At 68.2% G+C, this 55,888-nt stretch carries 53 protein-coding genes and 1 tRNA gene (2 of these 54 cut by a window edge); 29 read left to right on the top strand and 25 right to left on the bottom strand.

Going from position 1 to position 55,888, the window contains the following annotated elements:
* Positions 1 to 735: the 5' portion of a (2,3-dihydroxybenzoyl)adenylate synthase gene (locus ACFOSH_RS18065; RefSeq protein WP_378240098.1), read on the bottom strand. It extends 912 nt beyond the left edge of the window; the window shows 735 of its 1,647 coding nt (coding positions 1-735); its start codon is at positions 733 to 735; its stop codon lies off the left edge, out of view.
* 176 nt (positions 736 to 911) lie between these two features.
* Between ACFOSH_RS18065 and ACFOSH_RS18060 the strand changes: the two genes are divergently transcribed.
* The 4 genes from ACFOSH_RS18060 (at position 912) to ACFOSH_RS18045 (ending at position 10,160) form a co-directional block, all read left to right on the top strand.
* Positions 912 to 6,245: a type I polyketide synthase gene (locus ACFOSH_RS18060; RefSeq protein ID WP_378240097.1), complete on the top strand. Its 5,334-nt coding sequence runs from the start codon at positions 912 to 914 to the stop codon at positions 6,243 to 6,245.
* A 68-nt stretch (positions 6,246 to 6,313) separates the two neighbouring features.
* The gene (locus ACFOSH_RS18055) at positions 6,314 to 7,594 is read left to right on the top strand and encodes a cation:proton antiporter (RefSeq protein ID WP_378240096.1); all 1,281 of its coding nucleotides are present in this window, start codon (positions 6,314 to 6,316) and stop codon (positions 7,592 to 7,594) included.
* Between the two features lie 84 nt (positions 7,595 to 7,678).
* The gene (locus ACFOSH_RS18050; RefSeq protein WP_378240095.1) at positions 7,679 to 8,923 is read left to right on the top strand and encodes a glycosyltransferase; all 1,245 of its coding nucleotides are present in this window, start codon (positions 7,679 to 7,681) and stop codon (positions 8,921 to 8,923) included.
* On the top strand, positions 8,916 to 10,160 hold the full coding sequence (locus ACFOSH_RS18045; protein WP_378240094.1) for an MFS transporter: 1,245 nt from the start codon (positions 8,916 to 8,918) through the stop codon (positions 10,158 to 10,160). The genes ACFOSH_RS18050 and ACFOSH_RS18045 overlap by 8 nt, the downstream gene beginning before the upstream one ends.
* A 235-nt stretch (positions 10,161 to 10,395) precedes the next feature.
* Here the strand turns inward: ACFOSH_RS18045 and ACFOSH_RS18040 are convergent, their stop codons facing one another.
* Positions 10,396 to 10,959, bottom strand: coding sequence for a carboxymuconolactone decarboxylase family protein (locus ACFOSH_RS18040; protein ID WP_378240093.1), 564 nt, complete (start codon positions 10,957 to 10,959; stop codon positions 10,396 to 10,398).
* A 160-nt stretch (positions 10,960 to 11,119) separates the two neighbouring features.
* Between ACFOSH_RS18040 and ACFOSH_RS18035 the strand changes: the two genes are divergently transcribed.
* Genes ACFOSH_RS18035 through ACFOSH_RS18025 form a run of 3 tightly spaced genes read left to right on the top strand, consistent with a single transcriptional unit; the run spans position 11,120 to position 14,579 of the window.
* Entirely contained in the window at positions 11,120 to 12,070 is a 951-nt protein-coding gene (locus ACFOSH_RS18035; RefSeq protein ID WP_378240092.1) for a PDR/VanB family oxidoreductase, read from the top strand.
* 18 nt (positions 12,071 to 12,088) lie between these two features.
* Positions 12,089 to 13,294: a cytochrome P450 gene (locus ACFOSH_RS18030; protein ID WP_378240091.1), complete on the top strand. Its 1,206-nt coding sequence runs from the start codon at positions 12,089 to 12,091 to the stop codon at positions 13,292 to 13,294.
* Positions 13,295 to 13,307: 13 nt separating this feature from the next.
* A complete protein-coding gene (locus ACFOSH_RS18025; protein ID WP_378240090.1) occupies positions 13,308 to 14,579 on the top strand; it encodes an aminotransferase family protein in 1,272 nt (423 codons plus the stop codon).
* An 18-nt stretch (positions 14,580 to 14,597) separates the two neighbouring features.
* Here ACFOSH_RS18025 and ACFOSH_RS18020 read toward each other — a convergent pair whose 3' ends face one another.
* The 4 genes from ACFOSH_RS18020 to ACFOSH_RS18005 form a co-directional block, all read right to left on the bottom strand.
* On the bottom strand, positions 14,598 to 15,395 hold the full coding sequence (locus tag ACFOSH_RS18020) for an alpha/beta fold hydrolase (protein WP_378240089.1): 798 nt from the start codon (positions 15,393 to 15,395) through the stop codon (positions 14,598 to 14,600).
* 119 nt (positions 15,396 to 15,514) lie between these two features.
* Complete coding sequence (locus tag ACFOSH_RS18015) at positions 15,515 to 16,297, bottom strand: SDR family NAD(P)-dependent oxidoreductase (protein ID WP_378240088.1); 783 nt, start codon at positions 16,295 to 16,297, stop codon at positions 15,515 to 15,517.
* A complete protein-coding gene (locus tag ACFOSH_RS18010; RefSeq protein WP_378240087.1) occupies positions 16,294 to 17,532 on the bottom strand; it encodes a cytochrome P450 family protein in 1,239 nt (412 codons plus the stop codon). The genes ACFOSH_RS18015 and ACFOSH_RS18010 overlap by 4 nt, the downstream gene beginning before the upstream one ends.
* A 35-nt stretch (positions 17,533 to 17,567) precedes the next feature.
* Positions 17,568 to 18,410, bottom strand: coding sequence for an alpha/beta fold hydrolase (locus ACFOSH_RS18005; protein WP_378240086.1), 843 nt, complete (start codon positions 18,408 to 18,410; stop codon positions 17,568 to 17,570).
* Positions 18,411 to 18,706: 296 nt separating this feature from the next.
* On the opposite strand from ACFOSH_RS18005, the gene ACFOSH_RS18000 reads away from it, so the two are divergent.
* Together ACFOSH_RS18000 and ACFOSH_RS17995 are read left to right on the top strand one after the other, a co-directional pair.
* Positions 18,707 to 19,135: an enediyne antibiotic chromoprotein gene (locus tag ACFOSH_RS18000; RefSeq protein ID WP_378240085.1), complete on the top strand. Its 429-nt coding sequence runs from the start codon at positions 18,707 to 18,709 to the stop codon at positions 19,133 to 19,135.
* A 193-nt stretch (positions 19,136 to 19,328) separates the two neighbouring features.
* A complete protein-coding gene (locus ACFOSH_RS17995; RefSeq protein WP_378240084.1) occupies positions 19,329 to 20,900 on the top strand; it encodes a tryptophan halogenase family protein in 1,572 nt (523 codons plus the stop codon).
* 63 nt (positions 20,901 to 20,963) lie between these two features.
* Here the strand turns inward: ACFOSH_RS17995 and ACFOSH_RS17990 are convergent, their stop codons facing one another.
* Positions 20,964 to 22,430 carry an MFS transporter gene (locus ACFOSH_RS17990; protein WP_378240083.1) on the bottom strand — a complete coding sequence of 489 codons (1,467 nt, stop codon included), beginning with the start codon at positions 22,428 to 22,430 and terminating at the stop codon, positions 20,964 to 20,966.
* 34 nt (positions 22,431 to 22,464) lie between these two features.
* Positions 22,465 to 23,868: an FAD-dependent oxidoreductase gene (locus ACFOSH_RS17985; RefSeq protein ID WP_378240082.1), complete on the bottom strand. Its 1,404-nt coding sequence runs from the start codon at positions 23,866 to 23,868 to the stop codon at positions 22,465 to 22,467.
* Between the two features lie 191 nt (positions 23,869 to 24,059).
* On the opposite strand from ACFOSH_RS17985, the gene ACFOSH_RS17980 reads away from it, so the two are divergent.
* A complete protein-coding gene (locus tag ACFOSH_RS17980) occupies positions 24,060 to 24,398 on the top strand; it encodes a hypothetical protein (protein ID WP_378240081.1) in 339 nt (112 codons plus the stop codon).
* On the top strand, positions 24,395 to 24,790 hold the full coding sequence (locus ACFOSH_RS17975; RefSeq protein ID WP_378240080.1) for an SgcJ/EcaC family oxidoreductase: 396 nt from the start codon (positions 24,395 to 24,397) through the stop codon (positions 24,788 to 24,790). Before ACFOSH_RS17980 ends, ACFOSH_RS17975 begins: the two co-directional genes overlap by 4 nt.
* Positions 24,791 to 25,224: 434 nt before the next feature.
* Here the strand turns inward: ACFOSH_RS17975 and ACFOSH_RS17970 are convergent, their stop codons facing one another.
* The 3 genes from ACFOSH_RS17970 to ACFOSH_RS17960 are packed head-to-tail and all read right to left on the bottom strand — an operon-like array spanning position 25,225 to position 28,608.
* On the bottom strand, positions 25,225 to 26,049 hold the full coding sequence (locus ACFOSH_RS17970; protein WP_378240079.1) for an alpha/beta fold hydrolase: 825 nt from the start codon (positions 26,047 to 26,049) through the stop codon (positions 25,225 to 25,227).
* On the bottom strand, positions 26,042 to 27,256 hold the full coding sequence (locus ACFOSH_RS17965) for an epoxide hydrolase family protein (RefSeq protein WP_378240078.1): 1,215 nt from the start codon (positions 27,254 to 27,256) through the stop codon (positions 26,042 to 26,044). The genes ACFOSH_RS17970 and ACFOSH_RS17965 overlap by 8 nt, the downstream gene beginning before the upstream one ends.
* A complete protein-coding gene (locus ACFOSH_RS17960) occupies positions 27,253 to 28,608 on the bottom strand; it encodes an aminotransferase family protein (protein ID WP_378240076.1) in 1,356 nt (451 codons plus the stop codon). Before ACFOSH_RS17960 ends, ACFOSH_RS17965 begins: the two co-directional genes overlap by 4 nt.
* A 153-nt stretch (positions 28,609 to 28,761) precedes the next feature.
* Between ACFOSH_RS17960 and ACFOSH_RS17955 the strand changes: the two genes are divergently transcribed.
* The gene (locus ACFOSH_RS17955; protein WP_378240075.1) at positions 28,762 to 30,303 is read left to right on the top strand and encodes a GMC family oxidoreductase; all 1,542 of its coding nucleotides are present in this window, start codon (positions 28,762 to 28,764) and stop codon (positions 30,301 to 30,303) included.
* A gap of 25 nt (positions 30,304 to 30,328) precedes the next feature.
* Complete coding sequence (locus ACFOSH_RS17950) at positions 30,329 to 30,619, top strand: DUF1905 domain-containing protein (protein WP_378240074.1); 291 nt, start codon at positions 30,329 to 30,331, stop codon at positions 30,617 to 30,619.
* A gap of 56 nt (positions 30,620 to 30,675) precedes the next feature.
* Here ACFOSH_RS17950 and ACFOSH_RS17945 read toward each other — a convergent pair whose 3' ends face one another.
* Genes ACFOSH_RS17945 through ACFOSH_RS17935 form a run of 3 tightly spaced genes read right to left on the bottom strand, consistent with a single transcriptional unit; the run spans position 30,676 to position 32,943 of the window.
* Positions 30,676 to 31,062 carry a YciI family protein gene (locus ACFOSH_RS17945; RefSeq protein ID WP_378240073.1) on the bottom strand — a complete coding sequence of 129 codons (387 nt, stop codon included), beginning with the start codon at positions 31,060 to 31,062 and terminating at the stop codon, positions 30,676 to 30,678.
* Positions 31,063 to 31,075: 13 nt separating this feature from the next.
* On the bottom strand, positions 31,076 to 31,936 hold the full coding sequence (locus ACFOSH_RS17940; RefSeq protein ID WP_378240072.1) for an ABC transporter permease: 861 nt from the start codon (positions 31,934 to 31,936) through the stop codon (positions 31,076 to 31,078).
* Positions 31,933 to 32,943 carry an ATP-binding cassette domain-containing protein gene (locus ACFOSH_RS17935; protein WP_378240070.1) on the bottom strand — a complete coding sequence of 337 codons (1,011 nt, stop codon included), beginning with the start codon at positions 32,941 to 32,943 and terminating at the stop codon, positions 31,933 to 31,935. Before ACFOSH_RS17935 ends, ACFOSH_RS17940 begins: the two co-directional genes overlap by 4 nt.
* Before the next feature lie 228 nt (positions 32,944 to 33,171).
* On the opposite strand from ACFOSH_RS17935, the gene ACFOSH_RS17930 reads away from it, so the two are divergent.
* Complete coding sequence (locus ACFOSH_RS17930; protein WP_378240069.1) at positions 33,172 to 33,909, top strand: methyltransferase domain-containing protein; 738 nt, start codon at positions 33,172 to 33,174, stop codon at positions 33,907 to 33,909.
* Between the two features lie 76 nt (positions 33,910 to 33,985).
* Here ACFOSH_RS17930 and ACFOSH_RS17925 read toward each other — a convergent pair whose 3' ends face one another.
* Positions 33,986 to 34,390, bottom strand: a complete 405-nt coding sequence (locus tag ACFOSH_RS17925) for an arsenate-mycothiol transferase ArsC (RefSeq protein ID WP_378240068.1) — start codon at positions 34,388 to 34,390, stop codon at positions 33,986 to 33,988.
* Between the two features lie 198 nt (positions 34,391 to 34,588).
* Here ACFOSH_RS17925 and ACFOSH_RS17920 point away from each other — a divergent pair, with 198 nt between their 5' ends.
* The 6 genes from ACFOSH_RS17920 to ACFOSH_RS17895 are packed head-to-tail and all read left to right on the top strand — an operon-like array spanning position 34,589 to position 39,839.
* Positions 34,589 to 36,220 (top strand): hypothetical protein, encoded by a 1,632-nt coding sequence (locus tag ACFOSH_RS17920; RefSeq protein ID WP_378240067.1) that lies wholly within the window; start codon positions 34,589 to 34,591, stop codon positions 36,218 to 36,220.
* An 8-nt stretch (positions 36,221 to 36,228) separates the two neighbouring features.
* A complete protein-coding gene (gene senB, locus ACFOSH_RS17915; protein WP_378240065.1) occupies positions 36,229 to 37,188 on the top strand; it encodes a selenoneine biosynthesis selenosugar synthase SenB in 960 nt (319 codons plus the stop codon).
* Positions 37,185 to 38,537, top strand: coding sequence for a YcaO-like family protein (locus tag ACFOSH_RS17910; protein WP_378240064.1), 1,353 nt, complete (start codon positions 37,185 to 37,187; stop codon positions 38,535 to 38,537). The genes senB and ACFOSH_RS17910 overlap by 4 nt, the downstream gene beginning before the upstream one ends.
* Before the next feature lie 9 nt (positions 38,538 to 38,546).
* A complete protein-coding gene (locus ACFOSH_RS17905; RefSeq protein ID WP_378240063.1) occupies positions 38,547 to 39,230 on the top strand; it encodes a TfuA-like protein in 684 nt (227 codons plus the stop codon).
* Positions 39,227 to 39,373 carry a hypothetical protein gene (locus ACFOSH_RS17900; RefSeq protein WP_378240062.1) on the top strand — a complete coding sequence of 49 codons (147 nt, stop codon included), beginning with the start codon at positions 39,227 to 39,229 and terminating at the stop codon, positions 39,371 to 39,373. Before ACFOSH_RS17905 ends, ACFOSH_RS17900 begins: the two co-directional genes overlap by 4 nt.
* A 58-nt stretch (positions 39,374 to 39,431) precedes the next feature.
* Positions 39,432 to 39,839: a VOC family protein gene (locus ACFOSH_RS17895; protein WP_378240061.1), complete on the top strand. Its 408-nt coding sequence runs from the start codon at positions 39,432 to 39,434 to the stop codon at positions 39,837 to 39,839.
* Positions 39,840 to 39,841: 2 nt separating this feature from the next.
* On the opposite strand, the gene ACFOSH_RS17890 is transcribed toward ACFOSH_RS17895, so the two are convergent.
* On the bottom strand, positions 39,842 to 40,399 hold the full coding sequence (locus ACFOSH_RS17890) for a helix-turn-helix domain-containing protein (RefSeq protein WP_378240060.1): 558 nt from the start codon (positions 40,397 to 40,399) through the stop codon (positions 39,842 to 39,844).
* 77 nt (positions 40,400 to 40,476) lie between these two features.
* Here ACFOSH_RS17890 and ACFOSH_RS17885 point away from each other — a divergent pair, with 77 nt between their 5' ends.
* The 7 genes from ACFOSH_RS17885 to ACFOSH_RS17855 all read left to right on the top strand — a co-directional run bounded on the left by ACFOSH_RS17885 (position 40,477) and on the right by ACFOSH_RS17855 (position 46,610).
* Positions 40,477 to 41,610 carry an MFS transporter gene (locus ACFOSH_RS17885; protein ID WP_378240059.1) on the top strand — a complete coding sequence of 378 codons (1,134 nt, stop codon included), beginning with the start codon at positions 40,477 to 40,479 and terminating at the stop codon, positions 41,608 to 41,610.
* Between the two features lie 9 nt (positions 41,611 to 41,619).
* Positions 41,620 to 41,778 carry a CopG family transcriptional regulator gene (locus tag ACFOSH_RS17880; RefSeq protein WP_378240058.1) on the top strand — a complete coding sequence of 53 codons (159 nt, stop codon included), beginning with the start codon at positions 41,620 to 41,622 and terminating at the stop codon, positions 41,776 to 41,778.
* Positions 41,775 to 42,122 (top strand): VOC family protein, encoded by a 348-nt coding sequence (locus tag ACFOSH_RS17875; protein WP_378240057.1) that lies wholly within the window; start codon positions 41,775 to 41,777, stop codon positions 42,120 to 42,122. The genes ACFOSH_RS17880 and ACFOSH_RS17875 overlap by 4 nt, the downstream gene beginning before the upstream one ends.
* Complete coding sequence (locus tag ACFOSH_RS17870) at positions 42,119 to 43,357, top strand: MFS transporter (RefSeq protein ID WP_378240056.1); 1,239 nt, start codon at positions 42,119 to 42,121, stop codon at positions 43,355 to 43,357. Before ACFOSH_RS17875 ends, ACFOSH_RS17870 begins: the two co-directional genes overlap by 4 nt.
* A gap of 261 nt (positions 43,358 to 43,618) precedes the next feature.
* Positions 43,619 to 44,560, top strand: a complete 942-nt coding sequence (locus ACFOSH_RS17865; RefSeq protein WP_378240055.1) for a ParA family protein — start codon at positions 43,619 to 43,621, stop codon at positions 44,558 to 44,560.
* Positions 44,557 to 45,216, top strand: a complete 660-nt coding sequence (locus tag ACFOSH_RS17860; protein ID WP_378240054.1) for a hypothetical protein — start codon at positions 44,557 to 44,559, stop codon at positions 45,214 to 45,216. Before ACFOSH_RS17865 ends, ACFOSH_RS17860 begins: the two co-directional genes overlap by 4 nt.
* Positions 45,217 to 45,221: 5 nt before the next feature.
* Positions 45,222 to 46,610, top strand: a complete 1,389-nt coding sequence (locus ACFOSH_RS17855; RefSeq protein ID WP_378240053.1) for a restriction system modified-DNA reader domain-containing protein — start codon at positions 45,222 to 45,224, stop codon at positions 46,608 to 46,610.
* Positions 46,611 to 46,663: 53 nt separating this feature from the next.
* On the opposite strand, the gene ACFOSH_RS17850 is transcribed toward ACFOSH_RS17855, so the two are convergent.
* From ACFOSH_RS17850 to glp, 4 genes are all read right to left on the bottom strand, one after another.
* Positions 46,664 to 46,736, bottom strand: a tRNA-Ala gene (locus ACFOSH_RS17850).
* A gap of 72 nt (positions 46,737 to 46,808) precedes the next feature.
* On the bottom strand, positions 46,809 to 47,627 hold the full coding sequence (sepX, locus tag ACFOSH_RS17845) for a divisome protein SepX/GlpR (protein ID WP_378240052.1): 819 nt from the start codon (positions 47,625 to 47,627) through the stop codon (positions 46,809 to 46,811).
* A 161-nt stretch (positions 47,628 to 47,788) separates the two neighbouring features.
* Positions 47,789 to 48,460, bottom strand: coding sequence for a GNAT family N-acetyltransferase (locus ACFOSH_RS17840; RefSeq protein ID WP_378240051.1), 672 nt, complete (start codon positions 48,458 to 48,460; stop codon positions 47,789 to 47,791).
* Entirely contained in the window at positions 48,460 to 49,731 is a 1,272-nt protein-coding gene (glp, locus tag ACFOSH_RS17835; protein ID WP_005155621.1) for a molybdotransferase-like divisome protein Glp, read from the bottom strand. The genes ACFOSH_RS17840 and glp overlap by 1 nt, the downstream gene beginning before the upstream one ends.
* Positions 49,732 to 49,949: 218 nt before the next feature.
* Between glp and ACFOSH_RS17830 the strand changes: the two genes are divergently transcribed.
* On the top strand, positions 49,950 to 50,522 hold the full coding sequence (locus tag ACFOSH_RS17830; RefSeq protein ID WP_378240207.1) for a 5-formyltetrahydrofolate cyclo-ligase: 573 nt from the start codon (positions 49,950 to 49,952) through the stop codon (positions 50,520 to 50,522).
* A gap of 31 nt (positions 50,523 to 50,553) precedes the next feature.
* Positions 50,554 to 51,927, top strand: a complete 1,374-nt coding sequence (locus tag ACFOSH_RS17825) for a UTP--glucose-1-phosphate uridylyltransferase (protein ID WP_378240050.1) — start codon at positions 50,554 to 50,556, stop codon at positions 51,925 to 51,927.
* On the opposite strand, the gene ACFOSH_RS17820 is transcribed toward ACFOSH_RS17825, so the two are convergent.
* From ACFOSH_RS17820 to ACFOSH_RS17800, 5 genes are all read right to left on the bottom strand, one after another.
* Positions 51,924 to 52,646 carry a class I SAM-dependent methyltransferase gene (locus ACFOSH_RS17820; protein WP_378240049.1) on the bottom strand — a complete coding sequence of 241 codons (723 nt, stop codon included), beginning with the start codon at positions 52,644 to 52,646 and terminating at the stop codon, positions 51,924 to 51,926. The genes ACFOSH_RS17825 and ACFOSH_RS17820 overlap by 4 nt on opposite strands.
* Positions 52,639 to 54,819 (bottom strand): MMPL family transporter, encoded by a 2,181-nt coding sequence (locus ACFOSH_RS17815; RefSeq protein ID WP_378240048.1) that lies wholly within the window; start codon positions 54,817 to 54,819, stop codon positions 52,639 to 52,641. The genes ACFOSH_RS17820 and ACFOSH_RS17815 overlap by 8 nt, the downstream gene beginning before the upstream one ends.
* Before the next feature lie 113 nt (positions 54,820 to 54,932).
* Positions 54,933 to 55,202 (bottom strand): hypothetical protein, encoded by a 270-nt coding sequence (locus ACFOSH_RS17810; protein WP_125791739.1) that lies wholly within the window; start codon positions 55,200 to 55,202, stop codon positions 54,933 to 54,935.
* On the bottom strand, positions 55,199 to 55,555 hold the full coding sequence (locus ACFOSH_RS17805) for an ArsR/SmtB family transcription factor (RefSeq protein ID WP_378240047.1): 357 nt from the start codon (positions 55,553 to 55,555) through the stop codon (positions 55,199 to 55,201). The genes ACFOSH_RS17810 and ACFOSH_RS17805 overlap by 4 nt, the downstream gene beginning before the upstream one ends.
* A 28-nt stretch (positions 55,556 to 55,583) precedes the next feature.
* A protein-coding gene (locus tag ACFOSH_RS17800) for a GNAT family N-acetyltransferase (RefSeq protein ID WP_378240046.1) crosses the window boundary here: on the bottom strand, positions 55,584 to 55,888 show its end. It continues 451 nt past the right edge of the window; the window shows 305 of its 756 coding nt (coding positions 452-756); its start codon lies beyond the right edge, outside the window; it ends in the stop codon at positions 55,584 to 55,586.

Below are 55,888 nucleotides of genomic sequence, written 5' to 3'. Positions count from 1 at the left end.
CGGAAGTACCACCAGATACGAGGTGTCCGGCCCGAACCGGCAGATCTCCGACGCCGACTTGATCATGTACGTCAGGTCGTTGCCACTGCGCGGGATCAGCTTCGGCAGCCCCGTCGTCCCGCCCGAAAGCAGGAACGTCGCGACGGAATCACCGTTCGGCGCGGCGGCGTCGAGTGCCTGCGTGACCTCGACGGGCTCGTCCGCGACGAACAGCCCGCGCAGGTCGATGTTGCCCGGCGCGACGTCCTCGCCGACCACGAACACGAGCCCGTCCGGCAGCACCTCGCGGGCGAGCGCCTGATGGTCGAATCCTTTGTGGACGTCCGGCACGACGATCGCGCTCGCCTCGGCGTTCGCGAGGATCCCGCCGATCTCGTGCTCGCGGAACTGCGGCATCGTCCACACGGGAACAGCGCCGAGCCGAAGGCAGGCGAACGTGGTGACGACGAATTCCCAGCAGTTCGGCAGCTGGATGACGACGCGGTCGTCGCCGCCGACACCGAGCGCGCTCATCCGGATCGCCGCGCCGTCGGCCTTGGCCAGCAGCTCCCCGAACGTCATCCGCACGTCGCCGTCGACGAGGCAGACCTCGTCCGGGTACTTGCGCGCGGTCTCGGCCAGGTGTGTCCCCAGCGACCGGCCTTCCCAATAGCCCTCGGCGAAATAGCGGTCCGCGGCGGCGCGCGGCCACGGCACGACCCCCGACCCCGTCGACCGCCCGGCTGATCCCAGCATGGTTCCTCCTCGCTGTGGGTCCCGGCTGGACACTAGGGACGCGGTGCGCGCCGGGGCGTCTCGAACCTTGCGCTCGCACTCGAAGGTCGCTCGAGGATCACGCGCAAGCAGTCGAGGAGATGCCGGAGTCAGGCGGCAGGGCAGACGCTGTCCGTACAACGAGGCGCCGGAATCTTGTGTTGTCTCCGGTCGGGCGATCTATATCGAGGAGCGAGGACTTGAGCGAGAACAAAGCACCCGACGAAGCCATTGCGATCATCGGTATGAGTTGCAGGTTCGCTCCAGACCTCGACTCTCCGGAGAAGTTCTGGGAGTTCCTCGCCGATGGTAAGAGCACCGTCAGCGACATGCCCGAAAAGCGATGGAAGTCCTACGCGGCGAGCAGCCCACAGGCGACCGCGATCCTGAGGGGGACCACGATCCGTGGTTCCTTCCTCGACGACATCGAGGGATTCGACGCCGACTTCTTCGGCATTTCCCCGCGTGAGGCGGACTTCCTCGACCCGCAGCAGCGGTTCATCCTCGAACTGGCTTGGGAGGCGCTGGCGGACGCGGGTGTCCCGCCGCTTTCGCTGCGCAACTCCGACGCCGGGGTGTTCGTCGCCGCCAACTCGAACGACTACGGCCGCCGCCTGCTGGAGGACCTCCCTCTCACCGGCGCGTACGCCGTCAACGGCACGACGTTCTACGGGATCGCGAACCGTGTTTCCTACTTCCTCGACGTCCGCGGCCCGAGCATGGCGGTCGACACCGCCTGCGCCGGTTCGCTGACCGCGCTGCACATCGCGGCGCAGAGCCTGCGCACCGGGGAGACGTCGATCGCGCTCGTCGGTGGCGTCAACATCATGGCCACCCCGGCGCTGAACGTCGCGCTGGAGGGCGCGGGCGCGATGTCGCCGGACGGCACCAGCAAGGCCTTCGACAAGAACGCCGACGGTTACGGCCGCGGCGAGGGCGCCGGCGTCATCGTGCTGAAGCTGCTTTCGGACGCCGTCCGCGACGGCGACCCGATCCAGGCCGTCATCCGCGGCAGCGGCGTCTTCCAGGACGGCCGGTCCGAGGGCATGATGGCGCCGAACGCCGACGCGCAGGCCCATATGCTGCGCGAGGTCTACGAGCGCGCGGGCGTCGATCCGTCCACTGTGGACTACGTCGAGGCGCACGGCACCGGGACCCCGACCGGGGACGGCGAGGAGGTCGAGGCCCTCGCCGCGGTCATCGGCGCGGTGCGGTCCGCGGAGAACCCTTGCCTGGTCGGTTCGGTGAAGCCGAACATCGGGCACGTCGAGGGCGGTTCCGGGATCACCGGCGTGATCAAGACCGTGCTGGCGCTGCGCAACGAGCAGATCCCGCCGAGCCTGCACACCGAGCCGAACGACGCCATCTCGGACCCGAGCTCGGGGCTGAAGCTGGTCGGCGAGAACACCCCGTGGCCCGCCGGCGAGAACACCCGCCGCGCCGGTGTCTCCAGCTACGGCGTCGGCGGCACCATCGCCCACGTCGTCCTCGAAGAGGGCCCCGTGCAGCCGGAAACCCAGGCGGGCAAGGGAACCAGCGACGGCACCCGGAAGGTCTTCCCGATCTCCGCGATGTCGGAAGCGGGCCTGCGCGCGCTGGCCGGTTCCGTCGCGGACTGGATCGACGCCAACCCGCAGGCGTCCCTTTCTTCGATCGGGTACACGCTTTCGCGGCGTCGCTCGCACCTTCCGCAGCGCGGCACCGTCATCGCCGCCTCCACCGAGCAACTGGCCGAGCGGCTTCGCGCCCTCGCCGTCGACGAGCCCGCGTCCGGCATCCTGCTGGCCCGCGCGGGACAGCAGAGCGACGGCGCGGTGTGGGTCTTCTCCGGACACGGTTCGCAGTGGTCCGGCATGGGCCGCCAGCTGCTCGCCGAGCACGCGGGATTCGCCGCCACGATCGACTCGCTGGCCGGTGTCTACCGCGAGGAACTGGGCTGGACGCCGCGTGAGGCGATCCTCGACGGTGGTCCCTGGACCGCCGCGCACGTCCAGGCGCTGACCTTCGCCATGCAGGTCGGCCTGGCCGGGGTGTGGCGCAGCCGCGGCGTCGAGCCGGGCGCGATCATCGGCCACTCCGTCGGCGAGATCGCCGCCGCGGTGGCCGCCGGAACGCTCGACATCCTCGAAGCCGCCCGCTTCGCCTGCCGCCGCGCGGCCGCGTTGCAGCGGCTGGAGGGCGACGGCGGGATGGTGCTGGCGAGCCTGTCGTTCACCGAGGTCCAGGCCAAGCTGGGTGACCGCCCCGACCTCGTCGCCGCCATCTCCGCCAGCCCGACGTCGACAGTCGTCTCCGGCGACAAGGGCGCCATCGCGGAACTCGTCACGCAGTGGCGTGAAGAGGGCATCGACATGCGGGTCGTCGACACCGACATCGCCTTCCACAGCACGCATGTGGACGCGGTGCTGGAAGAGGTCGCGGCCGCGGCCCGGCAGCTCAACCCGCGGACGCCGTCGGTCAGCCTCTACAGCACCGCGCTGACCGACCCGCGTTCCGGCGTCGCCCGCGACGGCGACTACTGGGCGGGCAACCTGCGCAACCCGGTGCGCTTCGCCGAAGCCGTCGAGGCCGCTTTCGAGGACGGGCACCGCGTGTTCGTCGAGATCTCGTCGCATCCGGTCGTCTCGCACTCGATCATCGAGACCGCCGAGAGCCTCGGCATCGACGACCTGGCGGGCTGCGCCACCTTGCGCCGCAACACCGACGAGGTCGGCACGCTGCTGCACAACCTCGCCAAGCTGCACGTCCAGGGCGTCGAGATCGACTGGACGCGCGACTTCGCCGAGGGTGACCTGCTGGGCATCCCGGCGGCCGCGTGGCAGCACAAGCCGTACTGGATCTTCCCCGAGACCGGCGCCGACACCGGCCTCGGCAGCGGGCACGACCCGGAGAGCCACAGCCTGCTCGGCGGCCGGATGACCGTGTCCGGCGCGCCGTCGCGGCAGGTCTGGCAGACGCGGCTCGACATGGACAGCCGTCCGTACCCGCAGAGCCACGGGCTGGTCGGGGTCGAGGTCACCCCGGCGGCGTCGATCATCAACACCTTCGCCCTCGCGGCGGAGGAGGAGATCGCGCCCGCGCTGACCGACATCGTGCTGCGCACCCCACTCGCCGTGCAGCCCGCCCGCATCGTCCAGATCGTCAAGGAAGGCCGGTCGCTCGCGCTCGCCACCCGCGTCGCGGACGAGACCAGCGCCGAGGACGACGAGTGGATCACGCACACCACCGCGTCGATCGACACGAGCGCGAAGGTGCCGGAGGGGCGGATCGAGTTCGCCACGATCCGCGACCGCCTGCCCAGCGGGTCGCTCACGAAGGCGGACGAGATGTTCGGCCGGATGGGCGTCGAGGGCTACGCGTTCCCGTGGGACATGAGCGAGCTGTACTACGACGACGTCGAGCAGCTCGCGCTGATGGACTGCGTCGCGCCGCCCGCGAAGCTGGCCACCAGCTGGGCGCACGTGATCGACGCCGCGCTCACGATCAGCGCGATGGTGGTCTCGCCCGGCCACGCCACCGTGCTGTGGATGTCGCGCGGCATCGAGAAGGTGGCGTGGAAGGGTGAGCCGCCCGCGCGGATCATCGTGCACGCCACGCGTTCGCCGAAGTCGCCGGAGGACACCGTCGACGTCCTGGTCGCCAACGAGAACGGTGACATCGTCTCCGAGGTCATCGGGCTGAAGTTCGCGGCGGTCGAGCACCTGGGCACCGCGGTCCTGCCGCGCGACCTGGTGCACGAGGTCACCTGGCACGAGCTGCCCGAGGCCACGTTGGCATCGGAGCTCGACCAGATCGTCGTGGTCGGCCCGCCCGCCACCACGGGCACGCTGGTGGAGCAGTTCACCGCCGTCGGGGTCTCCGCCACCGCTGTCGAGGTGGCGATCGACGGCGAACCGCTCGACCTCACCGCGGGCATGTTCGCGAACCCGGGCGCGGTCGTCGTCGCGCCTTCGCGGGCGGCGGAAGGCGAGCGGCTGGAGGACTCGACCGAACGCACCACGTGGTCGCTCATCCGCACCGCGCAGCGGATCGCGGAACTGCAGGCGACGTCGCAGGGCAAGGTCGCGACCCAGCGGATCTGGGCGATCACCAGCGGCGTCCGTCAGGGCACCGACGAACGCTCGGTCGCGCACGGCCCGTTGTGGGGTGTCGGCCGCATCATCGCCGGCGAGCACCCGGAACTGTGGGGCGGCACGATCGACGTCGAGCACTGCACGGCTTCGGACCTCGGCTCGCGGCTGATCGAGGTCTTCCGCGGCCCGGCCGGTGACGAGGACGTCATCTCACTGACCGGCGAAGGCGCGGAAGTGGCGCGGTTGAGCCAGATCACCCGCAGCACCGACGGTTCCCCGCTGCACTGCTCGCCTTCGGGCACGGTGCTGATCACCGGCGGTCTCGGCGGACTCGGGCTGGAGGTCGCCCGCTGGCTGGTCGACCGCGGCGCCCGCCGTCTGCTGCTGGCCGGCCGCCGTGGCCTGCCGCCGCGCGCGGACTGGGCTTCGGTGACCGACCCGGACGTGAAGCACCAGATCGACAGCGTCCTCGGGCTCGAGGCGCTGGGCGTCACGGTCGGGGTGCTGGCGCTGGACATCACCGACGAGGACGCCGTCGCGTCGGCGCTCGCGCCGGGCGCGCTGGGTCTTCCGCCGGTCACCGGCGTCATCCACGCCGCCGGTGTGGTCAACGACGCGCTGGTGGACAAGGTCGACCAGGACGGTCTGCGCGACGTGTTCGCGCCGAAGGTCAACGGGGCGCTGGTGCTGCACCGGCTCTTCCCGGCGGGCTCGCTCGACTTCTTCGTCCTGTTCTCCTCGTGCGGCCAGTTCGCCCGCCTCTCCGGGCAGGCGAGCTACGCGGCGGCCAACTCGTTCCTCGACGCGCTGGCCACGCACCGCAACTCGGGCGGTACGAACGACACCATCAGCCTCGGCTGGACGGCGTGGCGCGGTGTCGGTCTGTCGCAGGACATCGCGACGACCATGTTGGAAGCGAACTCCCGCGGTCTGGAAGCCGTTTCCGCTTCGGAAGCGTTCCGGGCCTGGGCGTTCGGCGACCGGTTCTCCTCGGACTACCAGGCTGTGCTGCGGGTCCTGCCGACCCCGCCGCACCAGCGGAAGCTGCCCATGTTCCGCGAGCTGACCGTGGTCGACGAGAACGCCGAAGCCAACGCGGGCAACGGGTTCACCGTCGACTTCGCGAACCTGTCCGAATCCGAGACCCGCGAGAAGGTCACCGGCGACGTCCGCGAGCAGGTGGCGGCGGAGCTGAACCTGGAGGCCGGTGACATCGAGCTGAAGCGGCCGCTGGTCGAGCTCGGCGTCGACTCGGTGATGACGGTGGCGCTGCGGGTACGGCTGCAGCGGCGCTACGGGCTGGACCTCCCGCCGACCATCCTGTGGGCCAAGCCCACCGTGGCCGCGGTGTCCGACCACATCCACACCAGCCTCGCCGAACTGGCCGCGGGCGACGAAAACCAGGCCGACGCGGCCTGATCCCCGAGCCGAAGGGCGTGGGCGGCCTCGATGGCCGTCCACGCCCTTCGGCGTCAGAAAGGTGTCCCATGGCCATTGAACCGATCACGCGGTTCCTGCTCGCCGTCGGCGCGATCCTGCTGGTCAGTCATGCCTGCGGAGAGGTGCTGCGAAGACTTCGCCAGCCGCCGGTGCTCGGGGAGATCGTCGGCGGGCTCCTGCTCGGCCCTTCGGTGCTGGGCCTGATCTGGCCGGCGGGCGGCGCCTGGCTCTTCGCGCCCGAGGTTCTGTCCAGTTTGGACAAAGCCGCGCAACTGGGCCTGGTCGTGTTCATGTTCCTGCTCGGCTGTGCACTGCGGACCGACCGCATCGAACGCAAATCCCTGGTCGGCGCGGTGGTGCTGGGCGGGATGGGGCTCCCGTTCGCCGCCGGGATCGGGGTCGCGTTCGCCGCGTCGTCCGCGCTGGCCGGCGCGGACGCCCCGAAAACGGGCTACGTACTCTTCTTCGCGCTCGCGATGGCCATCACCGCGTTGCCCGTACTGGCGCGGATCCTGGTCGACCTCAAGATGGAACGCACCGGGCTCGGCGCGCTTTCGGTCACCAGCGCGGCGATCGGGGACGGCGTCGCCTGGCTGACGCTCACCCTGATCCTGGTCGGCACCGGCGTCCACGGCAGCGGAAACCCCGCCACGACGGCGATCCTGGCCGTGGTGCTGGTCGTCGTCACCCAGGTCGTCGTGCGCCGGGTGCTGAGCGCGCTGGTCACCCGGATCCAGTCCGAGAAGGTCATGACCGTGGTGCTCCTCGTGGGCGCGCTCGGCTTCGCCGTGATGACCCAGATCCTCGGGCTGCACGCGCTGCTCGGCGCGTTCCTGTTCGGCACCGCCGTTCCCCGCGACTGCCCGCTGGTCGAGCGGATCAGCGAACAGCTGCGCGGCTTCACCCTCGTCGTGCTGCTGCCGTTGTTCTTCGCGCTGGTCGGGCTGAGCACTTCGATCGGCCTGCTCGGGACGAACGTGTCGCACTGGCTGCTGTTCGCCGGGGTGCTCGTGGTCGCGCAGCTGACGAAGTTCGTCGGCGCGGGCGGCGCGGCGCGGCTGGCCGGCCTGTCCGGGAACCAGGCGATCCAGCTCGGCACGCTGATGAACTGCCGCGGCGTCACCGAACTCGTCGTCGCCACCATCGGGCTGAAATACGGGCTGGTGAACCAGCTGGGCTTCACGATGCTCGTCCTGGTCGCCGTCGTCACCACGGCCATCACCGGACCCTTGATGCGCTTTCTCACCCGCCGGGAGACCTTCGAGGTTGTCGGCAATCAAGAAGACGTTCGTTCCCGCGACGGACTGTCACGCTCGGTGTCCGAATGACCAAGGAAAACGAGGGACGGAGGAGCAGTGCAACCGCATCCCTGTGACTGCAGCCCGATGTGCGTGTTGAGGGCGACCAATCCGATGCAGATCCGGCCGACCCGCACGGGCGGCAAGACCTTCGCCTCGGCGTCGGCCTACTGGAAGGCCGAGCCGGGGAGCGCGGATCTCGCGGGGCGGATCGTCCGGTACGTCGTGCTGGCCAACGACCCCGCGGTGCCGGACGTCGCCGCCGACTACTGGATGCACAGCGAACGCTTCTATCGTGCCGTCGTCGACCCGCTCGAAGCCGAGATCGGCCACGATCTGTCGTACCGGCGGCTCGTCGCGCAGCCGACCGACACGTTCGCGGAGCGGCGGCTCGAAGAGCGCGTCGTCGCGTTGCTCGACGAAAACCCCTCGCTGGCCTCGAAGCTGGCTCACGAGGCGGACGCCGCGGACGACAACGTCTACATCAACTACTTCCGCGGCAGGCTCTACGAACCGGAGTCCGAGCCCGCCGGGCTCGACAGGCTGACGGAACTCGCCCAGGGCGTGCGCTCGCGGCCTTCCGGAACCGGTGACGAGATCCTCGTCGTCGTCCCACTGTCCGATCGGGACGGTGCCGGTCGGATCCGGAACCTGACCGCCTGCCTGCTCGCGCTGCGCGACCAGACGTTCCCGTCGGACCGGTACCGGGTGACCGTCGTCGAGTTCGACGAGAAGCCGCGCTGGAAGCACATCGTCGAGCCGCTGGTCGACCACTACGTGCACATCCAGGGCGAGGGACTGTTCAACAAGTCCTGGACGCTGAACGTGGGCGTGCGCGAAACCCTCGGCGCGGCGCGGACCCTGTGCCTGCTCGACGCCGATATCCTGGTGGACCGGGAATTCCTGGAGCGCAACCACGCGCGGTTCGCCGACCAGCGCGCCGACGCGCATCTGCCGCATACCGAAATGCTGTCGCTGGACGGCCCTTCGAGCGACTGGCTGATCGAACGCCGCTGCGGCGAGAACACGCCGGAAGCACCCTTGGCGGGCGCACGCGGGCTGCTGCTTCGCGACGTCCCCGGCGCTTGCCTGTGGACACGGCCGGAGATCTTCCAGCGCATCGGCGGCTTCGACGAGCGTTACAAGGGCTGGGGCGGCGAAGACGAGGACATGCTCTACCGCATCTCCGCGGCGGGCGACGTCACGCAGTACGACGACGTCTTCCTCCATCTCGCGCACCGGCGGCCGCCGATGCGCGACGCCGAGGGGAAGCCGTTCAACGCGCACGTCGAGGTCGGCAGCTGGACCGGCGAGGCGGGCTTCGGGGACACGTCCGGTGTGGCGAGCGGCGATGAGTAGCGGGCTGGAGATCCATCCGGTGAAGGACGTGCGGCGCCAGCGGATCGCGATCTCGGGGATCTTCCTGATGATCGGGATCATGCTCGGCTCGTGGTTCGCACGGGTGCCGCAGCTGCGGATCGAACTCGGGCTCAACTTCGCGGAACTGGGCATGGTGCTGCTCAGCCAGACCGTCGGCGTGCTGCTGGCGATGCAGCTGGCCGGGCATCTGTCGAACCATCTCGACAGCCGCGCGGTCATCCGCGTCACTTCCCTTGTCCTGCCGTGGTTCCTGCCGCTGATGGCGGCGATGCCCGGCGCGGTCACCGCCGGTCTCGGCATGCTGACCTGGGGTGTGATCGCCGGTCTGCTCGACGTGTCGATGAACGCCCAGGGCGTCGAGGTCGAACGGCGGGCGCGTCGGCCGGTGCTCAACAGCCTGCACGCGGTGTGGGGCATCGGCGCGCTGCTCGGATCGGGCGGCACGGTGCTGGCCGTCCGGGCGGACGTTTCGCTGAGCACCCACTTCTGGGTCGTTTCGGTGGTGCTCGTCGTGATCGCGCTGTTCAGCGGGCGTTGGCTGCTGACGGAATCCCGCACCGCTTCGTCCTCTACCGCAGCGAAGCCGCCGAAGGTCGGCTTCTTCTCCGGCTGGACCCGCGCGGTGATCATCCTCGGCGGCCTCGGCGCGGCCGTGGCGCTCTGCGAAGGCGCGGTGTCCAGCTGGGGCGGCGTGTTCCTGAGCGAACAACGCGGCGCGGCGGCGAACATCGCGTCACTGGGCTACTTCGCGTTCATCGTGGCGCAGACCGGGACCCGGCTCATCGGCGACCGGCTGCACCGGCGATTCGGCGCCGTGGCGCTGGTCCGCTGGAGCATGGCGATGACCGCGGCCGGCGTCCTGCTCGCCGTCATGGTGCAGAGCGTGTGGTTCGGGCTGGCCGGGCTCGCGATGGCGGGCGTCGGGCTCGCCGTGGCGATCCCGATCATCTCCAGCGCGGTCGGGCACGGCACGAAGTCCAACACCAGCCTCGCGATCGCGCGGTACAGCACGCTGCACAACGCCGGAGTGCTCGCCGGCCCGGCGATCTTCGGGTGGCTCGCGCAGACGTTCGGGATCAGCACGGCGCTGACTTTGCTGCTGGTTCCGCTCGGGGTGATCGGGCTCTTCGCTTCGGCTACTTCTCCCGCTTCGACTGCTTCCGGGGCTTCGGCTCCGGAGCCTGGGCCTGAGCCGGTGGTTCCTCGGGCTGCTTAGGTCCGTCTTGTCTTGTCTCGTAAGTGGTGAGGACGGTTCTGACCGTCCTCACCACTCACGAGGCTTGAGGGGTGACGCCGCGGCCCCGCCGATCTCCGGAGCCTGGCCCTGCGCTGCTCACCGGCGCCCTGACCACCGGAAGTCCGTGAAGGCCTCCTTCCCTACCGTCAGGGTAGGGAAGGAGGCCTTCACGGACCGTACCGAAGACGCCTTGGCTGGAACCCGAACCAGAACGTCAGGCGGCCTGAGCCTGAGCGGCACCCGAGATCGCGGCGTACCCACCGGCCACCAGCGCCTGCGCGGCACCGGCGTACCACTCGGCCTGGTCGGGGGCGTCGGTCGCGAGCCCGTCGACGTACCGGTTGAACAGCGAGAACAGCGAAGCGATCAGCACGGTGTCGTGGATGTCGGCTTCCGAGGCGCCGGCGGTCTTGGCGTTGTCGACCAGGGCGGAAGTGACCGAGTGGCCGCTTTCGCGGGTGGCCAGCGCGACCTTCAGCAGCGCGCGCAGCTTGTCCGAGATCGGCGCGGCGTCGATGTCCTGCTTGGCCGAGTCGACGGTGGCGGCACCGCCCTCGATCTGCGCGGCGGAGAACGCGCCGTGTGCTTCGGCGCAGAAGTAGCAGTCGTTCTCCTTGGACACGACGGCGCCGATCAGCTCACGCTCGCCGGTGGTCAGCGAGCTCGGGCCGCGCAGCAGGGTCTCGACCAGTTCGCCGAGCGGTTTCGCGGTCTCAGGGCGGAAAGCGAACAGGCCGATGATTCCGGGCTTGGTGGGATCCACCGTGATATGCGACATGCGTCCTCCATGGATCGACGTAGAATCCGATGGTCCGCCCGGCGACCCCCGCGGAACAATATTCCCGATTGCTCAAGCACCCGAGCATTCAGGGAGACGTACACCGCCGCCCGCCATGGAACCGTGGAGAGCACGAACTTCAGCGGAGGGCGGGGTCACGATGCAGGCGCAGGTGCAGACGACGTTGCGCGTCGCGGCCAAAGACGTCGTCGCCGAAGGGGTCGTCTCGCTGGTCCTCAAGGCCGAGGACGGGGCGCGCCTGCCCGACTGGACGCCCGGTTCGCATATCGACCTCGTGCTGCCCGGCGGGCTGACCCGCCAGTATTCCCTGTGCGGAGATCGTTGGAACGCCTACGAATACCGCGTCGGCGTCCTGCGCGAGACCGACGGTCGCGGCGGCTCCGCCTATGTGCACGATCACCTGAAAAAAGGCGACACCGTCGGCGTGAGCCGTCCCCGCAACAATTTCCCGTTGGTGCCCGCGAAGAATTATCTCTTCATCGCGGGCGGGATCGGGATCACCCCGCTGCTTCCCATGATCCACCAGGCGGAGCTCACGAACGCGGACTGGAACCTCGTCTATGGCGGACGCACACGAAACTCCATGGCGTTCAAGGACGAACTCGCGGCGTACGGCGAAAAGGTCCACATCGTCTCCGAGGACGAACAGGGCCGCCCGGATCTCCAGTCCTGGCTGGGCGAAGTCCGCGACGGCCTCCGGGTCTACTGCTGTGGCCCGGCGGGGCTGCTCGACGCGGTCGAGAACGCTTGTGCCCCTTGGCCCGCGCCCACCTTGTGGACCGAGCGCTTCTCGGCGCCGGAGCAGGGCGCGCCGGTGCGCGACGAGCCGTTCGACATCGTGCTCGCGCGACGCGGCGCGACGGTCACCGTCACCCAGGACATGACCGTGATCGACGCGATGCGCACGGTCGGCGTCGACCTGCTTTCGTCCTGTATGGAGGGTGTCTGCGGCACCTGCGAGACCACGGTCCTCGACGGCGTCGTCGACCACCGCGACGCCCTGCTCACCGCCGAGGACCGCGCGGCGGGGGACTGCATGTTCCCCTGCGTCTCACGTTCGTGCACCGACCGGCTCGTACTGGATCTGTAAGCCCCGGAGGCCGTGATCATGACGTCGTTGCCCGTCATCGACATCGACCCGTTCGGCACCGAGGTGCTGACGGATCCGTACCCGCTCGAGCGGGCCCTGCTCGACGCCGGGCCGCTCTCCTACCTGAGCGCGCACGGCATCTACGCCGTCGCCCGGTACGACGCGGTGTACGCGGCTTTGCGCAACTGGCAAGGGTTCCAGTCCGGCGCCGGGGTCGGGCTCTCCAACTTCCGGACCGAGAAACCGTGGCGGCAGCTGAGCATCGTCGTCGAGGCCGACCCGCCGCACCACGACGCCCCGCGCAGGGTTCTCGCGAATCTCCTCGGCCCGCGCGCGCAGCGCAGGCTCCGCGCGGAATGGATGGCCAAGGCACACAAGATGGTCGGCAAGGTCCTCGACGGCACCCCGGGCAGCACGGTCGAGTTCGACGCCGTGACGGCGATCGCGGAGAAGTTCCCGCCGCGCGCGGTCGGCGACGCGCTCGGGCTGCCCGAGGAAGGCCGCGAGAACCTGTTGCCCTTCAGTGACTTCCTGCTCAACGCCTTCGGCCCGCGCAACGAACTCGTCGCCGCGGGCGCGCCCCACGCGAAGTTCCTGACGACGTGGGTCATGGAGCACTGCCGGCGCGACGCCCTCACCGAAGACGGCCTCGGCGGGCAGATCTGGGCGGCCGCCGACCGCGGCGAGATCACCCACGAGCAGGCGCCGGGCGTCGTGCGGTCGCTGTTCGCCGCCGGGTTCAACACCACCGTGCACGCGCTCGCCGCCGTCATGCACGCGCTGGTCACGCATCCCGAGCAGTGGGCGCGGCTGCGCGCCGAGCCGTCGCTGGCGCGGATCGCGTTCGACGAGGCCGTGCGCTGGGCGTCCCCGGTGCAGACGTTCTTCCGTACCGCGGTGGGCGACGTCCCGGTCGGCGACCACGTGGTCCCCGACGGCGCGAAGGTGCTGATGTTCCTGGGCGCGGCCAACCGCGACCCCCGGCGCTGGGCCGATCCGGAGAAGTTCGACCTCTCCCGTGACCCGTCCGGGCACGTCGGTTTCGGCTTCGGGCTGCACCAGTGCGTCGGGCAGAACCTCGCCCGGCTCGAAGCCGAATGCCTCATCACCGCGCTCGCGGAACGCGTGGAGACGCTGGAACTGGCGGCACCGGGGGAACGCCGCCTCAACAACACCCTGCGGGCCTGGCATTCCATCCCGGTCCGCGCCCGGCTCGCGAACTGAGAGGCAAGCGGAAATGAGCGAAACCGAGGGACAGGCCGAGCTGCTCGCCATCGACGCCGAGTACCTGTGGCATCCGTGGTCACCGAGCCGGGTCAGCCCCGACACGCTCGTCGCGGTGTCCGGCAAGGGCTGCGAGGTCACCGACGCCGACGGCCGCACGTATCTGGACGCGAAGTCGTCCGGCTTCAACGCGACGCTGGGGTACGCCTGCCAGCCGGTCGTGGACGCCATCGCCACGCAGGTCGCGAAGCTGATGACCTACGACATGGGCGAGGGCGCCAACATCCCGGCGATCCTCCTGGCGCAACGGATCGGCGAACTCGCCGGCCCGGCGCTGACCCGGACCTTCTTCTGCAACAGCGGTTCCGAGGCGATGGAGGCCGCGATCCGCATCGCGCGCTTCTACCAGGCCGTGCTCGGCTCACCCGACCGAGGGCTGATCGTCTCGCTGCGCAACGGTTACCACGGCGCCACGATGGCCGGCGCCGCGACAGCCGGGGCGCCGTCGCCGATCTCCGACGACCTGACGCCGGGCGGGTTCATCACCGTCCCGGGGCCGGAAGAGGGCATCGGCGCGCTGAAAGGTTTCCTCGCCGACCACGGGAAGCGCACCGCGGCCGTCCTCGTCGAACCGGTCCAGTCGCGCGGCGCGTACGTCATGCCGGAGGACTACTTGCGCGGCGTGCGGGAGCTGTGCGACGAGCACGGGATCCTGCTGGTCCTCGACGAGGTGACGACCGGCTTCGGCCGCACCGGGCGGATGTTCGGCTTCGAGCACGCCGGTGTCCAGCCGGACATCCTGGCGACCAGCAAGGGGCTGGCGGCGGGCTACATCTCGCTCGGCGCGGTCACCACCACCCAGCACGTCTTCGAAGTCTTCGACAGCAACAAGAAGATGGCCGGGTTCGTGCACGGGCACACGCATTCCGGGCACGCCACCGCTTGCGCGGCCGGACTCGCGGTGATCGACCACATCGAGTCCGAAGACCTCCTCGCGAACGTCCGGGCCCGTGGCGAGCAGCTGCTCACCGCGCTGGAACCGTTGCGGGAGCTGGACTGCGTGACCGACATCCGCGGCCGCGGCCTGATGATCGCCGTCGAGATGGACCGGTCCCGTCGCGCCGCCCACGTGCGGAAACTGATGCGCGACAACGGGGTACTGGTCCGGCGCACGGTCAAGAACGTCGTGCTCGCGCCGCCGCTGATCCTCACCGCCGAGCAGGCGGACCGGATCTCGCGCGAACTGCTCGCCGCCACCGAGAAGGCCGCCCTCGTCGAGTTCTGAGGGCGGCCCCGCCGGGGGTCAGAGCAGGATGTCGCCCAGCAGCTTGGCGAAGCCTTCCGGGTCCCAGATGAAACCGCCGTGATCGCCGGGGAACTCGACCACCTCGACGCCGAGTTCTTCGGCGAGCGCGGCGCACGTCCGCTTGGTGAGCAGACCGCCGGAGTCGGCGCCGAGGCCGACCACGACCCGGAACGGGCCGTCGCGCAGCGCGTCGAGTTCGGGGACGTAGCGCGTGGTCGTGCGGAGCTCGTGGACGAAGAACCGGCGCCCGTCCTCCTGGTCCTGCTCGGGGGAGTCGCTCGGCGGCGGGCCCGCCTCGTCCTCCTCGAAGCCCGAGGTGCCGAGGAACTTCGTCCAGGCCGCTTCGAGGCCGTCGGTCTCGAACGCCTGCACGATGCCGTCGACCTCGGCGTGCTGCTCGGCCGCGTCGGGCAGCAGGGTCAGCGCGGGCGGCTCGTGCGCGACGACCGTCCGGATCCGGCCGGGGTGGCGGGTGGCCAGCGCGAGGGTGGTCATCGCGCCGCCGCTGGAGCCGAAGACGTCGGCCGTTTCGGCGCCGAGGTGGTCCAGGATCGCGATGACGTCTTCGGCGCGCTTCTCCGGGCTCGAATCCTCGTCCGGGTCGTCCAGTGGGCTCCGGGAGATGCCCCGGGGGTCGTGGGTCACCACGGTGAACCGGCTCGCCAGCGCGTCGGCCAGCGGGGCGAAGGCGTCCGCGGCCATCGGTGAGCCCATGGCCAGCAGCAGTGGTCCGTCGCCGCGGACCTCGTAGTGCAGCCGGCCGCCGGGGATGGTGATCTCGTTCGTGCTGGTCATCTCGGTCGTCCTTCCTCGATCTTCCGCCCGTCGGGTGGCGGCGTCACAAGGTGAGACTCCGGGCCGGGCGCGAACTCATCGCTCGCGCCCGGCGATTTCGGACATTCACCCGATAGTGGTCATCCGGCGGTGAAGATCTTGCCCATGATCCGGCGGGAAAGCGCCCGCGGGGAGTAGGCCAAGAACGCCGTGAGCAGGCGTGCGACGGTGCCGGGCACGGTGATCGTGCGCCCGTTGTCCCAGGCCTTCAGACCGCCCCTGACAACCTCTTCGGCCGTCGTGAAACCAGGCGTCTTCTCGACCGTGTCGCCGAGCCCGGCGACGTCGCCGAACTCGGTCGAGGTCGCCCCGGGGCACAGCGCCATGGCCCGCACACCGGTCCCCGTCAGCTCCGCCGAAAGGGACTCGGTGAAGGACAGCAGGAAGGCCTTCGTGGCGCCGTAGACGGCCATGTTCGGGGTGGCGAAGAAGCCCAGGTTCGACGCGACGACGATGATGCCGCCCGAGCCGCGCGCGACCATCTTCGGCACGGCCTGCGTGACCAGGTTGACGTTCGCCGTCACGTTGAGCTGGATCATCCCGAGGGCGTCGGCCGGATCCGATTCGTGGACCCGGCCCCTCGATCCCCGCCCGGCGTTGCAGACGACGAGATCGGCGCCGCCGAGTTCTTCGGCCCGGCCGAGGATCGCTTCGGCCGCACCCTTGGAGGTGACGTCACGGACGAAGGGGACGATGAAGCCGTTGGAGCCCTTCGCCAGCTCTTCGAGCCTGTCGGCGCGGCGGGCGACGGCGAGGACGCGGTAGCCGCGGTCCCGCAGCACCCGCGTGAACTCCGCGCCGATGCCCGAAGACGCCCCGGTGACGACGGCCAGTGGCGCGTCGTGGACGGACCCGCCGCTCATGACCGCACCAGCGAGGGCTCGCCCAGGCGCACCGGGACCTCCTTGTGCCCGTTCATGATGAACGTTCCCTGGCCCTCGAGCTCGTCGACGCCGACGGCGAGCTTCAGGTCCGGGTAGCGGGCGAACAGCGCCGGCAGCGCGATCCGCAGCTCCAGCCGCGCCAGCGGCGCGCCGAGGCAGAAGTGCGCGCCGTGCCCGAACGACAGGTGGGTCTTGTCGGCGCGGGTGGCGTCGAACTGCCCGGCGGTCTCGCCGTGGTTCTCCGGGTCGCGGCCGATGGCGGTGAAGCCCATCAGCACCGGGTCGCCCTTGCGGATGGTGACCCCGGCGACCTCGACGTCTTCGGTCGCGTACCGCAGCGGCAGCTGCGCGACAGGGGCGTTGACCCGCAGCGCCTCTTCGATGACGTCGTCCCAGGAAACCTGGCCGCTGTCCAGCAGCGCCTTCTGCTCGGGCTGGCTCAGCAGCGCGACGACGGCGGCGCTGAGCGCGTTCATCAGCGTCTCGGAACCGGCGCCCAGCATGAGGTGCAGGGTGCCGACCATCTCCTCGTCGGTGAGCCTGCTGCCGTCCTCCTCGCGCGCGGCGAGCAGGAGGCTGGTCAGGTCGTCGCCCGGGTTCTCGCGTTTGAACTCGGCGAGGTCGGTCAGTTCCTGGTGCCACAGCTCGACGTTGGCCTCGGCCTCGTCACCGGTGGTGGTCGTGGTGACGTTGACGCCGGCGCCACGCAGGGCCGACGCGCGGGCCGACTCCGGCACGCCGAACATGTCGCAGATGACGCGGGCGGGCAGCGGGGTGGCGAAGCGGCCCTTGAGGTCGATGACTTCTTCCGCGCCGAAGCCGGAGAGGCCGTCGAGCAGGTCGTCGACGATCTTCTGGATCAGCGGGCGGGTCAGCTCGACCTGCTTCGGCGTGAAACCGCGGGAAACCAGCTTGCGCAGGCGCATGTGGTCTTCGCCGTCGTTCGTGGTCATGTTGTCCATCAGGAGCCAGCCGATCAGCGGCCAGTTCGCGGGGATCTCACCCTCGGTGTACTTGGTCCACTTCTGCGGGTCCTTCGCGAACCGGTTGTCGCCCAAGACCTGACGGGCCGCCTGGTAGCCGGTCACGGACCACCCGATCACCCCGCCGGGCAGTTCGACCTGGGTGATCGGACCCTGCGCGCGGAGAGCCTCGCTCTCCGCGTGAATGTCCGTACCCGCGATGTCCAAGGTGTAAGGGCAGCGGCTTTCCATCGGATCTTCTCCTCAACGCTCGAAAAGGGTTGTGCTTACTGGGACCGGAAGAACACCGTGAGCAGCGGGGCGCCCGCCTTCTGGTTGAACAGATGCCCCTCGTTCATGCACACGTACTGGCCGTTGGGGAGCCCGTCGGCGAGGGCGTGGCAGTTGTCGATCAGCCAGGAAGGGCTTTCCCGGCCGCCGATGACCAGGGTCGGCACCCCGATCCCGGGCAGTTGGTCGAACGGGACGGACTCGTGGTTCGCGTCGAGGATGGAGTCATACAGCGTCGTCGGGGCCATGGCCTCGAACGACGGCCAGATGGGAAGGGATTTGAACCCCTCGATGGTTTCCGAGCTGAACCGGACGTTCTCCTTCAGGAACAGCGCGACGGCGTCGGTGCGGTGATCGGCGGCCACCATCCGCTCCAGATCGTCCATATAGGACTCGGGGAGTTGATGGCCGCCGTAAGTGGGCTCGTACAAAGCCATCTTGCCCATCGGGACGCCCTTCGCCGCCGCCTGCATGGCGATCAGGCCGCCGGTGCAGTTGGCGAAGATCGCCGCTTCGGGGCCCGCCGCCGCCAGGACCGCCGCCAGGTCTTCGACCTCGCGGTCGACCGTGTAACCCGAAAGGCCGCCGTTGTCCTCGCTGTTCCCACGGCCGCGGCGGTCGTAGTTGTAGACGGTGAAATCCTCCGAGAGCAGCTCGGCGAGGTCGGCGAACATCGCCTTCTCGTTGAGCCCGCCGCCGAGGATGATCACCGGTGGGCCTTCCCCGGACTTCTCGAAGGCGATCCTTGTCCCGTCCGCCGAGGTCACGTGTTCGAGTACGAGACCGCGTGTCCCGAACCCGATGTTGTCGAGACTGGCCGCGGTTTCCTGGTTCGCCATCACGAATCTCCCGCCTGTCGAAACTCGCTTCCCACGCTAGGTCGCGCTCACCTCCATGCCATCTCCCTGCTTGCCCGCATGCTTCGCGACCGGGCCGCCCGGGAGGGGCGAACCCGACATAGTGCGCAAAGGGTATCCGCCTTCAAGATCGCTCCGCTTCTCCTGGGTTGCGAACAGAATTCGTTGACAAGCAACCTCGAAGATCCGTAAATTCATTACCGGAAGCGCCGGGGAACAATACGAAAATATCCCCCGCCATTCATTCCACCCGCCCCCCGATGAAGGAGTAAACAGTCATGCGCAAAAGCGTTTTCGCGAAAACCGTCGCCGGTACCGCCGCCGCTCTCGGCATGCTTGTCGCCTTCCAGGCGCCCGCGTCGGCCGAAGCCCCCTCGGCGACGGTGACGCCGTCGTCCGGGTTGGCCGACAATGCCGTGGTCCAGGTGGGTGCGTCGGGGCTGACGGCGGGGGCGGCCTACACCGTCGGCGAATGTGCGGAAGTGTCGCCCGGCGTGCTCGCCTGTAACGCTTCGGGCCGGGTCGACGTGACCGCCGCGGGCGACGGAACCCTTTCCACTCCGCTGACCGTGAAGAAGAGCTTCGAAGGAATTCTTTTCGACGGCACTTCGTACGGCACCGTCGATTGCGCCGCGGTCACCTGCGTGATCGGTCTGGCGGACGCCGCGGGCAACGGACCCGCCGGTGTCGCCCTTTCTTTCCAGTAGCGGCGGAACGCGTAAGGACACGGGTCGCCACGCGGCGATCCGTGTCCTTATGTCCGCTTGAGGTGAAACTCATGATCGAGACGGTGTAACTCACCGGGAAGGAGTGAACCGGACCCTGCCCGATCGTGCGATCGGAACCTACGCTCGTTTGCGCAGCTTGATGGGGGTTTCTGGACCGCAAAGGAGCATTTCCGTGGCACGTCCAATCAAGAAGATCGTGATCGTCGGCGGCGGGACAGCAGGCTGGCTGTCCGCCGCGTACCTGAATCGCGCCTTCGGCAGAAAGGTCGACATCACCCTCGTCGAATCACCGCGGATCCCGCGGATCGGGGTGGGTGAGGCCACGGTCCCGACGCTGCGGACCACCTTCGCCTTCCTCGGGATGGAGGAAGAGGACTGGATGCCGAAGACCAACGCGGTCTTCAAATCCGCCGTCCGGTTCAACGACTGGCGCAAACCGCACGAGGGCCGCGAAAGTCACACCTACTACCACCCGTTCTTCGACGTTCCCGAACCCGCGGTGCGGAACTACGAGAAGCCGTTCCACAAGCGATTCGGCCGTGGTGTCTCGCTCGCGCACTTCTGGCTGAAGCAGAGGCTGGCCGGGGACACGCGGGTGCGCGAGACCTTCGGCGACGCGGGAATGGCGCTGCAGCGCCTGTGCGAGCTGAACAAGGCCCCGAAACCGTTGCCCGGTACCGACGCGCCGGACCCCGGCTACCGCTACGCCTACCACTTCGACGCCGCGCTGATCGCCAAGTACCTCCGTGACCTGGCGACCGGCCGCGGCGTCAACTTCGTTTCGGCGGACGTGACGTCGGTGACCGTCGACCCGCGCGGCGTGATCGAGAAGGTCGTCACGGACACCGCCGGCGAGATCGAAGGCGACCTTTTCCTGGACTGCACGGGATTCCGGGGCCTGCTGATCAACCAGACGCTGAAGGAGCCGTTCGTCAGCGCCAACGACGTCCTGCTGTGCGACTCCGCCGTCGCGCTCCCGGCGGAGCACCAGGAGGGTGGGCTGCGGCCGTACACCTCCGCCACCGCGAAGCCGGACGGCTGGATCTGGGAGATCCCCCTCGCGGACCGCGACGGCACCGGCTTCGTCTACTCCAGCGCGTTCACCACGCCGGAGAAGGCCGAAGCGAAACTGCGGGAACACCTCGGCGGTCGCGACTACGACACCGCGGGCAACCACATCAAGATGCGCGTCGGGCACAACCGCCGCTCGTGGGTGAACAACTGCATCGCCGTCGGGCTGTCGAGCTGCTTCGTCGAGCCGCTGGAGTCCACCACGATCGCGCTCATCGAGTACCAGCTCGCGTTGCTGGTGCTGCACTTCCCGGATTCGGACTTCGACGAGCGCCGCAAGGCCCGGTACAACGAGCTGATGGTGAGCGCGTTCGAGGATCTGCGTGACTTCATCGTCATGCACTACAAGCTCACCGACCGCGACGACACCGAGTTCTGGAACGCCGTCCGCGAGGCGCCGATCCCGGCGAGCCTGGAGGAGAAGCTCACCGAGTACGCGGAGAGCGTCATCATCCCGGACGGCAGCCAGTTGCGGCTGTTCGAGACCCGCAGCCTGTGGGCGATCCTGTCCGGAATGGACTTCGACTTCAAGAAGGCCCCGCCGTCGGTCGACCTGATGAACGACGCCGCCGCGTGGGAGATGTTCGAGCAGATCGACAAGGAGCGCGAGATCTACTCCGCCGGCCTGCCCAGCCACCGCGAGTACATCGAGGCCCTGCACCGAGGCCTCTGAACGCGCGTGAAGGCCCCCTTCCCTCTGCTCAGCCGAGGGAAGGGGGCCTTCACGCGGAGTGGGTCAGCCCGCGAGGGGGAGGTCGTCGCGGTCGGAGTCGTTCTGGCCGTCGACACTGCGCAGGTGCCGCTTCCTGTTGCCCCTCAACAGGGTCACCGTCACGACGAGCCCGATGACGGCGAAGATCACGCAAGCCACGAACGAGGCCTGAAGCCCGGCGGTGAACTCCGCGGGCCCGCCCGGCGCGGCGGTGAACGACGTCGACACCGAGGTGACCACGGCGACGCCGAGCGCGCCGCCGATCTGGAACGAAGCGACGTTGATCCCCGACGCCGCCCCGCTGTCGGCCTGCGGGACCTTGGACAGCGCGGCCACCGAGGCGGCCGCCATGCCCGCGCCGAGACCCGGGCCGAAGACGACCAGGCCCCACAGGATGTCGGCCCCGTAGCTGCCGTTCACCGGAACCTGGGAAAGCAGCAGGCAGCCGGCGCCGAGCAGCACGAGACAGGCCGCGACGACCGGCCGGACACCCAGCCTGGTGACCACGGACTGGCCGACGTACGCGCCGACGAACGCCAGCGTCGGCATGACCGACTGCAGCACACCGAACTCCAGCGGGCTATAGCCGAGGACGACCTGGCCGTACATCGAGATGGTGACCGAAAGCCCGAAGGCCGCCATACCCATCGCGACGGTGACGAGGTTGCCGCCCGCGAGCGCCGGGCGCTTGATCAGCGCCAGCGGCACCAGCGGCGCCGACGAACGCTTCTCCACCGCCACGAACAGGGCGAGCAGCCCGGCGGCGACGGCGAACAGGATCAGCGTCGGCGCGCTCGTCCAGCCCCACACCGGCGCCTGCACGACGGCGAGGATGATCGCGACGAGTGCGAGTGTGCTGATTACGGCCCCCGCGACGTCCTGGCTGCGGCGCTTGCCGGAATCGCGGCTCTCCTGCAGGAGCACCGGCGCGAGCAGCATGACCAGCACCGCGATCGGCACGTTGACGTAGAACACCCACTGCCAGCCCAGGGTCTGGGTGAGCAGCCCGCCGACGAGCAGGCCGGCCGTCGCGCCGATCCCGCCGATGCCGGACCAGCCCGCGAGCGCGGTGTTACGGCTCTTGCCCTCGGGGAAGGTGTTCATGAGGATCGACAACGCCGTCGGCACCATCAGCGCCGCGGCGATCCCGCTGAGCGCCCGCGCCGCGATGATCACCGCCGGGCTCCAGGCCAGACCACAAAGGACGGACCCGACGAGGAACAATGCGGTGCCGAGCACGAACACCCGGCGCCTGCCGAAGTGGTCGGCCGCCCGGCCGCCGAGGATGAGCAGCCCGCCGAAGGTGATGAGCTTCGCGCTCAGCACCCATTGCGCGTCGGCGGGGGCCATCCCGAGATCGGGCGCCAGCGACGGCAGCGCCAGGATGACACTCTGCGAATCCAGCAGAACCGCGAAGTTGGCCGCGCACAACAGGACCAGCGCGGCCCAGCGGAATCGGACGGCGTTGCCAGCCGCCTGGAGATGACTCACCGGAACTCCTTGTGCTTGTAGCGAAGGGAGCGGATCAGGCCGCGGGACGCTCGGCCTCGCCGGTGTCCGTCTTGGCGGTGGGGAGCGTGGTCACGGTGGCGTTCTTCTTGCCACCGACGGAGAACAGCACCCGGCGCATCATCGACGGCTTCATCAGCGCCTGCGGCGGGTCGATCAGGGAGATGGTGCGCATGAACCCGCGCGCCACCACCGGGTCGTTCGCGGCCGCCGCCATCACCTTCGACATGTAGGCGTTGCCGATCTTGGTCGCGAGAGTGCGCTTGCCGCGCACCGTCTCGTAACCGAGGTCGGCGGAGGCGGACATCATCCACGGCGAGTCGATTTCCTTGGCCAAGTCACGGAAGTAGCCGCGGAACGTCGGCTCGACACCCTTCTCCAGGTGCTTGCGCAGGACGTTCGCGCCCATCGCGGCGACCGTCATGCCCTGGGCGTACACGGGGTTGAAGATGCACGCGGCGTCACCGAGGATCAGGTAGCCGGCGGGGAAGCGGGTCAGCTTCTCGTAGTGGCGGCGGACGCTGGCCGGGAACCGGAACGAACCGGCGGGCGCGCGCTGCTCCGCGTTCTCGATGGCGTTGTAGACCTCCTTGACCGGCAACGTCTTGGCGTAGGCCAGGAAGCCGTCGTGGTCGGTCGGCGCCCGGTCGCCCGCGATGCCGGTGAGGGTGAGGGCGTAGCGGTCGGCCAGCCGCGCGAAGATGCCGCCGCGCGGGAAACCCGGGGTCGCCGTCGGGACCAGCGCGATGTCCTCGCCGAGCGGGTCGACCGGCAGCGGGCCGACGAAGTCCATCGTCGTGTAGGTCAGGTCCATCTGGACCTTCTCCTCCGGCGCCTTCTCGTAACCGAGCTCCTCGAGCCAGCGCGGGGACCGCGAGCCGCGGCCGGAGGCGTCGACGATCAGGTCCGCGCTGATCACCTCCTCGCCACCGCCGTCCCGGCTCTGCACGCGGACACCGGTGATGCGCTCGTTGCCCTCGTTCGCGACCAGCCCGACGATGTCCGTGCGCTCACGCAGGACGACGCCGGGGCGAGGCAGCGTGCGCGACCGCAGGAAGTGCTCGATCACCGGCCGGTTCGCGGCCACACAGGCCATCCCGGTGTCGGTGACGGCGAACATGTCGCCGTTGAAGTAGTAGTGGCAGGTCGACCCGTAGTCGCCGACCGGGACGCCGGCCGCGATCATGTCGTCGACGAACCCGGGGAACAGGTCCTCGATGATGATCCGGCCGCGTTCGAGCAGGGCGTGGATGTGGATCGCCCACGAGATCGCCGGGCGCAGATCCGTCCCGGCCGCGGTGAGGTCGTCGCGTTCGATGACGGTCACCTGGCTGTAGGCGTCGGAAAGCACGCGGGCGGCGAGCATCCCGGCGATGCTGCCCCCGAGCACGACGGCGTGGTCGCCGATCTTCGTTCCCATTGGCGTGTGCCTTTCGGTGGTCAGGTGCGTGGACGAATACGAAAAACGCTAGGCCCGTCGGTGGCCGCGCACTTCTCCCGCTTTGCGTAGCGCTTCTCCGGGTTTGCGAGCTTGTTCCGCGGCGGTGTCCCGGTGCCCCGTGAACGCGTAGTTTCCGTTGTGGACCTCCGCGCCACGAGGAAGGAGCACGAATGGGTTCGGCGTTCGTCGTCCGTTATCAGACGACCACGGAATCCGCCGGTGAGAACGAGAAACTGGTGGAGGCCGTCTTCGCGGAATTGGCGCGGGAGCGGCCGGATGGGCTGAGCTACGCGTCTTTCAAACTCGACGACGGGGTGAGTTTCGTCCACGTCGGTGTCGTCGAGGGCGACGGGAACCCCCTCGCCGCGTCGACCGCGTTCCACGAGTTCCAACGGGGCATCCGCGAGCGCGCCCCGGAAGGACCGGTACCCAGTGGGGCCACGCTCATCGGCTCCTATGGCTTCTCCAGTGCCGAAAACGGAAACCGAAACGAGGAGAGAGACCGATGACCGCTACCGCCGACACCGCCACCGGCGTCGCCGCCCTGCCCGGCCAGATCGTCGCCGCCTGGGCCCGCCACGACGCGGAGGCCTTCGCCGACGTGTTCGTCGAGGACGGCACGATGATCCTGCCCGGCGTCCACGTCAAGGGCCGCGACAACATCGCGAAGTTCATGGCCGGCGCGTTCGCCACCGCCTACCAGGGCTCCCAGGTCACCGGCACCCCGTTCGACGCCCGCCAGATCGCGCCCGGCGTCGTCGTGCTCTACACCGAAGGCGGCGTGATCCAGGCCGGCGACACCGCGGTCGCCGAGAACGCCAAGGTGCGCGCCTCGTGGACCGCTGTCCTGCAAGACGGCGAGTGGAAGCTGACCGCTTACCAGAACACCCCGCGGGACTGACGTTCCCACACACGAAAGCCGCTTCGCGACCTTAGGGTTGCGAAGCGGCTTTCGTGCGTTCGGAGTGGTGGGGGCGGTGACGTCTCGGTACAGGTGGTCGTGAGTGATAAATGCCGTTAGAACGACACTTACCACTCACGACCCACCTGGTCGAAGGTGCCACCCTGGGGTTCGGTGACTCGGCGTCGTGTCCTGAAGGCCCCCTTCAGGACGTTGAACGTCTTGAAGGGGCCCTTCAGGACATGCCGCGGCGCGGCTCAGGGCACCGGAAGCCCCTTCACCCCGACCGACAAGACCCCTTTGCCGTTCGGCCCACTAACCCGAAGGCGGCTTTCGAGCGGTCGGGTGGGTCGTGAGTGGTAAATGCCGTTAGAACGACACTTGCCACTCACGACCACCTCGACCCGCCGCTCACGCGAGTCACGCCTCTTATCTCACCGGAAGAACTTCGTCAGCAGTTCGGCGCCCAGCGTGTCGTCCATCAGGTGCCCGGCGGTGTCCATCGTGACGTACTCGCCCCGAGGGATCCCGTCGGCGACGGCCTGGCACATGTCCTTCATCCACTGTGGACTCTTGTTCCCGCCGAGCACGAGACTCGGCACCGTGATGGCGCCCAGCTCCTCGACGGGGACGCGGTCCGCGTCGTCGGACAGGATCGAGTCGTACGGCATGGAATGCGCCATCGCCTCGAACGCCGGCCAGATCGGATGCGTCGAGAAGAACTCGATCTCGTCCTCGGTGAAGAGCGCGTCCCACTTCAGGAACAGTGAGACAGCCTCCTTGATCTTGTCCTGCTCCAGCAGTTCCATGAGCTGCTCGGTGTAGCCAGGCGGGACTTTCGGGCCGCTGTACGGAGGTTCGTACATGGCCAGTTTGAGCATCGGGACGCCGCGCGCGGCCGCCGGGACGGCGATCATCGAGCCGGTGCAGTTCGCGAAGACGTGGGCGGTGCCGCCCGCGGCCTCGATCACCGCGGCCAGGTCCTCGATCTCACGGTCCACTGTGTACGGTCCGACCCGTTTGTCGTCGCTGTCGCCCCGGGCACGGCGGTCGTAGTTGTACACCGTGAAGTTCTCGGACAGGCCTTCGGCGAGTTCGGCGTGCATCGCCTTCTCGTTCAGGCCGCCGCCGATGATGATCACCGGCGGACCGGTGCCCGACTTCTCGTAGGCGATGGTGGTGCCGTCGGCGGACGTCACCTTCTCGATCGGGAGGTCGCGGTTGCCGTAGTCGAGGTTCTCGATGTTGGCGTCAGTCACTGGTGCCCCTCGCGCGCAAGGCCTGCTTGAACTTCCGGAGGTCGTCGAGGAAGAGGTCCGGCGCTTCCAGGCCGGGGAAGTGCCCGCCCCGGTCGAGCCGCCGCCACTGCACGATGTCGGAGAACGCCCGCTCCGCGTAGGTGCGGATCGGCTCCATGATGTCGTACTTGTAGGCGGCCACCCCGATCGGCGTCGAGATCGGCGGCAGGGGAGCGACGAACGTCTTGTACTCCTCGAACCTCGGATGCGCGACGGCCAGTTCGGGGTGCGGCGTCGCCGACGTCCGGGTGAAGGCCGCGTTGTCGCAGTAGAAGTGTGCCGCGTTGCCTGCCGAACCGGTGAGCCAGTACAGCGTCACGGTGGCGAGCAGGTCGTCGCGGTCGAAGACCTCTTCGGGCGAGTCGACGGCGCCCGACCAAGCGTGGAACTTCTCGATGTACCAAGCGAGTTGCCCGACCGGTGAGTCCGCCAGACTGTAGCTCAGCGTCTGCGGCCGGGTCGCGTGCTCGACCATGTACCCCGGCGCGGGGAGCATGTACGGGTCGAGCAGTTCGAGCTCTTCCTGGCTCAGGCCTTCGAGATCACTCGCGTCGGCGGGCTGGGTCACGAGGAAGTTCACGTGCGCGGCGAGCACGTTCTCCGGCTTCATCGCGGCGAGGATGATGGAGATGAACGAACCCCAGTCCGCGCCCTGCACGATGTATTTGTCATAGCCGATCTCGGCCATGAGCTTGCCCCAGATCTCCGACATCTTGGGCACCAGCCAGCCGTGCTGCGTCAGCGGCGTGGAGAAACCGAAGCCGGGCAACGTCGGGATGACGAGGTGGTAGGCGTCCTTCGGGTCGCCGCCGTGGGAGCGCGGGTCGGTCAGTGGCCCGATGAGGTCCAGGTACTCGATGATCGAGCTCGGCCAGCCGGTGGTCATCACCATCGGCGTCGCGTCCGGCTCGGGCGACCGCACGTGCAGGTAGTGGATGTTCGCCCCGTCGATGTTCGTGACGACCTGGGGGAACTGGTTGATCTTCGCTTCCGTCGCGCGCCAGTCGTACTCGGTACGCCAGTACTCGACGAGCTCCTTCAGGTAGGACTGCGGAACACCGCGGGTCCAGCCGACGTCGGGAGTCTCGGCGGGCCAGCGGGTGTCGTCGAGCCGTCTGCGCAGGTCGTCGATGGCTTCCTGCGGAATGTCCACTTTGAACGGTGTCATGACTTGGTCCTTAGCACGTCGGTGATGGCGGTGGAGATCTCCGCGGCCTGCTCCTGCTCCAGTACGAGCGGCGGGCCGACGACGAGGGTGGGCCCGTAGTCGCGGGCCAGGACGCGGTGCTTGCCGCGCAGGTCGTCGATGATGCCGACCATGCGGTCGAACGGCATCGGCTCGCCGGTGTTCGGGTCCGCGGTCAGTTCGATGCCGACCATCGCGCCGTGCACGCGGACGTCGTGCACGATCGGAAGGTTCCGGATGCCTTCGAGGCCCTCGGTGAACCAGCTCTCGATCTTCTTGGCCTGGCCGAGGATGTTCTCCCGCTCGATGATGTCGAGGTTCGTCAGCGCCAGCGCGCACGCGACCGGATGTCCCGAGTAGGTCAGCCCGTGGAAGAAGAACTTCTCGGGGTTGCCGACCATGACCTCGCCGATCTCGTCGCGCATGAGGACGGCGCCGAGCGGCGCGTAGCCGCTGGAGATCCCCTTGGCGGTGACGATGATGTCCGGGCTGTAGTGCGCCGAGGCGAACCAGTCGCCCGTGCGGCCGAACCCGGTGATGACCTCGTCGGCGATCAGCAGGATGCCATACTTGCTCAGGAGCGTGCGGATCCGCGGCCAGTAGTCCTCCGGCGGCACGATGACGCCGCCACCGCCCATCACCGGCTCGCCGATCATCGCGGCGATCTTCTCCGGCCCGACGCGGAGGATCTCGGTTTCCAGCTCCTGCAAAAGGAAGTCCGTCGGGTCCTGGCCGCCGAACATCTCCGGGTGGGACACCATCGGCGGGCTCACTTTGGTGACGTGCGGCATGGTCGGTCCGGCGCCGAAGTGCATGTCGTCCATGCCGCTGACCGAGCCGCCGGCGAGAGTCGTTCCGTGGTAACCGAACTGCCGTCCGATGATCCAGGTCCGCTCGGTGTCGCCGCGTTCGAAGTGGTACCGCCGCGCGATCTTGAGCGCCGCTTCCGTGCCGTCCGAACCGCCGCTGGTGAAGTGGATCTTGGTCATCCCCGCCGGCGCGAGCTCCGCGAGCCGGGCGCCGAGCCGGATAGCCGGTTCGTTCGAATATTCGCGCCACAGCGAGAAGTACTCCAGCTTCTCCGCCTGTGCCGCCGCGACCTCGGCCAGTTCGGCGCGCCCGTGGCCGACGGCGACCACCCAGTTACCGCCCGCCATACCGTCGATGAACGGGACGTCCGCGGCGTCCCAGACCACGGATCCCTTGCCGCGGACGAAGATGTTGCGTTCGGTCCGCGTCGGGTTCTGGTGCGGGTGGATGAGGTGCTTGCGGTCCAGGGCCTGGAGCGCGGCCGCGTACTCCGCGCTCCCTTGCCCCTCGCTGGCGATGGTCATTTCGGCGTTCCCTCCGCGGATTCCGGCAGCAGACACGAACCACGCTAGGGGAGACGGGCAAAGCGGCCTTCTCGCCGATTGCCGCAGGATTCAGGAATTCTTGCCGCAACCGAGGAGAAACCGGTCCCCCGTCGATCTTGCTAAATTCCCGTTATGGTCGATTTTGTCGTGGTTGGTGCCGGTGCGTCCGGTTGCGTCCTCGCTAACCGGTTGAGCGCGGACCCCTCCGTCTCCGTCGTGCTTGTCGAAGCCGGGCCGTCCGACGATCATCCGAACTTCGTCGTCCCCGTCGCCGGTGGGAAATTCTTCAAGACCCGGTACGACTGGGACTTCGACACCCACCAGGAGCCGTACTGCGAAGGGCGGCGGGTCTACCTCCCGCAGGCGCGTGTGGTCGGTGGCGGGAGTTCGGTGAACGGCGGTGCCTACGTCCGCGGCAACCGCGCCGACTTCGACGAGTGGGATCAGCCGGGCTGGGATTTCGCCGGGATACTCCCGTATTTCCGCCGCTCGGAAGACAACGAACGCGGTGAGGACGAGTTCCACGGCGTCGGCGGTCCGCTGCGCGTCAGTGACGGGCGGACGGGGAACCCCAGTTCCGCGGCGTTCACCGCGGCCGCGCTCGAAGCGGGCTACCACCACAACGCCGACTTCAACGGTGTCACGCAGGAAGGGTTCGGCGCGTTCCAGGTCACGCAGCGGGACGGCCGCCGGGCCAGTACCGCGTCGGAGTTCCTGCGGCCCGTGCTGGACAGGCCGAACCTCACCGTCGAGACCGACCTCGAGGTGCACCGGGTGCTCGTCGAGAACGGCCGCGCGGTCGGGATCGTCGGCAACCGGCTCGACGAGATCGTCGAGATCCGCGCCGAACGCGAGGTCGTCATCAGCGCCGGCACCTACAACTCGCCGAAGATCCTGATGCACTCCGGGATCGGGCCCGCCGACCACCTCCGCGCGTTCGGCATCGACGTCGTCCTCGACCTGCCCGACGTCGGGCAGCAGCTTCAGGATCATCCGCATGTCTGGCTGAGCTTCGGTCACGACAAGCCGGTGAGCCTCCTCGCCGCCGGGGACCCCGAACACGCTCAGGCGTACGAGCGCGACGCGAGAGGCTTCCTCACCTCGGGCGGCCCGGAGACCGGCGGTTTCGTGACGACCACCGGCGACGCCCCCGACCTGCAGTTCATCTGCATGCCGCTGATGATCTCCGACGGCTTCCTCTCGCCACCGTCCCGGCACGCGCTTTCGTTCGGGGCCTCGGTGGCGAAGCCGCGCACGCGCGGGAACGTGACACTGTTCAGTTCGGAACCGACGGCCAAGCCGAAGATCGTCCAGAACTACCTCGCCGACCCGGCCGATCTCGCGATGGCGATCGAGGGAGTGCGGATCAGCCTGGAACTGTCCCGGCAGGTCGCGCTCAAGCCGTACACGCTCGACGCCATCGCCGCTCCCGCCTCCGACACGGTCGCGGAGCTGGCCGCTTTCACCCGGCGGAACGTGCTCACCGGCCACCATCCGGTGGGGACCTGTGGAATGGGCAGGGTCGTGGATGCGCAATTGCGGGTTCGTGGAATAGAATCACTCCGTGTCGTGGACGCTTCCGTCATGCCGACGATCGTGCGGGGCAATACCAACGCCCCGGTCATCGCCATCGCCGAGAAGGCCGCGGACTTGATTCTCCACCCGGGCTCATGAACTACGACCAGGAAGATCTGAGAGTATGGCTGAGAAGACTGCACCGCACGCGATCGACGTGACTTTCACGGCCGAAGTCATTCCCGACGGAAACAGTGGCTGGCCGTGTGTGAACATGCCGGACTCGGCCGAGTTCTTCGGCACCGGCAAGGCCGTCAAGGTCAGCGGCACCGTCGACGGTCACGACTACGAGGCGAGCATGCTCCCGATCGGCGGCGGCGTGCACATGATGCCGCTGCGCAAGCCGTTCCGGAAGGTCATCCAGAAGGAGATCGGCGACAAGGTCACCGTGCACCTGACCAAGCGGATCTCCTAGCAGCACAACGAAAGGGCCGGATCGGGGATTCCCCGGTCCGGCCCTTTCGCGTGGGGCTATTCGCCGCCGGTCCAGATCGGCCGCAGTTCGACGCTCTGTCCGGGAGCGGCGAACTCCTCGGCGATCTCGTCGGCGCGGGCCTGGTCCTTGGCCTCGATCAGGAAGAAGCCGGCGAGGTGGTCCTTCGTCGACGAATACGGTCCGTCGCTCTTCTTCTTCGAGCCGTCCGAAGCGACCTCGTAAAGGCTCGCCTTGGCCGGGTCGCCGAGCGCTTCCCCGCCGACCAGCTCACCGTTTTCGTGCAAACGGCCGAGCAACGCCTCGAATGCCTCGAAGTGCTTCTTGCGCTCGTCCGCGGGAAGGCCGGAGAACTCCGGGGTGAATTCCTCCACGGGGTGTCCCCACGGCTCGGGGTGCGAGTAGAGGAGGACCATGTACTTCATTCTTTTCTCCTTCTTACTTCCGCTTGTAGGCTGCCATCGTGGCGGAGCCGAATCCGGCGATCAGCACGATACTGGCGACGAGCACCCAAATGATCTCGCCGACGTTCGGGCTGCCGCTCATCAGGCCTCGCATCGCGGTGACCAGATGGGTGATGGGGTTCCAGCTGACCGCGGCTTCGAGCCAGCCGGGCATCGTCGACGGCTGCACGAACACGTTGGACAGGAAGGTCAACGGGAACAACGCCACCATGCTCACGCTCATCACGGTCTTCTCCGACCGCATGGACAGGCCGAGGAAGGTCCAGATCCAGGAAAGCGAGAACGAGAACACCAGCAGCAGGGCCACCGCGCCGACCGTACCGGCGATGCTGCCCAGGTTGTAGCCCATGATGAGGCCGACGCCGATGATGACGACGCAGCCGATGAGGTAGCGCAGGAAGTCGCCGAGCAGGTAGCCGACGATCGTGGCGGGGCGCCAGATCGGCAGCGTCCGGAACCGGTCGAAGACACCCTTGGCGATGTCGCTGTTCACCGCGACACCGGTGTACATCGTGATCATCACGACGGTGATCGCGAGGATGCCCGGGAGCAGGTAGTCCAGGTACGCCTCGGTCGAACCGCCGATGGCGCCACCGAAGAGGTACGTGAACATCACGGTCATGATGATCGGGAAGCCCGTGACGTCGAACAGTTGCTCGGGCAGGTGCTTGATCTTCAGCGCGGCCCGCCAGCCGAAGGTCAGCGAGGCGGAGAGCGCGCTGGGACGCTTGGGCCGGTCGACCGACGCGAGTACCGCGTCGAGCGCGTCGACGTCGGCGGGCCGGGTCTCCTCGGCCGCCTCGGTCGTTTCGGTCGGCTTGATGGTGGAAGTCATCGGTTCGCCCCCTCCTTGGCGGCGTTCTCCGGCGTCGCGGGCCGGTCGGTGAGCGCGAGGAACACCTCGTCGAGGCTCGGCTGCCCGAGCGAGAACTCGTCGACGACGATGTCCCGCAGCGAAAGTTCGTGCAGTGCCTTGGAAGCCCACTCGGCCATGCCGGCGTCGCCTTCCACACCCGGGATACGGGCGCTGACCAAGACCTCGTCGTGCTCCGAAAGCGTGGGCTGCTCCAGGAAACGGGCGAGCACGTTCTGCGCGTCCGTCCGCTGGTTTGAGTGCCGCAGGCGCAGGTGGATCGCACCGACGCCGATCGACGCCTTCAGCTGGCCGGGCGTGCCCTCGGCGATGACCTTGCCGTGGTCGACGACCGCGATGCGGCTGGCGAGCTGGTCGGCCTCGTCGAGGTACTGGGTGGTCAGCAGCACCGTGGTGCCGCGTTTGACGACAGCGCGCACGATGTCCCACACCTGGTTGCGGCTGCGCGGGTCGAGGCCGGTGGTCGGCTCGTCGAGGAAGAGCAGATCCGGGGTGTTCACGATGCTGGCGGCGATGTCGAGCCGCCGCCGCATACCGCCGGAGTAGTTCTTCACCTGACGCCCGGCCGCCTCGGTCAGCCCGAAGGCGTTGAGGAGCTGCTCGGTGCGCGCCTTCGAGGCGGCCTTGCCGTGGCCGAGCAGACGGCACAGCAGGATCAGGTTTTCGGTGCCTGTCAGGTCGTCGTCCACCGAGGCGTACTGACCCGTGAGGCTCACTCGTGCACGGACGGCGTCCGCCTCGCGCACGACGTCGTGACCGAAGACCTTGGCCTGTCCTCCGTCGGGACGCAGCAACGTCGCCAGCACCTTCACGGACGTGGTCTTTCCCGCCCCGTTGGGGCCGAGAACGCCATACACCGTCCCCGCGGGAACTGTGAGGTCGAGCCCGTCGAGTGCTCGTTTGTCGCCGTAGATCTTGGTCAACCCGGACGCTTCGATCGCGGGATCCCCGTCGCGGTCCTTTGTCATGATCGAACCCTTCTGGTTCTGTTTACCTTCCATTCTGGCGACGGCGGATCACCACGAACAGTGATCAGGCCACGACCGCGATGTGAAGAGTTCATGGTCGCCGATCACGGGCGTGAATGCTTCTCCCGTCGTGCTCTCCCCCGCATCACCCGCAGCCGAGGAGATGTCCCGCTGACGGTGCGGCAGAGAATCGGGGCATTGCCTGACTGCGCTTTAGGGAGGACGAAAATGACCTGGTACTCCGACGATGGCCTGTGGTCGGGATTCTCCGAGTTGATGTGGCCGCAGTACCTGACCGTCGAGGCCGACGAACTCGTGCGGGAGTCGCCTTTGCTGGCCTTCCCGTCGGGATCCCGGGTGCTCGACCTGTGCTGCGGGCCGGGCCGGTTCGTCGTTCCGCTCGCCCGCAAGGGTTACCAGGTGACCGGCGTCGACCTCAACGCCCCCGTTCTGGACCGCGCCAAGCAGGCCGCCGCCGACGCCGGTGTCCCGGCGGAACTCGTCCAGGGTGACATGCTCGAATTCGTGCGTCCCGGCGGTTTCGACGTCGTGCTGAACATGTACACGTCGTTCGGCTACTTCGACGAAGCCGAAAAGAACTTCCAGGTGCTGCGCAACGCGCACACGAGCCTGGCGCCGGGCGGCAAGCTCCTGCTGGAGGTGTACGGCAAGGAGATCGTCGCCAAGAACATCGGCCGTACGCACGCTTTCCCGCAGCCCGAAGGCATCGCGTACATGCGCCACAGTGTCCTCGAGGACTGGACCAAGCTGCGTACCGACTGGACACTGGTCGACGGCGACGTCGCGCGTTCGGCGCACATCCAGTCGTTCATCTACAGCGCGGCCGAACTGCGCCGCCTGTTCGAGGACGCCGGCTTCACCGACATCGAGGCCTACGGCGGTTTCGACGGCGCGCCCTACGACAAGCGTGCCAAGCGGCTCATCGTCCAGGGCGTCAAAGCCTGACCCCTTTCCGCGTGAAGGCCCCCTTACCTCGGCCACGGTTTCAAATGACCAGCCGAGGGAAGGGGGCCTTCCCGCGCTATACGTGCGCTGGAGTGTCCACAAGGGATGCGAGGAGTTCGCGGACCCGGCGGTCCATGTCGTCGCGCAGCGGCCGGATCCCGGTGATCCCCTCGTGTTCCGGGTTGGGCACGATCCACTCGACGTACCGCGTTCCGTCGGCGACCGGATAGGTCGTGCAGCCCATGGTGATCACGATGTCGGCGGCGTCCACGTCCTCGTAGGTGACCTGACTCGGCACCTCGCCCGAGATGTCGACGTCCCATTCCGACAACGCCCCCGCCACCAGCGGGTTGATCTTCTCCGCTGGATCACACCCCGCGGACCGCACGGTCACCCGGCCGAAACCGTGGTGTTTCAGCAACGCGGCGGCCATTTGCGACCGGCTCGCGTTGTGCACGCACACGAAGAGGATATCCGTCATCGCCCGCCCATTCTGTCCGTATCGGTGACTCGCTACCGAGGCTACCCGTGAATTCCTCATCGGAACCGCATGAGAATCAGAGTGGCAATCGGGGAGAAGTTCATCGAAGGCGTCCCATTCGCAGCATGGGAGAAGAGGCCGGTGCCCGCGCGCTGCCACACTTTCCCGGTCCGCGAGAAAACCACGCTGGGGGTTGCGATGACCGAGATTCGGGTGTGCGGCGCCGTCATGGCGCACCCCCGGCGCCGGGAAGAGGCGGAAGCGCTCGCCCGGCTCGATCCCGCCGGTGCGACGAAAGTGGTGCTGGATCCCGAACCGGACGGTCCGCCGACGGCCGCGCGAACCACGAAACGGGCCTGGAGCAGTGTTCCCGCCGACGCCACGCATTTCCTTGTCCTGCAGGACGACGTCCAACTCGCCGACGGCTTCTTCGAGCACGCGCGGAAAGCGGCGGAGCGGCTGCCTGGCGACGCGATCGCCTTCTACGCCAACTGGAACTCCCGCAACGGCGCGGCCGTGCGAATGGCCGCGGCCGCGGGTGCGGATTGGGCGACCGCGGTCAACGAATACGCGCCCTGTCTCGCGCTGATGCTGCCCGCCGAGATCGCTCGCGGTTACGCCGGATACGCGGTCCGCAACGGTGACGGCTGGCCGTGTGACGTGCTGATGTTCCGCTATCTCAAAGCGCTGGAAGTGCCGATCCGCATCGCCGTTCCGAACATCGTCGAGCATTCCGGACTGCCCAGTGTCGCCGGAAACGAAGCGCACGGTCTGCGGCGTTCCGCGTGTTTCTCCGACGTCGCTCCCGCGTCGGTGGGCGGTGTCCTCGCCGAGCACGAAGTGATCCCTTTCCACAAACACCTGACTTCCGAATGCGCGGTGCGCGGCGACGGGTACTGGGAGTATCTCGGAACGGAACGGCTCCTGCGGCGATCGGGGATTTCGCCGCAGGAGTGCCGGGCCGAATTCGAGCGGGCCTCGGATCGGTCCGAGGCCGCGTGGCAGACCTGGCTGACCGCGTTCACCATGGGTCTGTCCACTGTGGAGCACAGCAGTGCGGCGCTGGACCAGGCGCTCGCGACCATCGGCCCCGGTGGTCTCTGCGATCAGCTTCTCGCTTCCGAAATCGAGGCGATCACGCGTTCGCACCACGATGTGGCCGTGCACGCCTTCGCCGCCGGACGTGACCGGGCTTCCCGTCCTCGCCGGCCACGTCGGGGAGGCGGGATCCAGGTCGCGATCACCGGCCCCGGCGGCACCCTCACCGAACATCTCGCGAGCCTTCTGGCCGAACTCGGCCACGAGATCGTCGACAGCGCAAGGGCTTCCGGCGAGACACGGCTGGTGCACCTCGGCGACCCGACGGATCCCGGCGACGTCTTCTGCGCGATCGTCGACACCGGGCCCCGCGAGCACGTCCTGCGGTTCGCGACACCGATCGGCCCGCACACCCCGACGGATTCCCTGGTGGCACAGTGGATCGAATTCGCCTGGACCCGCCGGGCACTGCCTGTCGACCCCGACCGCGTCCACCAGTTCACCGACGTGCGAGACATGGCGAGCGCTATCGACGCGGTGCTGACCGGAGGGCCGGTCGCGCCGGTGTACGACATCGCGACGGCCACGCTCACCGGGAACGAACTGGCGAAGGTCGTCTGCGCGTCGGTCCGTTCCGTACCGACGGAGTACGTCACCTCACCGACGGAGACACCCGTGATGAAGCTCGGCCTGGCCGCGGCGGAACTCGGCTGGACGGCCACGATCCCGGCCGACGAAGCCGTCCGCGCCTTCGGGAAATGGCTCGCCTACGACACGGACCGCGTCCGATGAGGATCCTCGTGGCTGGCCCCGTGCCCGAAGCCAGCGACTACGGCAACGGCGTCACCGCGCGCCGCTGGGCGCGTCTGCTGCGCGATCTCGGCCACGAGGTCCGCGTCGTGCAGGACTACGACGGCGGGCACCACGACCTGCTGATCGCGTTGCACGCCCGCAAAAGCGAGGCCGCGATCCGCGCTTTCACCGAGGCGTGCCCGGACGCGCCCATCGTGATCGCGCTGACCGGCACGGATCTCTACCCGGACCTGGTCACCGCGGGCGTCGACCTCAGCCTGCTCGAACGCGCCGCGCGGATCGTCGTCCTGCAATCCCAAGGAGTTCTGCAGGTCCCGCCCGGCCTGCGGAGCCGCACCAGGGTGATCACCCAGTCGATGCCGCCGATCTCGGGCGAGGCGCCCGCCGGGGACCGGTTCGAGATCGCGTTCCTCGCCCATGCCAGGCCGGTCAAGGATCCGCTGCGGCTGAGCGAGGCGGTACGGCTTTTGCCACCGTCGTCGCGGATCGCCGTGACGCACGTCGGCGGCGTGCGCGAGGACGACATCGGCGACAGGCTGCGCGCGGAGAACCCGCGCTACACCTGGCTCGGCCCGTTACCGCGGCCGAAAGCGCTCGCCGTCCTCGCCCGCAGCCGTCTGCTCGTGCTCACCTCATTGCACGAGGGCGGCGCGAACGTGGTCACCGAAGCGCTCGCCGCCGGGGTGCCGATCGTCTCCACCCGCATCCCGGGTTCGGTCGGGCTGCTCGGCGAGGACTACGCCGGCTATTTCCCCGTCGGCGACACAGCCGCGCTCGCCGCCGTGCTCGACGCAGTCGAACACGACCGGAACGGGCTCTATCAGCAGTTGCGGCGGCAATGCGCCGCGCGCCGCGCTTCGGCCGATCCGGAGCGCGAAACCGAGGCATGGGAACGACTGCTCGCCGAAGCGGTCCCAGCGAACGCCGGATACGAGGGAGTGCGATGAAACTCAGGAAGAGCGTTCCGAAGGTCGGGGGCGGCGGGGTACACCGGGAGTTCACCGCCGAACAGACCTACGCGCGGATCGAGCCGCACCTGCGGCGCGCCGGGGTGACCCGGGTCGCGGAGATCACCTGGCTCGACCGGGTCGGCATCCCGGTCTACAACGCCATCGCGCCGCGCTCCAACGACATCATCTCGGTCTACAACGGCAAAGGCCTGACGAACACCGACGCCAGGACGTCCGCCGCGATGGAGGCTATCGAGCGGTTCTCGGCCGCGCTGCCGGTACGGCCGCAGGTCATCGCGTCCTACGAGGAACTGGTCGCCGAAGGCCGCACGGTGCTGGACCCGCGCGAGAACAACGCGGAGCTTTCCGCGCACTACCGCGACGATCTCCCGATCTCGTGGGTCGAGGCGTACGACCTGATGAACGAGGAATCGATCCTCATCCCGCAGGCCTCCGCCGTTTACGGGCTGAAGTTCCACGAACCTCCTTGCTACAAGGTGCTTTCCACGAACGGCCTGGCGTCCGGCAACAGCCTCGAAGAGTCCATCTGCCACGCGCTCACCGAACTGATCGAGCGCGATTCGATGACCAACGCCGAACTCGTGAGCAGCCAGCTCGCGCAGGTGCTGGAAAAGGGCATCTTCGTCGAGCCGCAGCCCGAGCACGTCACGTCGTACCTCCGGGAACTGCATCCGCACGTGGACCTGGAAACGCTGCCGCCGCTGGCGAAGTCCCTTGTGGGCAAGTTCCACGACGCCGGGCTGAAGATGCGGATCGTGCACATCACCTCGGATCTGGAGATCCCGAGCTTCCTCGCCGCGACCTCCGAGGACCTCGGCCCGACGACTTCGCAGGGCCACGGCGGGTTCGGCACGCATCCCGACGCGACCGTCGCGCTCATCCGCGCCATCACCGAATGCGCGCAGGGCCGCGCTGTCGACATCCAGGCGATGCGCGAGGACATCCGGCTCCCGACCGAGAACGTGTCCAAGTACCAGAACCACGTCCAGCGTTCGGCGACGATCGACAAGGGCGCGTGGGCCTGGCAGCCGATGCGCAAACAGATCGCGTTCGACGAGATCCCGTCGTGGACCACCGACGACGTGATGACCGACATCAAGCTGATCCTGGACCGGATCCGGGCGGCGGGCATCGACCGCGCGCTCGTCGTCGACCTGTCGCCGCCGGGGATCCCGGTCAACGTCGTGCGGGTGATCGTGCCGCGGCTCGAATCGTGGGCCGTCGACCACTGCAAGATCGGCCCGCGCGGCGCGTCGGTCTGGAACAACACGCTGCTGGAACTCTCGGACCGCATCCGGGCCGCCGAACTTTCCAAGCCCGCTTAGGAGATCGTCATGCGCGCAGTGGTTTTCATCGGCCCGAGCATCGATCTGGAGTCGGCCTCGGCCGAACTCGACGTCGAGTTCCTGCCGCCGGTCAAACGAGGCGACCTCGCCGAACTGCTGGCCCGTCCGGAGCCGCCGGAGGCCATCGGCATCGTGGACGGCCGCTTCCTGCAGAGCCTGTGCATCTCGCCGAAGGAGGTCCTGGAGGCGATGGACCGCGGTGTCACGATGTTCGGTTCGTCGAGCATGGGCGCCCTGCGGGCGGCGGAGTGTTCGCCGTTCGGCATGGTCGGCGTCGGCAAGATCTACGAGGAGTACTTCTCCGGGCGGATCGACGCCGACGACGAGGTCGCCGTCACCTACGACGAGGAGAACCTCTCGGCGCTTTCGGAGCCGATGGTGAACATGCGGTTCGCGATCGCCGCCGGCATCGAGCAAGGCGCGTTCGCCCCGGAGACGGGGGAGCGGTTCCTCGAAATCGCCAAGGAGCTGTACTTCCCGCAACGCGTCAACCGGACCGTGCTCATGCTGCTGCGCCGGGAGCTCCCGGCGGACGAGCACGCCAGGATCTCCGCGTTCTTCGCCGCCGGGGCCCCCGACACGAAACGCGAGGACGCCCTGCTGCTCCTCGCGGCGATGCGAGACCACCTGGACCCGCAGATCAAATCCGTCGACGACCGAGGTGCGCTGTGAACATCGACCCGTCGCTTGCCCCGCTGTCCGGATTCAGCCCCGAGCAGCTCGAACGCTTCCTGGAGGCCGTGCGGACGTCGTCCGAAGGCGTCCAGGGCACGCTGGAGTCCCTGACCATGACGATCATGACGTCCATCGAGTGACCCGAGGCGATCAGGAATCGAGAAGCGTCGAGGGCCGGTCTCACCTAGCGTAATCGGCATGGACATCGCCATTCACGGGAGCTTCCTCCCGCAGACCGACCCCGAAGCCGCCATCGCGTTCTACCGCGACCTCCTGGGCTTCGAGGTGCGCAACGACGTCGGTTACGAGGGGATGCGCTGGATCACCGTCGGCCCGCCGGGGCAGCCCGTTTCGATCGTGCTGCACCCGCCGGCCGTCGATCCCGGCATCACCGAGGACGAACGGCGGGTCATCGGCGAGATGATGGCCAAGGGCACCTACGCGGGCATCCTGTTCTCCTCCGACGACCTCGACGGCCTCTTCAAGCACCTGCAGGAGGGGAACGCCGAGATCATCCAGGAGCCGACCGACCAGCCATACGGCCTGCGTGACGGCGCCGTCCGCGACCCGTCCGGGAACCTGATCCGTATCCAGCAGCGCGTCTGAGGTCACCGGGTGCGGGCGCGGACGTGGACCCGTTCGCCCCGTTTGTCGAAGAGGCTGAGCACCTCGACCCGCCCGCGGCCGTTGGCGCCGAACCAATGCGGCGTCCGGCAGTCGAACTCGGCCGCTTCGCCAGGGCCGAGGACGACGTCCTGGTCGCCGAGCACGAGCCGGAGCCTGCCCCGCAGCACGTAAAGCCACTCGCGCCCGGTGTGCGTGCGCGGGCGGGGTTCGTCGTCACCCGCCGGAATCGTCATCTTGTAGGCGCGGGGCCCGTCCTCGTGCCGGGTGAGCGGGATGAGGACCCGGCCGTCCTCGGGCGGTTCGAGCACTCTCGGTGACGAGACGATCTCGTCGACGCGCACGCCCAGCGCGGCGATGACCGGCAGCACCAGTTCGAGGCTCGGCTTGCGCTGCCCGGATTCGAGCCGGGACAGGGTGCTGGTGGAGATGCCGGTGGCGCGGCTGAGCTCCACCAGCGTCGTGCCCTTCTTCTCCCGGGCGCGGCGCAGCCGGGGCGCGATCAGCTCGATCGCCGCGGTGACGGTGGGTTGGCTCTCCATGTCGCCAGCACAGCAGCTCGTCCCGATTCTGGCAAAGTTCTTTGCCGAAACAGCCAGAACCCGCCGACGCTGGCACCATGATCGAAACCAAACGGCTCCCCGCCGGGGTCTACCTCCTCGCCTTCAGCCTGTTCGCGATGGGGAGCGCCGAGTTCCTGATGGCCGGGGTCCTGCCCGCGGCCGCCGACAGCCTCGGCGTCCCCCTGTCGTCCGCGGGCGCGCTCATCACCGCGTTCGCCCTCGGCGTCGTCCTGGGCGGCCCGCCGTTCGCCGTGCTCAGCCTGAAGTGGCCCCGGCGGACGGCGCTGATGGCCACGCAAGCCGTCTTCGCCGCCGCAATCGCGACAGGCCTGCTCGCCGACGACTACTGGATCCTGATGGTCACCAGGTTCGTCGCCGGTCTCGCCTACGCCGGCTTCTTCGCCGTCGCCTCCGTGACCGCGATCAGCCTGGTGACCCCCGACCGCAACGCCCGCGCCTCCGGCGTCGTCGTCGCCGGGCTCAGCGTCGCCATGGTGGCCGGGGGACCGGCGGGCACGCTGCTCAGCGGTTTCACGGACTGGACCGGCGGCTTCTGGGGCGTCGTGGCGCTCACCGTCCTGGGCGTGGTCGCCTGCGCCGTCGGCCTGCCCGCCACCACGTCCGCCGCCCCGAGCCTCACGGGTGAGCTGCGCGCGATGCGTTCTTGGCGCCTGTGGGGCGTCTACGCGATCACGATCCTGAGTACCGCCGCGTACATGGTGTCCTTCAACTACCTGTCGGCGATGCTGGCGGACGTCCTTCCCGCCGTTTGGATCCCCGCCGTCCTCGCCCTGTTCGGGATCGGCGCCTTCGCCGGCCTGTCCGTCGGCGGCCGGATCTCCGACCGGCGCCCGCATCACGCGCTGCTCGGCGGCGCCCTCGGCATCGCGGTGTTCTCCGCGCTACTCGCCCTCTTCGCGGACACTGTGTGGGCCGTCGTGCCGCTGGTGTTCCTGCTGGGCGTCGCGGCCTTCGTGCTCAACCCGGCGCTCTACGGGCGGGTGTTCACCCTCGCCGCCTCCGCCCCGACCCTCGCCGGCGCGACCACGGTCTCGGCCTTCCAACTGGGCATCAGCCTCACTCCGGCCTTCGCCGCCGGGGCGCTGAACCTGGGCGCTTCGCTGACCGCCATCCCCTGGATCGGCGTGGCCCTGGCGCTGATCGCGGTCCCGCTTGTGCTCATTTGCTAGCATGCGAGCATGACTCAGGTCGAGAAACGGCAATTCAACGTCTATCTGCCGCCCGACCTCATCAAGCGGGTGAAGCACGCGTCCGTCGACGCCGACGAGTCGCTCTCGTCGTTCGTCGAACGGGTGCTGGAGGACTACCTGCGGACCAGTGAGGAACGAGAACGATGAAGGTCATGCCGATCCGCTACAGCTCCGATGTCGCGGCGATGACACGGTTCTACGAGGCGCTTGGCCTGCGCGTCGGTTCGGTCTCGCGCCCCGGCGGCTGGGTCGAACTGCCCGCCGACGGCGGGACGCTGGCCATCCACCAGTCGTCCGGCGAGGACGTGGGCCGCTGCGAACTGGCCTTCGAAGTCGAAGAACCGCTGGAGAACGTCGCGGAACGCCTGCGAGCGGCCGGATTCGAGCCGGGCCCGCCGATGGACGAGGGCTTCGGACACTCGATGCGCGTCCAGGATCCCGACGGCGTCTGGGTGCAGCTCAACCTGTACGACCGAGACCTCTACACGTGACCGGAGTCCGGCTGGCGGTCGGCATCGTCGCGCTCGAGTTCGCGGCCGCCGTGACCGGTTTCGTCGCCTCCACCCTGCTGCCCGTCGTCGCTGCCGATCTCGGCGCGAGGAGCAGTCTCAGTCTCCTGATCGCGGGCTCGTCACTGGGCCTGTTCGTCGCGCTTCCCCTGGCGAGCCGGGTTCTCGCCCGCCTGGGCCCACGCGGCACTCTGGCCGCCGGGATGATCGCCTACCTAGGCGGGCTGTTCCTGGCCGCGATGGCGCGGACGGCGTGGATGTTCGCCCTCGGCCAGTTCTCCGCCGGGCTCGCCAGCGGTCTCCTGGCGGTTTTCGGGATCAGCTCGGCGATCCGGCACCTCGACGACAGGCTGCGGATCCGCGTCGTCGCCGCGTCCTCGGCGATGTGGATCCTGCCCGCCCTGGTCGGCCCGGCCGCGACCCTCGGCCTGGAACATCTCGTCGGTTGGCGGTGGACTCTGCTGCTGCCGGTACCGTTCGTCCTTTTAGGACGATTTCTGGTCGTGCGCGCCGCCCGCGGCTCGGGTTCCCTTGAGACACCGCGTCCGCTGCTGCGGACTTTGACGGTGCCGCTCGGAGCGGCGTGTGTCGTGTTCAGCAACGGTCTATGGCCCCTCGCGCTCGCCGGGGCGGCGATCACCGTCTTCGGCATGATCGCGATCCTGCCCGCCGGAACCGCGCGCCTCCGGCCGGGAACACCCGCCGCGCTCGGCGCGATGGTGCTGTTCGCGATCGGCTATTTCGGCGCGGACAGCCTGATCACCGTGCTCCTCACGAGCGGATACCAGGTGAGTCTCGGCCAAGCCGGGATCGTCCTGAGCGCCGCACCCCTGGGATGGGCGGTGACCAGCCTCGTCGCGGCTCGATTCACCACGCCACGCCTTCCCACCGCGGGCTTGACTCTGACTGCCCTCGGCACCGCCGCCGTCGCTTTCGGTGGCTCGTTCCCGGTGGCCCTCGCCGCCTGGACCGTCGCCGGAATCGGCGTCGGACTCGCTTATCCGGGCCTGTACATCAGGGCCACCACCGCGGACGGCTTCACCGCCGCGGAACTGGCGACCGCCGTCATCACCGCGGAATGCGTCGGGCAACTGCTCGGCCGGGCCGTCGGTGGCGCCCTTGGCTCCTCCGGCACCGGCCTACTCACCTCGTATGCGCTTTTCGCGGCCGCCTTGACGGCGGCCGCGATCGCCGCCCGGCCCGCCGGTTCGAGGTAGCGGAATTCGCAGTTGGCAACCTTGTCTTGTCCTGAGATCGTGGTTTTAGCAGAGGCTTCTTGTAGAAGCGCTTTGTCGAGGAAAAACAGGCGCTCTGGTAAAAGTTCGCAAACGGCCTAGTGTTCGCGCACTTTAGTGTCGATGTCTTTGCCTGCTGGTTGCTTCCGGCGTGATGCCTCTGCAAGGGTCGTCAGGCCGGTTCGGCTGATGAATTCGATCATGGGTGACGGTCGTCTGATACGAGAACGCGGGGAGAGGCGTATGCGGATCGTAGCGGTCATGAACTACAAAGGTGGCGTGGGGAAGACGACCGTCACGGCCAATCTAGGCGCGGTCGCCGCTAGTCGCGGTCTGCGGGTGTTGCTGATCGATCTCGACCCGCAGACCAATCTGACGTTTTCGTTCTTCTCGGTCGACGATTGGCAAGAGAACCTGAAAGACGATCGCACGATCAAGCAATGGTACGAAAGTGAGGTTCCAGGTCGAGACGTCCCGTTGGCGGACTTGATCGTCAATCCCGAGCGGGCGAACAAGGCACTCTTGAACACGGGTGGGCGGCTCGATCTCATTTCTTCGCACCTGGGTCTCATCGACAACGACCTCGAACTCGCCGCGCGGCTGGGCGGGACGACCACTCTCGACGGCTCGAAGCGCAAGTTCCTGGATCTGCACAATTGCTTGCGGGGTGCGCTGGAGGACCAGCGCTTCGCCGAATACGACCTGGTGCTCATCGACTGCGCTCCGAATTTCGGCCTCGTCACCAAGACGGCGATCGTCGCCAGCGAGAAGATCCTGGTCCCCGCGAAGGCGGATTATCTGTCCACGCTGGGATTGGACTATCTTGGCAGAAACTGTTCCATACTGGTTCAGCAGTTCAACGACTACGTCAACCACAAACCTGGTGCAGGTGGATACCGGCCTATCCACCCCGGCTTCCTCGGTGTCGTCTTCACCATGGTGCACATCTACTCGCAGCAGGTGGTGAGCGCCCAGCACAAATACATCGAAGAGGTCCGCCTCAATTCCCAGGTCCCGGTCTTGGGCAGCAAGATCCGCAACAGCCCGAGCCACTTCGGCGATACCGGGGGGAGTGGTGTGCCGGCGATGCTGGCCGCTACCGGCCGAGACATTGTCGTGAGCGAGTTCGACGAGCTGGTGGACGAAGTTCTGGAGGCGCTCGCCTTGCAAGGTGATCGGAAGTGAAGGAATTGAAGGCTTTTGTCGCCTTGCAGGCTCGCTTGTACGAGTTCCTCGAGCAGCAAGACGCGAAGACTCTCCAGGCGATCCTTGACGGAAAAGCTCACTTGGTCGTAGTACAGGCCGAGGGCACACCGGCTCCTACCGCATCCTCTGAGAGGCTGTCGGTGGTGCGAGAGCTCTTGAAGCGGACTTCGGGTCAGTCTTGGGTGTCCTTCACAAGGTCGCGGAAGATAAAGAAAGACGCGTTGTCGGAGGCGGCTGAGAAGCTCGGCTTGTCCTTTCACGCCAAAGCCACAGTGGCCGAACTCGCCGATCTGCTGGTCTCGCGAGGATCGGGTCTCATAGGAGAGACAGCGGGTACGCCGGAACCAGAATCCTCGCCCGAACCTGAACCCCGACCCGCGCTGCCTGCACCGCCGCCGACATCGCCGTCGCCAGAGGCGGCGGCGATCGCGTCGCGACTGCGTGAAATGGATACGGAACAGGAGGGTGCCGCCTACCTCGACGCGCAGCGACTGGACCGCGAGAGCTTGCTGGCCGTCGCAGCCGAACTCCAGCTCACTCGGGTGACCCGACTGAGTCAAACAGAGTTGAAGAAGCGGGTACTCAATCAGGCGATCGTGTCCCGGCGCAAGTTCTCGGGACTGAGGGCTTGGTGAGCGCGATGGCCGATGAGGCCGGCGGCCGGTCGATGCACTTGATCGGTGGGCGCAGGGTCAGGGTTTCGGATCTGGTGGACGCGGACCTGATCAAAAGGGGAGAGCGGCTTCGGTTCACGCGCAGCCGGATCGGCGCGACGTATGACGCGACTGTGACCGGTGAAGGGCGGATCCGACTTGAGCCGGACGGCGAGGAGTTCCGTTCTCCGTCCCGGGCCGCCATGGTGGCGGCGGGCATGCGAGCCGTCGACGGCTGGCACGCCTGGCAGGTGGTCGATCAGGATCGGATACTGGATGCCGTCCGCCAGGAATTGCTCGACAGGGCGATTTCCACGGCGGCCGCCGCGGTCAACCGGCAGAACGAAGACTTGGAGCGTCAGCGTATTCACGCCCGCCTGCGGGCGGCACGGAGTCATGCGGACGAGCGCAATCCCGAGCGCTTCTCCGTCCGTGAACTATTGGCGCTTTGGGGAGTGACGGAGCGCGGTGACCAGGTCAGCCAGATCGAGACGGATCTCGCCAACCATGGATTGGTTACTTCACCCAGCTTCAGAGCGGTAACCCTCGACACGGTGGTCACGCTGACCACGCCACCTGACGAGATGGACGAGTCCGCGGCGGCGGGACGGACGGAAATGGACAACCTGCCGACGGCTGAAGACGACGAGGGCGAGGACGACCTAAATGTCCGTCTGACGGTGGGAAATCTGTCACCACTCAGCGGGGTAGAGTCGGTCGGCCCCAACAGCACTCTCGAAGAAGCGATCACCAAGATGCTTCTCAACGATTATTCGCAGCTCGCGGTTTTGAGCGGTCCTCGTACCTTGCGTGGTGCCGTGACCTGGCGCTCGATCGCGGAGGCGATCCATCGGAAGCCCGGTGCGAGCGTCGCCGACGCGATCGATTCCCGGGTGGAGGACGTGCCCTACGACCGTGACCTTTTCGAAGTGCTTCCCATGTTGCAGCAGCGCGATTTCGTCTTCGTTCGCAATGAAACCAACGTTGTCGCGGGTATCGTGACGACCGCTGACGTGGCTCGCCGTTACGGCGAGCTTGCCACCCCATACTTTCAGGTGGGCGAACTGGATCAGACTCTCCGCTGGATCCTGGGACGCTCCTTCGACGTCGAATCCATTCGGCCGTACTGCAACAGGCAGGTGGAGAGCTTCGACCAGCTGACGATCGGTGACTACCAGCGTGTGCTGGAGAACAACAATGCCTGGGAGCAGCTGGGCTGGCCGTTGGATCGTTCTGTCTTCATCGGGAGGCTGAACACGATCCGCGACATCCGCAACAAGGTCATGCACTTCCACCCCGACCCGATACAAGAGGACGCGGTCGAAAAGCTGCGGCAGTTCAACAGACTGCTGCACCAGTACCGCGGGCTTGCCTAGTCGGAGGAAAAGCAAGGGCCCACACTCGGAAAAGTGTGAGCCCTTGACTGCTGTGGAGCTGAGGGGAATCGAACCCCTGACCTTCTCGATGCGAACGAGACGCGCTACCAACTGCGCTACAGCCCCTGGTGAAGCTTGCCCCTGTTTTCGGAGCTCCGTGAGCCTATCAGTGGCTCACGGAGCCCCGAAATTCGGGGGTCACTCTCCGGCGGCGCGGCGGAAGGGCCTGGTCCCGGGCTCGTCGAGCTCGTGGAAGGCCGGATCCTCGTCGTCGAGGTCGACGACGACGGCTTGGCGCCGGATGCGGGACATCGGGGACGGTTTGCGCTCCACGACCTCCGGGCGTTCGGCGGCGGCGACGACCTCGATGTCCTCGTGGGATTCGGGGGAGTCGTCGTCGGCGTCGGCGGCCGACGGGCGGCGCGGGGCGCGGGTGTTGTTGAAGCGGGCGAGGCGGCGCTGCCGGATCTCGTTCTCGATGCGGACCTGGCGTCGCAGGTACGCGAGGTAGCCGATGAGGACGGCGTCGACGACACCGTTGGCCCACCAGACCGTCGGGGTCAGGAAGCCGGCGACGGCGGCCGTGGTGACCACCAGTACCAGGAGCGAGATGACGATCCGCTGCCGGAACGCGTACTTGGCGCGCGCGGCGATGTCCGCGGCCTCGGGATCGAAACCGCCCCGGCCGGGACGGTAGCCCGCGCCTTGACGTTCTCTTTCGGTGTGGGACCCGCGCGAGGGCTGGGGAAGCGGTTCGGCTTCCGGCTCCTCGTCTTCGAGGTCGGCGTCGAGTTCCGCCTCGAGTTCGGCCAGGTCGTCTTCTACCGACGGTTCCGTGTTCTCCGCCATGGCGAACTCCTCCGGTCCCTCTTGGCGTGTGCTCCCGCTCCGCACGACTCGCGCCGCCATGGCCGAGTCCGTCGTCCGTGCGACCTGCTGGCGCTTGCGGGCGACCATGGGCACGAGAACGACGAGCCATGCCGCTGCGAGCGCGACGATGATCACCGAACTGGGCATCTCCCGTCACCTCCCCCGATCCACTGCTGTAGTCACGCTAGCCACAACAGTCACACACGCCGCGCAGACTCGCCGGTTTCGATCACGGAAAATGCATCACCAAATTAGGTGAATCTCACAGGTTGTGGTAAAGCGGTCACGGGAACGGGTCCGTGATGGGGTCAACCGCGCTCCGCGAGGCCCTTCGCGACGAGCCGGGAGACCAGTCCGTCACCGGTCTCTTCCTTGGTGACGGCGTAGCAGAAATGGTCCCGCCAGCCGCCCGCGACATCGAGGTAGCGCTCGAAAAGGCCCTCTTGCCGGTAGCCCGCTTTGCCGAGAACCCGCAGGCTGGGGGTGTTTTCGGGGCGGACGGTCGCTTCGAGCCGGTGCAGCCCGCCGAAGTCGAAGACGTGGTCGGTGACGAGGGCGACGGCGCCGGTCGCGACGCCGCCGCGGACGATGTCCGACGACACCCAGTAGCCGATCCAGGCGGACCGGAGCGACGCCCGGATGACGTTACCCACAGTGATCTGTCCGGCGAAGCGTCCATCCACCGTGATGGTGAACGGGAGACATTGACCGCGTCGGGCGAGGCCGCGCAGCGCGAGCCACTGCGACGGCCAGGACCAGAACGCGTTGCGGTCCGGCCAGGGTCCGATACCGGTCGGTTCCCACATTTCGAGGTGCTCGCGGTCCCGCAGCCGGACGCGGCTCCACTCGCCGGCGTCCCGCAGCCGGACCGGCCGCACGGCGAGGATCCCGGCGGGCACCCGGAGCGGCCCCAGTTTCGCGGGCCAGCCCGGATGCCTGCTCTCGATCGGATACGCGACGCCGGAAATCGGTGCGCCCATTACGCCCGCTGGGCCAGGAAGGTCACCTTGACCTGCTCGCCCGCGGCGACCTCGGTGAGGTCTTCGTCGATGTTGATCAGGCAGTTCGCCTCGGCCAGCGACGCGAGCAGATGCGCGCCGGAGGTGCCGAGCGGCTGGACCAGGTACTCGCCGTTGCCCTCGTCGCGCAGCAGTTGCCCGCGCAGGAAGCCTTTGCGTCCCTTGGTCGAGGTGATCGGGGAGAGCAGCCGCGCGCCGACGATCCGGCGGTGCGGGTTGCGGGTGCCGCGCGCGGCACGGATCAGCGGGCGGACCAGGACCTCGAACACGACCAGCGCGCTCATCGGGTTGCCGGGGATCAGGAACGTCGGCACCGAATCGGGGCCGAGCCTGCCGAAGCCCTGCACCGAACCGGGGTGCATGGCGACCCGGGTCATGTCGATGTGGCCGAGGTCGGACAGCGCCGCGTGCACCTCGTCGCCCGCGCTTCCGCCGGCGCCGCCCGCGACGACGACGATCTCCGACATCAGCAGCCGGCCTTCGACGATCTCCCGCAGCCGTTTCGGATCGCCGGGGACGATGCCGACGCGGCTCACCTCGGCGCCCGCGTCCCGCGCGGCCGCGGACAGGGCGTAGGAGTTGACGTCGTAGACCTGCCCGACCGACGGGGTGCGGTCGATGTCGACCAGTTCGTCGCCGACGGACACGATCGAAACGCGGGGTCGCGGGTAGACCAGCACCTTCGCCCGGCCGACCGCGGCGAGAAGGCCGACCTGAGCCGAGCCGATGGTGTCGCCCTTGCGTACGGCGACGTCGCCGATCTGCACGTCCTCGCCGGTCCGGCGCACGTAGCCCGCCGACGGCACCGACTTGTGCACGGTGACCTTGGCCTGGTGGCCGTCGGTATAGGCGGTCGGGACGACGGCGTCGGCGAGCGTGGGCAGCGGCGCGCCGGTGTCGACCCGTACGGCCTGGCCCGGCTGCAGCCGTCGCGGCTGGCGTGAACCGGCGGCGATCTCGCCGACCACCGGCAACTGCACCGGCTCCTGGCCCGCGGTGCGGACATCGACACTTCGTACCGCGTAGCCGTCGACGGCGGCCTGGTCGAAACCGGGCAGCGCGTGTTCGGCGACGACCTCTTCGGCGCACAGGAGGCCTTGGGCCTCGGAGATGGCGACCCGGACCGGGCGCGGGCGTACCGCGGCGTCCAGGGTCAGCGCGATCTGATCCTCGACGGAACGGAACTGTCCCGCGTCTTCGGTCTCTGCCGCTTCGGCGATGGGCTCCGTCATGACTGGGGGATCTCGATCCGTTCGTTCGACCAGGCACGCGATGAAGGCCCGTCGGTGAACTGAAGTTCACCACCGTTACCAGGAGTGATGCGGTCCGAAGCCGTGGAAATCGCCCGATCGGGCAAGCTCCTCGTGGTCCGTGCCGCCGGGGTGGTCGCTGCGCCTGTCATAGGCGTGAAGCCTAACCTGACCACGTGGTCAAGCCCGGCAATGAACACCTGAGCAAAGCGGAGTGGCGTTCCCGGATAACCGCCGAACGGCGTTCGCTGGTGTCGGAGACGCGGGCTCGGGAGGCGGTGGCCCTGGCCGTCGCGGCCGCTCGGCTGCCGGGCGAGGTCGTGTGCGCGTATGTCCCGTTCGGGACCGAACCGGGCGCCGTGTCGCTCCTTGATCAACTTGTCGACCAGGGGAAACGTGTGCTGCTGCCGATCGTCCCCGGCGAGCCGGGGCCGTTGGAGTGGGCGGCCTACGAAGGTCCGTCGAGCCTCGGACCGGGCCGGCTGCGTGGGCTGCTCGAACCGACCGGCCGCCCGCTCGGTCCCGACACGCTGGGGACGGCCGATCTGGTGCTGATCCCCGCGCTCGCCGTCGACGACGAAGGTGTCCGGCTCGGCAGGGGCGCCGGGTACTACGACCGGTCGCTTTCCTTCGCCGCGCCCGGCGCCGCGCTGATCGCCGTCGTCCGGGACGCCGAACTCGTGCGCGCCCTGCCCGCGGAACCGCACGACGTCCGGATGACCGGGGTGCTGACCCCGGACCAGGGGGCGGCCCCGCGGCCGGTAATACACTGACGCCCCGACGCAGTGGTTCAGAAAGGGCACAATGAGCTCTGACGCGCACCTGTCCGATCGTTTCGCCGGAACGCTGTCGAAAATGCGTTCCGCGGGGGCTCACGCCATGGAGCTGGCGGCCCTGCGAAGGCGTCTCGAGCAGCTGTCCGAACCCGGCGCCGGTGAATTGCCGGGAAACGAACTCGAACCTCTCGAAGACATCAGCAGGCTCGTGGATCTGCCCGAGCCGGACGCCGCCGAAGCGCGTCAGGCCCTGGACCGCACCGCGGTGCTCAAGCTCAACGGCGGCCTCGGCACGAGCATGGGGCTCACCGGGCCGAAATCGCTGCTGGAAATCAAACCGGGGAAGACGTTCCTCGACGTCATCGCGATGCAGGTGCTCTCCACCCGCGAGAAGTACAACGCGCGCCTTCCGCTGATCCTGATGAATTCGGCCGGCACCCGCGAACCTTCGCTGGAGTTGCTGAAGAAGTACCCCGCTCTCGCCGACGACGTCATCCCCGCCGACTTCCTGCAGGGGCGCGAACCGAAGATCACCGCCGACGGGCGGCCCGCGGAATGGCCCGCGAACCCGGAACTCGAATGGTGCCCGCCGGGGCACGGCGACGTCTACGTCGCGCTCGCGGTGAGCGGGATGCTCGAAACGTTGCTGGCGGAAGGTATCCGCTGGTGTTTCGTGTCCAACGCCGACAACCTCGGCGCGCTGCCGGACGCGCGGATCGCCGCGTGGCTCGGAGGCGAGAACATCCCGTTCGCGATGGAGACCGTGCTCGGCACCGCGGCCGACCGCAAGGGCGGGCACCTCGCGCGGCGCGCGGGCCGGATCGTCCTGCGTGAATCCGCGCAGGTGCCCGACGGCGACGACTCGTTCGGCGACGTCACCAAGTGGCGCTACTTCAACACCAACAACATCTGGTTCGACCTCGAACGACTGAAAGCCCTTCAGGACGAGGACCCGGCCGCGCCGCTGTTGCCGCTGATCGTGAACCGGAAGACCGTCGATCCGGCCGATTCGGCCAGCACGCCGGTGATCCAGCTCGAAACGGCGATGGGCGCGGCGATCGGTTCGGTCGAGGGCGCCCGGGCCATCGAGATCCCGCGGACCCGGTTCGCGCCGGTCAAGACCACCGACGACCTGCTCGTCGTCCGCTCCGACGCGTACGTGCTCGACGACGGCGGGGAGATGATCCCGGAGTTCACCACCACCCCGCCGGTCGTTTCGCTGAGCAAGGAGTTCTACAAGCTCCTCCCGGACTTCGACGAGCGCATCCCTTCCGCACCTTCGCTCAAGGAGTGCACGAGCCTCGAAGTGGACGGCGACGTCACCTTCGGGAAGAACGTCGTCGTCCGGGGCGACGTGAAGATCACCGGGCCGAAGACCGTTCCGGACGGCGAAGTCGTCTAGTCCCGCTGGGCGATGAACACGTACTCGCGTCCTGGACGGTCGGGGGCTTCCCGGACGTCCAGGACGCGGAAACCGTGCTTCGCCAACAAGGATTCCAGGTCTTCGCGTTCGCGGAACCACAGTGTCGAGTCCGAGGTGACGACCTCCCCGTCGGGGAACCGGTAGCTGTACCGGAACGAGACGAAGGGAAGGTTCACCTCGGTGACCTCACGCCATTGCTCGACCTCGCCGACGCCGGGCACGTCGATGACGTCGTGCGCGGTGTCGGCGGCCCAGTCCTCCCACACGCGGCGGCCGGGTCGCCGGATCTCGAACACCAGGTGACCACCCGGCGCCAGCGCGGTGCGGACGCCTTCGAGGGTCCGGCTCCATTCGTCGTCGGTCAGGAAGACCTGGGCCACGTTGCCGGTCATCACCGCGAGATCGGCGCCTGCCTCGCCCACCGTTTTCGCGTCACCGTGGATCCAGGTGATCTTCCCTTCCGGGTCCTTGCTCTTCGCTATCTCCAGTGACGCCTCGGCGGGATCGACCCCTACGACCTCGATCCCTCGCTCGGCCAGGAGAACCGCCAGGCAGCCGGTACCGCAGCCGACGTCGAGCACTCTCCTCGCCCCGAGCTCGCCGATGAGGGCGAGGTAGTGGTCCAGATCGTCGCGAGCGCCGTCGAAAGCGTCGTAGATCGGTGCGAGCCGGGCGTGGGCGAAGAGCGCGTCAGGCATTCGGCGACGATAGTTCCGGTACACGGACGGGGGCCACGGATTTACGGCCGGACCGCCACGCGCGTTCTCCCAGCAGCGCCAGGAACGCGGGCAGCAGTACCCCGCGGACCAGGGTGGCGTCGATCAGGATCGCGATCGCCATGCCGACGCCCATCATCTTGTACTCGATCGCGCTCAGCGTGATGAAGACGCTGAACACGCCGACCATGATCACCGCCGCGCTGCTGACCACCCCCGCGCTGGTGCCGGTGCCGCGGACGATCGCGGCGACGACCCCTTCGTGCCGGTGTTCACGGATTCGGCTGAGGATGAAGATGTGGTAGTCCATGCTCAGGCCGAGCAGCAGCACGAACATGAACATCGGCAGCCAGCCGACCACCCCGCCGTACGGAGTGAATCCCAGCAGGGAAGCGAAATGGCCGTCCTGGAAGATCCAGGTGAGCACACCGTAGGCCGCGCCGATCGACAGCAGATTGAGCAGGATCGACACGAGTGACACCGCCACGGACCGGAAAGCCAGCAGCAGCAACACGAACGCCGCCAGCAGGACGAAACCGAGGACCAGCGGCATCCTGTCGATGACACGGTCGGCGAAGTCGCGGGCGTTCGCCGTCCGGCCCGACACCGCGAACTCGACGCCGTCCACCTCACCGACCGTCTCGGGCAGGACCTCGGTGCGCAGTTTCGCCAGCGCGGCGTCGGCTTCCGCGTCCCGGCCCGCGCCGGACAGCGGGACCCGGACGACCACCGCCTCGTCGACGTTCGCGACCGCGATGGGTTTGTTCAGCACGCCGGAGGTTTCCCCGATCCGCCGTTCGAGATCGGTGATCGCCGACCGCAGCGCCGGGCTGTCGACCGGGCCGCCGTTCTCGGCCGTCAGCACCACCGTCGCGGGGTAGACCACCCCGGGGAACGCTTCCTGGGTACGGATGGCGGAGTCGATCGTCGCCGTCGATCGAGGCAGGCTCTCCGCCGGTGTCGGATCCTGCAGGTGCATGCCGAGGGCGGGCAGGGTGAGCAGGATCAGCAGCGCGGCCGCGAGCCCGCCCCAGAGCGACGGCCGCCGGGTGACCGCGCGGGCGGTCGCGGACCAGAACCGTGAGTTCTCCGCGGCGGTGCGCCGCTTGCCCAGCCAGGGAATCCGGCCGCGATCGACCTTGTCACCCAGCAGTGACAGCAGCGCGGGCAGCACGGTGACAGCGCCGAGCACGGCCAGGCCGACCACGAACGCCGCGCTGATCGCGAGGCCGGTGAAGTTGTCGAGTCCGGTGAACACCAGCCCGCTCACGCACAGGACGACCGTGACCCCGGAGACGACCACGACGTGCCCCGACGTCCGCGCCGCGATGAGGATCGCGTCGTCGATCGAGTGGCCTCGCGCGCGTTCTTCCCGTTGCCGCCTGAGGAAGAACAGCGAATAGTCGACGCCCACCGCCATCCCGATGAGCAGCGTGATCACCGTCGTCGCGCTGTTGATCGGGGTGAGGTCGTCGACGACGGAGAGGAAGCCGAACGTCGCCGCGACGGTCGTTCCGGCCAGCAGCAACGGGACCGACGCCGCGACCAGCGCCCCGAAGACGATCAGCAGGATCACCAGCGTCATCGGCAGGGAAAGGAGTTCCGACCGCTTGACGTCCTCGCGGATGCCCTTGTCGACCACGGTCGACAGGCTGAGATCCCCGGACAGGCCCAGCCGGACGGACGGATGCCGCGCGGCGACCGCGTCGACCCGCGCGGCCGCGGTCTCGAAGTTCGGGCGGATGTCCTTCTCCCCGCCCGCGATCGAGAAGCCAAGGAGAGCGGAGGCGCCGTCGGCCGAGATCCGCTCGGCGCCGCCGGGGGCCAGCGGTGAGCGGAGGTCGGTGACGGAACCGGATCGGGTGAGCGTGGCGGCCAGATCTTCGGTCGCCCGCCGGAGTTCTTCGTTCGCGGCGAACGGTGGTGAGCCGGGATCCTTCGCCTCGACGAGGACGTTCTCGCGTAAAGGGTCGAAGGTGTGCTGGGCGTTCAAGGCTGTCTGCGCGCGACCGGATTCGCCGGGATCGGTGCTCCGGCGGCTTTCGCCGTCCAGCAGAGCACCCGAAAGCAGGGCGAGGACCACGAGGGCGACCCAGCCGGCGAGGGTGAGCGCGCGGTGCCGCACGGACCACGCGGCGATCTTTTCGGGCAGCATGAACTACAGTCCTTTGTGTGAAGGAGTGAGATGCCTCGGGCGAGGTTTTTTGCTTCTTCTTTCCTGGGCCGTCGAGTTGCCGCTCGGCGGCCCAGGGTCTTTTCACCGGCCGGTCAGTCGACCTCCTTGAGGATCCGCTCGACCGTGCCCACGCTCTTCTGGAGATCCGCGAGGCGTCCGTCGAGTTCGGTGAGTTTGCGTTCGGTCTCTTCCTGCGCCTGGACGGCTTTTTCGGCGAGCCTGCGGTATTCCTGTTCGCGCGCGAGCGCGCCCCTGGCCCGGATGGTCGCGCCGAACTGCCACACGACCACCGTGATCACCACGGTGAGGAACACGAAGATGCCGATCAGTCCGGCGACCTCCTGCCATTGATGCCACTTCACGGTCGTTCCCCCTCATCGCCCGGTGTCGGTGTGCCCGGTGTCGGTGTGCTCAGCGTCGGCGCCGCGGCGGCGATGGTGTCCGGGCTCAGCTCGACCAGGAACGGTTTCACCTCGTAGAACTTCATCGCTTTCCCGTCCTCCGACAGCTCCAGGGTGGCCGACACGAGCCCGACCGCCTCCAGTTTGCGCAGGTGGAGCTGTAACAGTGCCCGGCTGATGCCGAGCTCTCGCGCCAGCTGGCTCACGTACGCGCGCTCCGCGCGGAGCGCCGCGACGATCCGCAGCCGGTGTGGATTCGCCAGTGCCCCCAGCAGTCGCAGCAACTCGTCGCCGGACGGTCCGGTGGCGGTCATCCCGCGCTCCTGCACATGCCAAAGAAATCTAGCAGGTGCTGGCTTGGTCTACCAGGTGCTCCAGCCAGGCATTCGGCTCCACGTAGACACCGACGTCCAGCGCCGAGGAGGCGAGCACCGGCGCTATCCCGCCCGGAACGGCCGTGAGGCCGTCCTGGAGTTCGACGCCGGTCCACGCCTTCCACTGGGCGAAGGTGCCCGTGACGGTCATCGCGAACGGTGCCACTTTCACGAATCGCGCGCCGAGCCGTTCGTGTGTGCGCAGCCACGGATCCTCGGGCAGGCCGTCCGGGCGACGGCGGGCGACATAGTCCTCAAAGGACAGTCCGGGTT

Source organism: Amycolatopsis speibonae, assembly GCF_042647925.1.
GTDB classification, from domain to species: domain Bacteria; phylum Actinomycetota; class Actinomycetes; order Mycobacteriales; family Pseudonocardiaceae; genus Amycolatopsis; species Amycolatopsis speibonae.
This window is presented reverse-complemented; position numbering and strand designations above follow the sequence as displayed.

Coding starts and splice junctions, on each gene's coding strand:
- ACFOSH_RS18055 (WP_378240096.1), top strand. CDS start 6,314: ATGGCCATTGAACCGATCACGCGGTTCCTGCTCGCCGTCGGCGCGATC.
- ACFOSH_RS18050 (WP_378240095.1), top strand. CDS start 7,679: ATGCAGATCCGGCCGACCCGCACGGGCGGCAAGACCTTCGCCTCGGCG.
- ACFOSH_RS18045 (WP_378240094.1), top strand. CDS start 8,916: ATGAGTAGCGGGCTGGAGATCCATCCGGTGAAGGACGTGCGGCGCCAG.
- ACFOSH_RS18040 (WP_378240093.1), bottom strand. CDS start 10,959: ATGTCGCATATCACGGTGGATCCCACCAAGCCCGGAATCATCGGCCTG.
- ACFOSH_RS18035 (WP_378240092.1), top strand. CDS start 11,120: ATGCAGGCGCAGGTGCAGACGACGTTGCGCGTCGCGGCCAAAGACGTC.
- ACFOSH_RS18030 (WP_378240091.1), top strand. CDS start 12,089: ATGACGTCGTTGCCCGTCATCGACATCGACCCGTTCGGCACCGAGGTG.
- ACFOSH_RS18025 (WP_378240090.1), top strand. CDS start 13,308: ATGAGCGAAACCGAGGGACAGGCCGAGCTGCTCGCCATCGACGCCGAG.
- ACFOSH_RS18020 (WP_378240089.1), bottom strand. CDS start 15,395: ATGACCAGCACGAACGAGATCACCATCCCCGGCGGCCGGCTGCACTAC.
- ACFOSH_RS18015 (WP_378240088.1), bottom strand. CDS start 16,297: ATGAGCGGCGGGTCCGTCCACGACGCGCCACTGGCCGTCGTCACCGGG.
- ACFOSH_RS18010 (WP_378240087.1), bottom strand. CDS start 17,532: ATGGAAAGCCGCTGCCCTTACACCTTGGACATCGCGGGTACGGACATT.
- ACFOSH_RS18005 (WP_378240086.1), bottom strand. CDS start 18,410: ATGGCGAACCAGGAAACCGCGGCCAGTCTCGACAACATCGGGTTCGGG.
- ACFOSH_RS18000 (WP_378240085.1), top strand. CDS start 18,707: ATGCGCAAAAGCGTTTTCGCGAAAACCGTCGCCGGTACCGCCGCCGCT.
- ACFOSH_RS17985 (WP_378240082.1), bottom strand. CDS start 23,868: ATGGGAACGAAGATCGGCGACCACGCCGTCGTGCTCGGGGGCAGCATC.
- ACFOSH_RS17980 (WP_378240081.1), top strand. CDS start 24,060: ATGGGTTCGGCGTTCGTCGTCCGTTATCAGACGACCACGGAATCCGCC.
- ACFOSH_RS17975 (WP_378240080.1), top strand. CDS start 24,395: ATGACCGCTACCGCCGACACCGCCACCGGCGTCGCCGCCCTGCCCGGC.
- ACFOSH_RS17965 (WP_378240078.1), bottom strand. CDS start 27,256: ATGACACCGTTCAAAGTGGACATTCCGCAGGAAGCCATCGACGACCTG.
- ACFOSH_RS17960 (WP_378240076.1), bottom strand. CDS start 28,608: ATGACCATCGCCAGCGAGGGGCAAGGGAGCGCGGAGTACGCGGCCGCG.
- ACFOSH_RS17955 (WP_378240075.1), top strand. CDS start 28,762: ATGGTCGATTTTGTCGTGGTTGGTGCCGGTGCGTCCGGTTGCGTCCTC.
- ACFOSH_RS17950 (WP_378240074.1), top strand. CDS start 30,329: ATGGCTGAGAAGACTGCACCGCACGCGATCGACGTGACTTTCACGGCC.
- ACFOSH_RS17945 (WP_378240073.1), bottom strand. CDS start 31,062: ATGAAGTACATGGTCCTCCTCTACTCGCACCCCGAGCCGTGGGGACAC.
- ACFOSH_RS17940 (WP_378240072.1), bottom strand. CDS start 31,936: ATGACTTCCACCATCAAGCCGACCGAAACGACCGAGGCGGCCGAGGAG.
- ACFOSH_RS17935 (WP_378240070.1), bottom strand. CDS start 32,943: ATGACAAAGGACCGCGACGGGGATCCCGCGATCGAAGCGTCCGGGTTG.
- ACFOSH_RS17930 (WP_378240069.1), top strand. CDS start 33,172: ATGACCTGGTACTCCGACGATGGCCTGTGGTCGGGATTCTCCGAGTTG.
- ACFOSH_RS17925 (WP_378240068.1), bottom strand. CDS start 34,390: ATGACGGATATCCTCTTCGTGTGCGTGCACAACGCGAGCCGGTCGCAA.
- ACFOSH_RS17920 (WP_378240067.1), top strand. CDS start 34,589: ATGACCGAGATTCGGGTGTGCGGCGCCGTCATGGCGCACCCCCGGCGC.
- ACFOSH_RS17910 (WP_378240064.1), top strand. CDS start 37,185: ATGAAACTCAGGAAGAGCGTTCCGAAGGTCGGGGGCGGCGGGGTACAC.
- ACFOSH_RS17905 (WP_378240063.1), top strand. CDS start 38,547: ATGCGCGCAGTGGTTTTCATCGGCCCGAGCATCGATCTGGAGTCGGCC.
- ACFOSH_RS17895 (WP_378240061.1), top strand. CDS start 39,432: ATGGACATCGCCATTCACGGGAGCTTCCTCCCGCAGACCGACCCCGAA.
- ACFOSH_RS17890 (WP_378240060.1), bottom strand. CDS start 40,399: ATGGAGAGCCAACCCACCGTCACCGCGGCGATCGAGCTGATCGCGCCC.
- ACFOSH_RS17885 (WP_378240059.1), top strand. CDS start 40,477: ATGATCGAAACCAAACGGCTCCCCGCCGGGGTCTACCTCCTCGCCTTC.
- ACFOSH_RS17880 (WP_378240058.1), top strand. CDS start 41,620: ATGACTCAGGTCGAGAAACGGCAATTCAACGTCTATCTGCCGCCCGAC.
- ACFOSH_RS17875 (WP_378240057.1), top strand. CDS start 41,775: ATGAAGGTCATGCCGATCCGCTACAGCTCCGATGTCGCGGCGATGACA.
- ACFOSH_RS17865 (WP_378240055.1), top strand. CDS start 43,619: ATGCGGATCGTAGCGGTCATGAACTACAAAGGTGGCGTGGGGAAGACG.
- ACFOSH_RS17855 (WP_378240053.1), top strand. CDS start 45,222: ATGGCCGATGAGGCCGGCGGCCGGTCGATGCACTTGATCGGTGGGCGC.
- sepX (WP_378240052.1), bottom strand. CDS start 47,627: ATGCCCAGTTCGGTGATCATCGTCGCGCTCGCAGCGGCATGGCTCGTC.
- ACFOSH_RS17840 (WP_378240051.1), bottom strand. CDS start 48,460: ATGGGCGCACCGATTTCCGGCGTCGCGTATCCGATCGAGAGCAGGCAT.
- glp (WP_005155621.1), bottom strand. CDS start 49,731: ATGACGGAGCCCATCGCCGAAGCGGCAGAGACCGAAGACGCGGGACAG.
- ACFOSH_RS17825 (WP_378240050.1), top strand. CDS start 50,554: ATGAGCTCTGACGCGCACCTGTCCGATCGTTTCGCCGGAACGCTGTCG.
- ACFOSH_RS17820 (WP_378240049.1), bottom strand. CDS start 52,646: ATGCCTGACGCGCTCTTCGCCCACGCCCGGCTCGCACCGATCTACGAC.
- ACFOSH_RS17815 (WP_378240048.1), bottom strand. CDS start 54,819: ATGCTGCCCGAAAAGATCGCCGCGTGGTCCGTGCGGCACCGCGCGCTC.
- ACFOSH_RS17805 (WP_378240047.1), bottom strand. CDS start 55,555: ATGACCGCCACCGGACCGTCCGGCGACGAGTTGCTGCGACTGCTGGGG.